This window comes from Bacteroides sp. AM32-11AC, assembly GCF_003603515.1.
In the GTDB taxonomy this organism is placed as follows: domain Bacteria; phylum Bacteroidota; class Bacteroidia; order Bacteroidales; family Bacteroidaceae; genus Bacteroides; species Bacteroides uniformis.
Genome location: NZ_QTNH01000001.1, coordinates 167,806 through 225,476, shown reverse-complemented (window position 1 = coordinate 225,476; position 57,671 = coordinate 167,806). Strand labels below are relative to the sequence as shown.

34 protein-coding genes (2 of these 34 only partly in view) are annotated in these 57,671 nt (G+C 49.7%); 29 read left to right on the top strand and 5 right to left on the bottom strand.

Going from position 1 to position 57,671, the window contains the following annotated elements:
* From DW800_RS00900 to DW800_RS00890, 3 genes are all read left to right on the top strand, one after another.
* Positions 1-1,569: the 3' portion of a LuxR C-terminal-related transcriptional regulator gene (locus DW800_RS00900; protein ID WP_057097448.1), read on the top strand. 111 nt of this gene lie to the left of the window's left edge; only the last 1,569 of its 1,680 coding nucleotides appear in the window; its start codon lies beyond the left edge, outside the window; its stop codon occupies positions 1,567-1,569.
* A 154-nt stretch (positions 1,570-1,723) separates the two neighbouring features.
* Positions 1,724-2,128, top strand: a complete 405-nt coding sequence (locus tag DW800_RS00895) for a hypothetical protein (protein WP_057097450.1) — start codon at positions 1,724-1,726, stop codon at positions 2,126-2,128.
* 12 nt (positions 2,129-2,140) lie between these two features.
* Positions 2,141-4,477 carry a TonB-dependent receptor gene (locus DW800_RS00890; protein WP_119957695.1) on the top strand — a complete coding sequence of 779 codons (2,337 nt, stop codon included), beginning with the start codon at positions 2,141-2,143 and terminating at the stop codon, positions 4,475-4,477.
* 149 nt (positions 4,478-4,626) lie between these two features.
* Here the strand turns inward: DW800_RS00890 and DW800_RS00885 are convergent, their stop codons facing one another.
* On the bottom strand, positions 4,627-5,487 hold the full coding sequence (locus DW800_RS00885) for a head GIN domain-containing protein (protein ID WP_005833734.1): 861 nt from the start codon (positions 5,485-5,487) through the stop codon (positions 4,627-4,629).
* A 287-nt stretch (positions 5,488-5,774) separates the two neighbouring features.
* On the opposite strand from DW800_RS00885, the gene DW800_RS00880 reads away from it, so the two are divergent.
* Positions 5,775-6,479: a SprT family zinc-dependent metalloprotease gene (locus DW800_RS00880; protein ID WP_057097453.1), complete on the top strand. Its 705-nt coding sequence runs from the start codon at positions 5,775-5,777 to the stop codon at positions 6,477-6,479.
* 265 nt (positions 6,480-6,744) lie between these two features.
* Here DW800_RS00880 and DW800_RS00875 read toward each other — a convergent pair whose 3' ends face one another.
* A complete protein-coding gene (locus tag DW800_RS00875) occupies positions 6,745-7,143 on the bottom strand; it encodes a hypothetical protein (RefSeq protein ID WP_005833728.1) in 399 nt (132 codons plus the stop codon).
* 138 nt (positions 7,144-7,281) lie between these two features.
* Here DW800_RS00875 and DW800_RS00870 point away from each other — a divergent pair, with 138 nt between their 5' ends.
* The gene (locus DW800_RS00870) at positions 7,282-8,970 is read left to right on the top strand and encodes a PHB depolymerase family esterase (protein WP_119957694.1); all 1,689 of its coding nucleotides are present in this window, start codon (positions 7,282-7,284) and stop codon (positions 8,968-8,970) included.
* A gap of 99 nt (positions 8,971-9,069) precedes the next feature.
* On the opposite strand, the gene DW800_RS00865 is transcribed toward DW800_RS00870, so the two are convergent.
* Positions 9,070-13,116 carry a hybrid sensor histidine kinase/response regulator transcription factor gene (locus DW800_RS00865; RefSeq protein WP_119957693.1) on the bottom strand — a complete coding sequence of 1,349 codons (4,047 nt, stop codon included), beginning with the start codon at positions 13,114-13,116 and terminating at the stop codon, positions 9,070-9,072.
* A gap of 307 nt (positions 13,117-13,423) precedes the next feature.
* Here DW800_RS00865 and DW800_RS00860 point away from each other — a divergent pair, with 307 nt between their 5' ends.
* Genes DW800_RS00860 through DW800_RS00850 form a run of 3 tightly spaced genes read left to right on the top strand, consistent with a single transcriptional unit; the run spans position 13,424 to position 19,074 of the window.
* Positions 13,424-16,516 (top strand): SusC/RagA family TonB-linked outer membrane protein, encoded by a 3,093-nt coding sequence (locus DW800_RS00860; protein ID WP_005833722.1) that lies wholly within the window; start codon positions 13,424-13,426, stop codon positions 16,514-16,516.
* Positions 16,517-16,534: 18 nt separating this feature from the next.
* The gene (locus DW800_RS00855; protein ID WP_005833721.1) at positions 16,535-18,196 is read left to right on the top strand and encodes a RagB/SusD family nutrient uptake outer membrane protein; all 1,662 of its coding nucleotides are present in this window, start codon (positions 16,535-16,537) and stop codon (positions 18,194-18,196) included.
* Positions 18,197-18,246: 50 nt separating this feature from the next.
* Entirely contained in the window at positions 18,247-19,074 is an 828-nt protein-coding gene (locus DW800_RS00850; RefSeq protein ID WP_005833720.1) for an MBL fold metallo-hydrolase, read from the top strand.
* Positions 19,075-19,277: 203 nt separating this feature from the next.
* Here DW800_RS00850 and DW800_RS00845 read toward each other — a convergent pair whose 3' ends face one another.
* Positions 19,278-23,360, bottom strand: a complete 4,083-nt coding sequence (locus tag DW800_RS00845; protein WP_119957692.1) for a two-component regulator propeller domain-containing protein — start codon at positions 23,358-23,360, stop codon at positions 19,278-19,280.
* 265 nt (positions 23,361-23,625) lie between these two features.
* Here DW800_RS00845 and DW800_RS00840 point away from each other — a divergent pair, with 265 nt between their 5' ends.
* From DW800_RS00840 to DW800_RS00745, 20 genes are all read left to right on the top strand, one after another.
* On the top strand, positions 23,626-25,287 hold the full coding sequence (locus DW800_RS00840; RefSeq protein WP_119957734.1) for a carboxylesterase/lipase family protein: 1,662 nt from the start codon (positions 23,626-23,628) through the stop codon (positions 25,285-25,287).
* Positions 25,288-25,388: 101 nt separating this feature from the next.
* Positions 25,389-25,637: a hypothetical protein gene (locus DW800_RS00835; RefSeq protein ID WP_119957691.1), complete on the top strand. Its 249-nt coding sequence runs from the start codon at positions 25,389-25,391 to the stop codon at positions 25,635-25,637.
* A complete protein-coding gene (locus DW800_RS00830; RefSeq protein ID WP_133303824.1) occupies positions 25,598-26,242 on the top strand; it encodes a DUF4469 domain-containing protein in 645 nt (214 codons plus the stop codon). Before DW800_RS00835 ends, DW800_RS00830 begins: the two co-directional genes overlap by 40 nt.
* Before the next feature lie 195 nt (positions 26,243-26,437).
* Positions 26,438-29,518 (top strand): SusC/RagA family TonB-linked outer membrane protein, encoded by a 3,081-nt coding sequence (locus DW800_RS00825; RefSeq protein WP_119957689.1) that lies wholly within the window; start codon positions 26,438-26,440, stop codon positions 29,516-29,518.
* Between the two features lie 24 nt (positions 29,519-29,542).
* Positions 29,543-31,189: a RagB/SusD family nutrient uptake outer membrane protein gene (locus DW800_RS00820; RefSeq protein WP_119957688.1), complete on the top strand. Its 1,647-nt coding sequence runs from the start codon at positions 29,543-29,545 to the stop codon at positions 31,187-31,189.
* 12 nt (positions 31,190-31,201) lie between these two features.
* A complete protein-coding gene (locus DW800_RS00815; protein WP_119957687.1) occupies positions 31,202-33,568 on the top strand; it encodes a glycoside hydrolase family 3 C-terminal domain-containing protein in 2,367 nt (788 codons plus the stop codon).
* Between the two features lie 95 nt (positions 33,569-33,663).
* Positions 33,664-34,548 carry an alpha/beta hydrolase gene (locus tag DW800_RS00810; RefSeq protein WP_044468431.1) on the top strand — a complete coding sequence of 295 codons (885 nt, stop codon included), beginning with the start codon at positions 33,664-33,666 and terminating at the stop codon, positions 34,546-34,548.
* A gap of 50 nt (positions 34,549-34,598) precedes the next feature.
* Positions 34,599-35,801: an esterase gene (locus DW800_RS00805; RefSeq protein WP_044468434.1), complete on the top strand. Its 1,203-nt coding sequence runs from the start codon at positions 34,599-34,601 to the stop codon at positions 35,799-35,801.
* An 89-nt stretch (positions 35,802-35,890) separates the two neighbouring features.
* Positions 35,891-37,087, top strand: coding sequence for an esterase (locus DW800_RS00800; protein ID WP_016272040.1), 1,197 nt, complete (start codon positions 35,891-35,893; stop codon positions 37,085-37,087).
* 4 nt (positions 37,088-37,091) lie between these two features.
* Positions 37,092-39,419: a glycoside hydrolase family 3 C-terminal domain-containing protein gene (locus DW800_RS00795; RefSeq protein WP_119957686.1), complete on the top strand. Its 2,328-nt coding sequence runs from the start codon at positions 37,092-37,094 to the stop codon at positions 39,417-39,419.
* A 136-nt stretch (positions 39,420-39,555) separates the two neighbouring features.
* Positions 39,556-42,045 (top strand): glycoside hydrolase family 3 N-terminal domain-containing protein, encoded by a 2,490-nt coding sequence (locus DW800_RS00790; RefSeq protein ID WP_119957685.1) that lies wholly within the window; start codon positions 39,556-39,558, stop codon positions 42,043-42,045.
* Between the two features lie 470 nt (positions 42,046-42,515).
* Positions 42,516-42,983: a ribosome assembly cofactor RimP gene (gene rimP / locus DW800_RS00785; protein WP_005824352.1), complete on the top strand. Its 468-nt coding sequence runs from the start codon at positions 42,516-42,518 to the stop codon at positions 42,981-42,983.
* A gap of 4 nt (positions 42,984-42,987) precedes the next feature.
* Positions 42,988-44,253, top strand: coding sequence for a transcription termination factor NusA (nusA, locus tag DW800_RS00780; RefSeq protein ID WP_005833693.1), 1,266 nt, complete (start codon positions 42,988-42,990; stop codon positions 44,251-44,253).
* Between the two features lie 118 nt (positions 44,254-44,371).
* A complete protein-coding gene (gene infB / locus DW800_RS00775) occupies positions 44,372-47,419 on the top strand; it encodes a translation initiation factor IF-2 (protein ID WP_005833691.1) in 3,048 nt (1,015 codons plus the stop codon).
* A 153-nt stretch (positions 47,420-47,572) separates the two neighbouring features.
* A complete protein-coding gene (locus DW800_RS00770; protein ID WP_119957733.1) occupies positions 47,573-48,085 on the top strand; it encodes a CvpA family protein in 513 nt (170 codons plus the stop codon).
* A 48-nt stretch (positions 48,086-48,133) separates the two neighbouring features.
* Positions 48,134-49,588, top strand: a complete 1,455-nt coding sequence (sufB, locus tag DW800_RS00765) for a Fe-S cluster assembly protein SufB (protein ID WP_119957684.1) — start codon at positions 48,134-48,136, stop codon at positions 49,586-49,588.
* 118 nt (positions 49,589-49,706) lie between these two features.
* On the top strand, positions 49,707-50,462 hold the full coding sequence (sufC, locus tag DW800_RS00760; protein ID WP_005824362.1) for a Fe-S cluster assembly ATPase SufC: 756 nt from the start codon (positions 49,707-49,709) through the stop codon (positions 50,460-50,462).
* A gap of 17 nt (positions 50,463-50,479) precedes the next feature.
* Positions 50,480-51,823, top strand: coding sequence for a Fe-S cluster assembly protein SufD (sufD, locus tag DW800_RS00755; protein ID WP_009037370.1), 1,344 nt, complete (start codon positions 50,480-50,482; stop codon positions 51,821-51,823).
* A 67-nt stretch (positions 51,824-51,890) separates the two neighbouring features.
* Positions 51,891-53,111, top strand: coding sequence for a cysteine desulfurase (locus DW800_RS00750; protein ID WP_050756854.1), 1,221 nt, complete (start codon positions 51,891-51,893; stop codon positions 53,109-53,111).
* Between the two features lie 70 nt (positions 53,112-53,181).
* Positions 53,182-53,502, top strand: a complete 321-nt coding sequence (locus DW800_RS00745) for a heavy metal-binding domain-containing protein (protein WP_005824368.1) — start codon at positions 53,182-53,184, stop codon at positions 53,500-53,502.
* A gap of 93 nt (positions 53,503-53,595) precedes the next feature.
* Here the strand turns inward: DW800_RS00745 and DW800_RS00740 are convergent, their stop codons facing one another.
* Positions 53,596-55,677 (bottom strand): LruC domain-containing protein, encoded by a 2,082-nt coding sequence (locus tag DW800_RS00740; RefSeq protein WP_055288448.1) that lies wholly within the window; start codon positions 55,675-55,677, stop codon positions 53,596-53,598.
* Between the two features lie 66 nt (positions 55,678-55,743).
* Between DW800_RS00740 and DW800_RS00735 the strand changes: the two genes are divergently transcribed.
* A protein-coding gene (locus DW800_RS00735) for a sodium-translocating pyrophosphatase (RefSeq protein WP_009037367.1) crosses the window boundary here: on the top strand, positions 55,744-57,671 show its 5' portion. It continues 277 nt past the right edge of the window; only the first 1,928 of its 2,205 coding nucleotides appear in the window; the start codon lies at positions 55,744-55,746; its stop codon lies beyond the right edge, outside the window.

Sequence of the window (57,671 nt, the reverse complement as noted above, 5' to 3'; positions counted from 1 at the left end):
TCTTTGTTACAGAACCGTCCGGACAGTGCGCTAAAGTTGCTTAATTCCATAGAGAAGGATGTTGGATTTTCAGAAGCGGAATGGATGAAGTTCGTTTGGAACTGTGCGCAGGCCCGCTACCGTATGGGTATGTCATTGGTGGAAGATTCGCTGCTTCCCGGCGCGATACACTACTATCGTGAGCAGAAAGACTCTTCCCGTATGTTGGATAGTTACCTGCTTGAAGCCTCTTATTATAAATGGATGAAGCAGGAGGAGCGCATGGATGAAGCGATTGAGAATGGCTTGGACTATGCCATAGCCCGGAAAGACACCTTCTGGCTTCTTCTTTTTTATCGGGGAAAGGCAGAGGTGGCTTATCAGAGAAATGATCACTCCCAGGTGATAGAGCTGATGGAAAAGATATTGCAATACGCTGATAAACTGTCTGTCCGAGAACGTAGTTCCGTATTCTATAACTTAGGACTTAATATGGCGTTGATTAACCATCCTTCTTCTTCTGATTATTTTGAACGGAGCATCGATATGGCATTGGCGGCAGCCGATACGGCTTCGGCTTGTCACTATATGAGGAACTATGCCACAGCGCTTGCCAATAACCGCGAATACGTCAAATCCAATGACCTCCTGCGCCGTGTCAAACGTCTGATGCCGGCAGTGGGTAACCATGTGATGCTGCAAATTACCTTTGCCGAAAACTTTCTCAACCTTCATCAGCTTGATTCTGCCCGTTACTACTGGAACCAGGCATGGGCCAATGAACAGAATCACGGAGGAGATAAAGCCGAAGGCTTCTCCGTACGCAGTGCATTGGTACAGCTGAAAACCGTTCTGGACTATACTTCCGGTACACCTTTGGATATTATCACCTTCGGCAGGTTTGCCGACTCCGTCAGAGTTGAGATGAGGGACCAGAACAGGGTAATAGAGCAACAGCTGGAGACCAAGAACAATCTTCAGCGGTTGAACTACGAGCTGATAATCAAGCGGCAAAAGACGCGGATGTATTCTGTACTGGTTGCCGTTCTGCTTGTCGGGGTGCTGCTGTCCTTGAGTTTCTATATCCGCAACAGAAGGAAACGCCTTGCCGAAGCCGAAGAACGTATTGATACACTGACCCGTCTACTGGAAGATGCCCAGAAGGCATCGGATAACCAAGAGGAGAATAGCGACGCTTTCTTCAAGAAGTTGCTTCTGCAGCAGCTGGGTATCATACGGCTTGTTGCCAATACACCTACCTCACAGAACCAGGCATTGCTGAAACTTATCTCGGGCATCAGCAATAAGGAGATTCCGGTGGAAGGACTGCTTGCCTGGGCGGACCTTTATCCGGTAATCGATAGACTATACGACGGATTCTACTCCCGCATGGTGGAAAGATTCGGACAACTCTTATCCGATAAGGAAGTGCAGATATGCTGCTTGCTCTGTGCAGGTTTCTCCACCAAAGAAATCGGAGTGGTGACCCAACAGACAAGTGCGACCATCTACGTGCGTAAAACTTCCATCCGAAAGAAGATAAATGCAGGCGAAAAGCAGGATATTGTGGAGTGCATAAGAGTCATTTAGACCGGAAGAAGTCGGATTAAGACTTTTATAATATATTGTTGTTGATAATCAGAACTTTAAGCATTGAGTGTTAAGACTTTTAATAGTGCGATTTAGTAGGAGTTAAGCGACTTTTCGCCTTAACTTTGCATCAAATCAAAAAACAAAAAGTCTTATGAAAAGTACATTCAGAACAATGACAATCGTAGCGTGTTTTGCACTTGTATCTCTTACTTCATGTTACTTCCCCGGAAGCGACCAGTATAAAATAAAGTCGGCAACTAAGGAATATGTTAAGTCGCAGTTAGGTGAAGGTGAGAAATTCCGTTACGGATACCTGGAGCGTAAATGTGGTCGTAACGTAGACGGCAAATTTTGCAAGTATGCCGAAGTGCACTATGAGGTAATAAGCGCGTCGGGCGAAACTTCAGAGAAAATGCTCTTTCTGCTGATGTCGGAACATTGCGATTCCGTATTGGATATCTCGGAGGAGAGAGACAAGGAGTGGACCAATAAAGAAACTCTTTCGTCAGAAGAGATAAAGGCAATCATCGAGTCAGCTTTAAAAGACAAACTCTAAACACCGGCATTTATGAAAAAGATTCTTGTTATAGCTATCGTATGCCTGTTGGGTAGCTTTGTCGCAGCGGCACAAACAGTGAAAGTAAACGGTACAATTGTAGATGAACAGAACCGTCCGGTGGAATTTGTCAATGTAGCCCTGATTTCCTTGCCCGACTCTTCATTCGTTACGGGAAGCACCACTGATGGCAAAGGTAAATTTGCTTTGAGAGCCACTGCCGGTTCGGATTTCCTGTTAAGACTCTCTTATATCGGTTACGTCGGCGAACAGATTGTCATCAGGACTCCCCAAGGCACTGTGCAGATGGGAGACATTATCTTGAAAGAACAGTCGGTAGCACTGGACGAGGTGGTAATATCGGGCAGCAATATCACGCAGAAGGTAGACCGCATGGTTGTAGTACCCACCGCTACTGCCATGAAGAATTCCTATAATCCCTACGACCTGATGCTGAACCTTGCCATTCCGCACTTGAAGGTGGATGCTCTTGGCAAAGGCCTGGAAGCCAATGGCGGTAGTGTACAGACACGTATCAACGGTATTGTGGCTACCTCCACCGAAGTGGCAGCCCTCCTGCCCAAGGAGATTGTAAGAATAGAATTCATTGAAAATCCGGGAGAACGCTATGGCGACAGCAGCCTGGGGGCTGTGGTAGACATCATTGTCCGCCGCCGCGAAACGGGCGGACTGGTCAATATACAAGCCACTAATGCTCCCCACATATTGTTTAGCGAGGACAATGTGGTGGCCAAGTTCAATCATAAAAAGTCACAATGGGGATTGTTCTATAACTTGTCTGCCCGTAACTTCAAGAAAACGTATACGGATATAGATGAGACATATGTGTTGGAAAATAAGACGATACATCGTGTGCAGGAGGGGCTTCACGACCAAAACAAGCACTTTACCCACAATATCGACCTCTCTTACAATCTGACGGAGCAGGATAAGTACGTATTCAACGTCGTGTTCCGCAACAGTATCTATGATGCTCCCTCTCTGAACCAGTCGAACAAGCTGTATGATGCTGCGGATGCCGATAACTATATCTTCTCTGGACTGAAGAACAAGCAGTCCGGCTACACTCCTTCGCTCGACCTTTATTACCAGCGTACATTACCGAAGAATCAGATGCTTACGATGAGCGTGACCGGTACGCTGATGCACACCGACAATAACAGGCTCTACCACGAATATACTCCTCAAGCCGAAGACCTGGCGATGCTTGAAACCGATGTGACGGGAAACAAGCGTTCCATCATCGGTGAAGCCATCTACGACAAGCGTTTCAAGTCCCTCGTATTCAGTTCCGGATTGCGGCACTACCGGATGTATGCCAGGAACGAGTATGCAGGCTCCTCACCCGTCGTTTCGGAAATGAACCAGGCAAAGACAGCGGCGTTTGCCGAGGTGCAGGGAAATATCAAGAAAGTGAGTTATGGTGTGAGTGCCGGATTGACCCGCTCTTATTTCAAGGAAGGAGGGGAGGAACATACCTATTACACCTTTACCCCCACTGTCCGTCTGAACTTCTCGCCGCACAAGAACGGCAACATCAACTATCGGTTCAATGTCGAACCCAAGATTCCTTCGCTCAGTGCGTTGACCAATGTGGAGCAGGCGATAGATACCATCCAGATAGTACGCGGCAATCCGGCATTGGAGACTTACAGTGTCTTTAACAATACGTTGAACTACTCCTATATGAAGCAGAAGTTCGTTTTCATGCTGAATGTGACACATGGCTATCACAAGAATATCATCATGGAGAGTGTGTTTGCCGAGGGAGACAAGTTGGTTTCGATGAGCGAGAACCAGCGTTCTGCACAGTTTCTGCGCTTTGGCCCTTCTTTCACATTCCGCGGACTGAACATTGGTAGTCTGAAGAATTTCCTGACGCTGAGTATAGATGGTGGATTTACACGTTACTGGTCTAACGGCAATACCTATACCCATACGTATAATGACTTCTATTACAATCTGGTTGCCATGTTCAATTATAAGCAGTTCTCTCTGTTGGGACAATTCAGCAAAAGAGCGAACGAACTGGTGGGCGAAACGATTTATAAGGGCGAGAATCAGACTGCCATTCTGGCCACTTATACTCACAAGCGCCTGCAGCTGGGGGTAGGGATGATGTTCCCGTTCACCAACAACTACAAGACGGGTAAGGAACGGGTAAGCAAAGTGGCGCCCTATACCTCGTGGAGCCATGCGAAAGAGATAGGACAGATGGCGGTTATCAAACTGAGTTATAACTTCGAGTTCGGCAAGCGTTACAAATCATCCGACAGACGCATCAATAACAGCGACAATGAGTCGGGTATTCTGAATGTAGATAAATGATAGTTGTTCCCGTGCTTCGGAGGTGTGGGGTGATAAAAAAACGAAGGACTTCCTCGCGGGAGTCCTTCGTCATCTTTATAGGTAATTATTTGAGAGAGAATTTAGTTTAGGCTTATAATTATTAATCTTAAAGTCTATATTTTCCAATGTCAGAGCTTATACAGTCCTTTCTTCGGATAATCCAGTTCCGGATTGCCCTTGTAGCCTACACTACCACTTCCGCTGGTGCGTACTTTCAGGAAATCTGTGGCATGGCACTTGATGTCGCCTGAACCGGCAACACTGGCGGATGCTTTCTTGGCAACGAAATCGGAAGCAAACAAATCACCCGAACCTGCCACACTGTATTCAGCTTCTTGGGTGCTGCCACTCAGGATAGCGGTGCCCGAACCGGCAACGGATGCTTTGGTGAAGTTGGCCGTTACGTTGTTCAGCTTCATGTCACCTGAACCTGCAACGGATACTTGGAGGTCATTGCAAGTGATGTCGCTGCTGTTGATGTCTCCCGAGCCTGCGATGGAAATATCGAGGTCTATGCAGGAGATGTTGTTTCCACTGATGTCACCCGAACCGGCTACGGAAATTTTGAGGTTGTCCGTCTTCAGTCCGTTTTTCAGTTCCACGTCTCCCGAACCTGCCACGGCAATGCCGTTCAACTTTTCTGCGGACACACGTACTTCCAGTTTATTGTAGGATACGCTGACATTCTTCTTGAAGCCGATGTAGAGAGTATTGTCCTTGACACGGATATCCAGTAAGTCTACAATGTTGTCCGAGGTGTATACTTCCACTGTCGGTTTGCCGGACTTCTGCGTGTAGGTCACGTCGGGGCTGCCGGCTACACTCAGCTTGGTGAAGTTGTTCACTTTTATGTCTTTGGTTACATAGTTCTTGCTTGCCTTGACCGTCTTGCTGCCGAAGCCTCCGGAACGGTATGTGTGTTGTTGTGAACAAGCGGTTGTACTGAATGCCAATAAGGCGATTGCGATAAATGTTGTTAGAGCTTTCATATTTTTTTGTTTTTTGTGATTCAGTATTTATTAGTTAGACGTGATTTGCCTTGAAAAAGTTGCATGTAGAAATGCTTTTTTCAAAGGACGCTCGGTCATCATACTTTAATCAATTATTGTGCCACAAGTGTAAGTCGCTGATAACTAAAGTGTAATAACTTTTACATAGTGTTCATTATCGGACACTCCGTCCGCTTTTGTCAGGTGTTTGCTTGCTTTTTTGGACGATTCTTTGTTCATTTGCAAAGCCTCTTCCCCGCCCCTTCCTACGGGAGAGGCTTTGATTTATGACAGTAAACCGCATTATAGAAGATAAAGAGCTAGGTCCTTTGTTTGTCCGGGTCAATGCCCGGGCACGGCGTCTCACTTTCCGTACAAAGGAGGATGGAATTCACGTGACCGTGCCTCCCCGGACTTCTCTTGCCGAGGTAGAGAATGCCATCGAGCAGCTTCGTCCGCGTTTGAGGGCTGCCAGACAGAAGCAGGTCAGAAAGCTGATTGATTTGGATTACCGCATTGATACGGAGTTCTTCAAGCTGACGTTGGTCGGCGGACAACGGGAACGGTTCTTGTCCCGTTCCGAGTTGGGAGAAATGCAGATAATCTGTCCGCCGGATGCGGATTTCTCGGATGAGAATCTGCAGGCTTGGCTACGCAAGGTGATTGAAGAGGCTTTGCGGCGGAATGCAAAGATTATTCTTCCACCTCGCTTGTATATGCTTTCCATGCAGCATGACCTTTCTTACAAGAGTGTGAAGATTAATTCCAGCAGCGGACGTTGGGGGAGTTGTTCGACACAGGGCAATATCAATCTTTCCTATTATCTGGTGCTTCTTCCCAAGCATCTGATAGACTATGTGCTACTACACGAACTGGCGCATACTCGCGAGATGAATCATGGGGAGCGTTTTTGGGCGTTGCTCGACAAGCTGACGGACGGCAAGGCGCAGGCATTGAGAATGGAACTTCGGAAATACAGAACGGAGATATAGGGGAACCGCTTCTTTTTCGAGCCTATTGTAACTTCTTTTCTTGATTTGCAATGAGGCTGTAAAAGCATCTTCTTTTTGTTTTACTAAAACGTTTTCTCCTGCCTTGCAGCACACTCTGCCGATATTTTCGGAAATCATCTTGAAGGAATGGAAACTGTAAATTTCTGTAACTGAATTGTCTTATAGTACCGTAGCTACTCAGGTATAATGAATGACAGATACAATAAATAAGAGAACATGCTTATTCCTCCAATGCACCTTTCTTTTATTCCTGCGCCAGCTGCTTCACCTCTTCCCCTTCCTTCTCGAACCGGTATTCTCCTCCTTTTTCGCTAAGCTCAAACAGGGAAAGCTTCTCGGTTGCATTGTTCACAATCATCAGTGCGCTTTGTTCGGCAAAGCGTTTCACCTCGAGGATGAAAGGTTCTTCCGTCATGGTGCGGTTCACCAGCAGGCTGTCGTTGATGAAGATGGAGGTGGAGTCTCCGGCAAAGCCTTTCGTCAGTGTGATGGTATAGGTTTCGATGAAGTTGCGGTTTTCCGCTTTCTGTTGTTGCAGCCTCATGCTCATGTAGACAAAGATGACGACTACGAAAATCACGGCAAAGGCAAGGATGCCGTTGCCTACCATAAACTGTTTGTTGGTATTAAGACGATGTGCCATATACGGTTGGTTTTAAGAAACACTGCAAATGTAATGAATAAAATTGAACCGGAGGATAAACATTTGAACAAATAGGAAAGAATGCTTTGAGGGCAATTCGCTAATATTGCGGTCGTAAAACAAATTGTTAAAGATACTATGAAACTGAATTTCATTTTTGGGCTCTTGTTTTCTGTAGTTGCATTGCAGATGAAAGGGGCTGGTGGAACCCCTGAAGGGCTTCCTCCGTTTGTTCGTTTTCCTGGGTTGGAGCAGGAAGTTTACATTACGCGTGATACGTGCAAGAGTGTAGAGGGACGTTTTCCCGGCTTTTCCCCTTTTTTCGTGATTTATCCGGACAAGCCGTGCGATGCTTCCGAAGCGGCGGCGTTGACGGATGAATTGGGTATTGCGTCCTATGCGCACACCTATTCGGGGACGGTCTGTGTGATGAACCCCTTGGGAAAGGAGTATGATGCGGTGAAGGATTTGGAAGCTTATAAGAATTTCCTGAACAAGATGCGTGTTTTTACTAATCTGAAGATAATCGGTATAGGTAAGGGAGCGACGTTCGTTAATAGAACCATTGCCGGACATGCGGGTGCTGTTGCCGGTATCGTATCGCTGAATGGCCGACCGGCCAAGACGGCTGAGGGTGCCGCCCCCGTTCCTGCTTTTATTGCCGGAACACACAGTCGGCAGGTAGCGGCAGCCTATATCTTGCAGAATCAGGCGGAACCGGTGCGGAAAGAAGACGGGTTGGCTTGTTATGCCAACCGGAAGGAGCCGTTACAGCAGGTTGTGGTGAGTGCAAACAAATACACTTCCCTGAAAGAGGCTTTTGCAGAAGCCTGGAAGACTTTGCTTTGCAAGAACTACCGTTTCAACAATTACGAACATACTTGGTACACGGGAGCTCAATTCGACCAATATGGTACGTATGAGCTGGAGCCGTATATCATGCCCGAAGATTGGGGAATCACTCGTCGTGTGATGAAGAAAGACCTTATCGGTACAGGCGATTTCCTATGGTATGAATTCCATCCGGAAGCTACCTTGAAGGCAGAAAAGGCTTCTGTGCCGTTGTTGCTTTTGCTGCATGGCAACAACAATGATCCGCGTACGCAGGCTGAGACATCCGGCTTCATTGAGTTGGCGGTTGAGGAGAACTTCATTGTTGCCGAATTGGAGTGGCAGGGCAACGGTTATGCTCCTATGGGGTTGGACGGCATCGAGCAGGTGGTGTATCATCTGTTGAAGACCTATCCGCAGATAGACCCTTCGCGGGTATATGCCGAAGGGCTTTCGGCAGGAGCCGCTACGGCTACGGGGCTCGGTATACGCAAGTCGCACGTGTTTGCCGCTGTGGGTGCCCAATCGGCTGGGCTGACCCCCGACCGGTATATGTTCGGCTACAATGGCGAAGCGCTGATGAACGAGGCGGTACAGAAACGGGGCAGTGTGGAGACCGCTTATTTCTCTGTGACGGGTACGGACGACGAAGTTGTGCCTTTTGTAAGCGAGAACAATTGGCGCACCAATGCCTTTTTCTGTGCCTGGACTGCCTATCAGACCATGAACGGCATGGAGGTGAGTAGTCGACCTGACTTTTCGAAAGATGCCACCTTCGGCATAGCGCTGAAGGATAGGGAAGTGATTTCCACCAACAAGCGCGTCACGATGGAAGCGGGAGTGCTTTACAAGGGAAACATTCCGCTGATTAAAGTCGTGGCTGTGAATGACTACGGTCATTGGAACTTCAAGCCTGACGCACGGTTGATGTGGGATTTCATGAAACAATTCTCCCGCGACCCGCAGACGAAGAAACTGGTTTATAACAAGCGATAATCGGCAACTTTTATCGGAAGTAATCTCTATGCAGGCCACGGCTCTTTCTTTTAAGGGAATTAGAGGGAGCCGTGGGTGCTGATAAGGGATGTACAAGGTTTATTGATACTCACTCGGGTTTATGCCGAATTGTTTTTTAAAGCAGGTAGAGAAGTGGGGAAGGGTATTGAAACCGGTCATGTCCGCTATTTCGGAGATGGTATAGGTCCCTTCCTTGATTAGTTCGGCTGCGCGGTTCAGTTTATAAGTTCTGAAGAAAACGCTTGGATTCTTGCCGGTTAACCCTTTCACCTTGTAGTAAAATTTGGTACGGGAGATTTTGAGTAATTCGGCCATCCGCGTGATGTCCAGTTCCGGATTATCCAGTTCATTTTCCATTAGTTTATACAGTTCTGTCATGAAGGCCTCGTCTTTTGGGGTAAGGGCAAGTTCTTTCATCTGGCTTGTCCGGGTATTGTTCGTCAGGAAACTACGCATTTTATCACGGTTCGTCAATAGTGATTCAATCAGGGCCAGTAAGTAAGCCGGTTCAAAAGGTTTGGGCACGTATGCGTCTGCTCCGGTATGCAATCCTTCTATCTGGTTTTCCACGGTGGATTTGGCGGTTACCAGAATGACGGGTATGTGACAGAATTGCAGGTTTGCTTTAATCTCTTTGCAAAGCTGGTAACCGTCTTTGTCCGGCATCAGTACATCGCTCAGTATTAAATCCGGAGCTTCGTCTACAATGGTCTGGAAGATGTTGGTGGAATTGAGTCGGCTGATGATGTGATAATGCGGGGTCAGCAGAATCTGCAGATAGTGCATGATGGCCGGGTCATCGTCTACTATGAGTATTGTTTTCGGACTTGTTTTACCTTCACGGGCAGCATCCGGTTCTATTTTCGCAGGTTCTATGGAAGTATTGTTCAGGAGTGTTTTTTTGCCATAGAACCGTTCCTCTTTTGTGTACGAGAAATCGTCTGCGGGCAGAATCAGGATAAACATGGCTCCATTCCTTTCTTTCCGGTTTGCCGCTTTCAAGTGTCCGTGGTGCAACCGGGCAAGGCATCGGGCATAATAAAGCCCGATGCCGGTTCCCCAATTGTAAGTCCCTTTGTTGCCTTTTATCTGATAGAACCGTTCAAAGATTTTTTCCAGCTGTTCTTCCGGAATGTTTTCTCCGGTGTTGGTTACGGAAATCCGGATATACCGGACGCTTTTGTCTTGTTCTGTCAGGCAGAAGAACTCCTCGGCTTCTTGGCGTGTGACGATGGCGAACGAGATTTCTATTTCACCTCCTGTAGGAGTAAACTTCATGGCATTGGAAAGCAGATTGCTCAGTATTTTCTCTACTTTGTCTTCATCGGCCCAATAGAGGATGTCATGGTGTAATCCCTGAATGCTAAGGGTTATATTCTTGCTTTGGGCATTGATGTTGAAGAAACTGATGATTCGTTTGATGGTGGAGGCAAGGTTGGTCTGTTGGACCTCCAGTCCCAGATTGTCGTTGTCTAATTTGTTGAAATCGAGCAATTGGTTGACTAGCTGGAGCATCCGCAGAATACCGTCTTGCAGAACATTCAGTAGTTCCCGGTTAGGCTCTGTATTGGCTGGGGCGGCACACAGTTGTCTGATGGAACCCAACATCGTGGTCAGTGGTGTCCGGAACTCGTGGGATATGTTGGTAAAATAGCTCATGTATGTCTTATTCATTTTCTGCTCTTGTGCTTTTTCTTGTTCGGCACGGCAGGCGGTTTCTTTCTCGATTCTTACGCGCCGCCAACTGTGTATAAGTGTACCGGCTATTCCGATGATTGCCAGAGCATATGCACATCTTGCCCACCAGGTATTCCAAGGAGCAGGTTTGACGATGATGCGCAACTGTTTTTCTTCTCCGATTATGCTTTGGTCTTCATTGGTGATTTTTACTTTGAACATATAGGTTCCTGTGGGAAGGTTGGCATAATAAGCTTCCCGGTTGGTGTGTGCATTTATCCAGTAGCGGTCAATGCCTTCCAATTGGTAGTGATAGTGTATTCGTTCGTATTCACTATAATCCAATGCGGCAAATGATATGCTGAAGCTGGTCTGGCTATGTTTCAGATATACGTCCGGTTGGTAGGAGAGGTCCTTGTCGATGATTGCATTCTTTCCGGGATATACAAGCTTGTTATGAATCTTCAGATTCTCGAACGTCAGGGGAACATCGTATTTGAAAGGAGTTTCCACCGGATTGAAGAATGTCATTCCGTGAGTGCCGCCGAATACTAAGGTTCCGTTTGAAAGTCGGCAGGATGCACGGTCGTAGAATTGATTGCCGCCGATACCGTCGCTTGCATAGTAGTTGCTGATTTGATTGGTCCGGCGCTCATATTTACTTAATCCGTATAATGTGGATATCCATAGGTTCCCTTGTATATCTTCTTCGATGCTGCAAATCTCTGTGCAGCCAATGCCGGATATGGGAGATAATTTATGATTCTGCGAAGTATATCGTAAAAGACCGTTATGGGAGGTTCCAATCCAGATATCTCCTTGGCTGTCTTCGTATAATACGGAAGGGATAAATTTAGAACGGCGTATGCAGGCCAGGCTGTCTGCCCTCGAGATGTCCGGTATCCGGATTTTCCATGTATCCGGATTTATTGAACGAATCTTGTTGGCAAAGGAGGCAATCCATACTTCTCCATTGGAGAGGGGACGTAGGGTAGGAGTAAAGGTGAAAAATGACTGGGGATAAAGTGATACGGGTGTGAATACCTTTTCACCTTTTTTCAGGGCATATATTGCCTGGCTGAAGCTGCCTGCCCATATTGTTCCGTTACGGTCTTGCGTTATGCACAGTACGGAAGGGACGGAAAAAATACTCGTTGCTTTTAATTGATTAGACTCGAGCACGCATTTTATGACTTGATTGGTATTGGTGGCAAGCCAGATGTGCCGGTCTTTGTCGTGATAGATGTGTCTGACAATTATATTTTCTGTGTTTTGTGCAGGTAGGATTCTACTGATATTCACAGCTTCTATATGCTTGGTATTCAGGTTGTAGATATACATTCCGTCTTTCAGGGTGGATATATACAAGTTGCAGGAGTCGGCATCGAGGGCTATGATGGATTTTTGATGGAAGAACGAACGCAGATAATTGTTGCTGTTGAAACGCTCCTTATAATGATAGCGTACGGTATAGCCTTGGTCCGGCGAGCCTATCCACAGATTCTTGTGCGAGTCGGTGTACATGCATTTGATGCCATGTTGCGGGACTTCAAATGGAAATCCGTTTTCCTTTTCATGTATGACGGTGTTTTCTATGTGGTTGTAAAGGAACGTATGCTTTTGCGTGCAAATCAGTAGCCTGTTCTTGTCGTACGGGTGTATATAGGTGATGGCGGCTTTCGATAAGATGGGATGATTACTTATTGCTTCGGGAGTCGTTTTGAATCTTTTGCTTTCGGTATCGAATATGAAGAGTCGGTTCTTGCTTGCCAGCCATAGGGAGGTATGGTTGTGCATGTAAGAGTAGGTAATCTTCTGCGGCATGGGTATGGAGTCTGTCAGTTGCATGTTTCGGGAGTCGTAGCATCGGATGGATACGGGGTTGACGGCCCACAGACAGTTGTTGTTATCTATGTAGCAGGTCTGTTTATAGGTCTTGTCCGGGTCAAAGTTGATGAAAATACGGTTGAAAGTGTCTGTTTCAGGGTTATAGACGCAGAGATGTACCACCATGTTTAGGAAGATTTTTCCATCCTTGCTTTCTATGAACTGATGTCCGTTCCTATTGTTATAGGGCACGTTTATGGGTATCTGGCAGAAGTTGTCTTGGTCGGTATATCGGCATGTTCCGTTGGTTGTCGCTATCCATAAGCGTTTGCGTGAGTCCATGAAAATATCCTGGATTCTATCTCCGGGCAGTTGCAGTGAGTCGTTGGAACTGTAATATTGCCGGTATTCGTGTGCGTTGAATCTGTTCAGTCCTCGTGTGGTTCCTATCCAGATATAGCCTTGCGCGTCTTCTTGGAAATCCGTAATGTTTTGGTTGGAAATGGTTGCCGAAATTCTATAAACATCCTGTTTTTCCGCTTCTGCTTTGGCGGTTGTCGGTTGGCACGAAGACACCGCTATTGCAGATAAAGCTATGAGGGAAAGAATGATTTTTTTCATATATGAAGTGTATTAAGGTATGTTCCGCGGAGAGTGTTTTTTTACAATGGAGCAGACAAAAGTAGAAAGAAAATAAGTAGGTGATATTTGCTGTAACAGTGATTTTTCCGCTTGGAATATGCTGTATGGCATGTTTTGAACATATTGATAATCTTTTGAACGTACAAGAAACAATATCTGAACATATAGGAAATGTTTTTGTATTTTCTCAATATCCTCTTATCTCCTCTTTTGATAAAATTGTATCGGAAATCCTACAATAAGTGAATGTAGCTTTTTTATTAACAAATCTAATTATTTAAGCATTATGGAAAACAACTTTAAAAGAAAGCTGATGGCATTCTGGCTGTTCCTTTGGGTGGGAATACCTTTTATGCTGGCGCAAAGTCCGATGATGATATCGGGACGGATTACAGATGATTTGGGAGAACCGATGATTGGTGTGAGTGTACTTGAAAAGGGCACCTCTAATGGAGTGATTACGAATATGGAGGGAAATTATTCCTTAAAGGTAAAGCAAGGTGCCGTCATTGTCTATTCGTACATCGGATATGTGACACAAGAACTGAAAGCCGTATCAGAGAGAATGAATATAACGATGAAAGAAGACACCCGGACGCTGGATGAAGTGGTAGTGGTGGGCTATGGTGTACAGAAGAAGAGCGACCTGACAGGCGCCATTTCTTCCGTGAAGGCAGAAGACATCCAGAACCGCTCTATTACCCGGGTGGAAGAAGCCCTGCAGGGCAAGACAGCCGGTGTACAACTGATATCCACAACTTCGCAACCGGGTGCTTCGCCTACCATTCGTGTCCGTGGTTTTTCATCGAATGGTACTTCCGATCCCCTCTATGTGGTAGACGGATTGATAGTATCCGACTTGAGTGCTGTGGATCCTAATAATATAAAAAGCATGGAAGTCCTGAAAGATGCCGCATCCGCTGCCATTTATGGTGCGCAGGCCGGTAATGGCGTAGTGCTTATTACCACAAAGAGCGGAAGCAAAGGAACCAGCAGCATTTCCTACGACTTTCAATATTCCATCAGTAGCCTGGCGCAACGTCCCAAGCTGATTAATTCACAAGAAGCTTTATTGCAAAAGAAGGAGCAAGACCCTACTTTTACAGATGATAATATCCAGGAGCTTATTACCAGCGGCACATGGGACGGTGTATCGACTACCGATTGGTATGATGTGGCTTTTAATGCTTCGCCATCCTCCCATCATACGGTCAACTTTCAGGGAGCGAATGACAAGGGCTCTTTCTTCCTGTCATTAAACAATCTGTATGACAATGGTATTCTTCGTGAAAACAAGGATACCTACAAGCGGCTTTCCGTCATGCTGAATGCCGACTATAACATTAAACCTTGGTTGAAGGTAGGTGTTACTGCCAATTATGCAAAATATACGCAGAAATCCATCAATGACGGTAGTGCGGGCAATTCATATTCCAGTATGATTGCTACCGTGATGACCATGGCTCCTTATTATGCGGACACGTATGCAGCCGATGCGCTTCCTAAACAAATGGAGGCATTGATTGCCAACGGCTTTACTTTGCTGCGCAATGACAAGGGCGATTATTACAGCTGTCTGGGTTCTATGGAACAGATACATCCTATGGTAGCCATCCGCATGAGCGACAAGAAAAACTTCGGCAACAGTCTGATGGGAACGCTCTATGCCAACCTGACTCCTTTCAAAGGATTTGTGTTTACTACCCGGCTGGGTTACAGGGAACTGAACGCAAACACTTATCAGTATAACAATCTCTATTACGGTTCGGCTTCCGCCAATAATAAGGATAAGAACGGGGCCAGCCGCTCCAACTCCTCTACTACCTATTATCAGTGGGAGAACTTTGTGAATTATAGTACGGATTTGTGGGACAAGCATCATGTGTCTGCCATGCTGGGTATGTCCTACAGCGAGAATAACTTCACTTATGTTTCTGCCGGTGTAGACAAGACTGCCAAGCACGATCCTTTGTATGCCGACGTTTCGTATCCTGCCGGAGATGCCGTGAAGAGTACCGCCGGTTATAATCTGATTAATCGTAAGCTGTCCTATTTCGGCCGTTTGGCTTACGATTACCAGAACCGCTATATGCTGCAAGCGGCCATGCGTGCCGATGCAGCCGATACTTCCGTGCTTCCGGGTACCAATCGCTGGGGCTATTTCCCGTCGGTATCAGCCGGTTGGGTCATTTCCAACGAGCGCTTTTTCACGGAAAAGAACAATACCCCTCTCACATTCCTGAAGTTGCGTGCAAGCTGGGGGCAGAATGGCAGCACAAGCAATCTGAGCGGTTACAAGTATTCCAATTCCCTGGTGACTTCGGCTGCCGGGTACTCTTTCAGCAATACGGCGATGAAATATGTCACTTCTGCCAAACCTTCGCAGCTCTATAATCCTGACTTGAAGTGGGAAACCTCCGAACAGCTGGATTTGGGTATGGATTTGCGCGCTTTCAACGACCGCTTCTCGTTTGGTATGGACTGGTATCAGAAGAAGACAAAAGACTTGATTGTTTCCAACATTGTCATTCCTTATGAGGCGGGAAACTCATCGGCTCCGATGAATGCCGGTAATGTGACGAATAAGGGTTTTGAGTTTGAGGCCGGATGGAAAGACAAAGCCGGTGATTTCAATTATTCTGTGACCGCCAATCTGGCCACTTTGAAGAACGAGGTCACTTATCTGGATCCGCATGTCAGCGGCGGACGCATAGAAGGCGCCACTACAATGGCTTCGAACGGTTCGTTCTCCGCATTCGAGGTAGGCTATCCGGTGTGGTATTTCAGAGGCTATCAGGTCGATCATCTGGATGACAAGGGCAATCCCGTATTCAGGGATAATACGGGTGACGGTACCATTGATGCCAGTGACAAGGCGATGATTGGTAAACCGATGCCGGACTTCACATATGGAATCACGTTGACCGCCAACTACAAGAATTTTGATTTTCTGATTTTCGGCAACGGCTCCGTGGGCAATGACGTATTCATGTCCTACAGTTATAACTCCATATCCTATACGCTGAAGGAGATGTACGACCAGCGCTGGACGGCGGACGGGACTACCAGCCGTAAGTTTGCACGGCCGCAGAATACGAATGCAGACAAGTATGGCTTGTCCGATGCTTATATTTTTGACGGCTCTTATTTCCGCATCAAGCAGATACAGCTGGGATATACGTTGCCCCGGACGGTTACGAAGAAGTTCCTGGTCGACAAGCTGAGAGTATATGCCTCGTTGGATAATTTCTTCTTGTTCACCAAGTATCCGGGACTCGACCCGGAGGTTTCCTCCACGGCTACCAGCGGTATGGGCGTGGATTACGGAAATTATCCCACAACGAAGAAGGTGGTGTTCGGTTTATCAGTTACATTTTAAATAATAAATAGAAGAAATATGAAAAGAAAATATATCTTGTCCGGACTGTTGGCGTGTGCACTTACATTTTCCGCATGCGATGTCGATTTGCTGGATATTCCCCAGAAAGGTGTAGAGAATGAAGAGAATTATTATCAGACGGATGAACAGTGTGAGTCTGCCATCGCTGCTGTCTATGCGTCCTGGCGGAATGCTTATTCCGGGCGTGGTGAGAAAGCCTCGCAGTATGCCAACGGTTTCTTCCTGAAAAATTTCTTGGCAGACGATTTCAATTCGGGTGGTGCCCGCTCCGACCAGGTGTATGCGCAGGAGATATACGAAAGTGCGATAGTGGCCACGAACGGTTGGGTGGAAAACTATTATAAGAGGTTGTATGCCACGATTTATCTGGCCAATCTGGTGATTGAGCGGTTCGATGCCGCTGAAAGTGAAGTGAAGGCAAGAAACATTGCCGAGGCCAAATTCTTCAGAGCCATCTGCTATTTCGAGTTGACCACTTTGTGGGGGACTCCTCCTTTGGTAGATAGGGTATTGAAGAATTCGGAAGAGTATAAGGTGCCCAACTCCACTGCCGAACAGTTGTGGAAATTCATGGAGACAGACCTTACGGAAGCTATAACTTCCGGGAAACTCACTTCGAAAACGAGTTTGGAAGACAGGGACGGGGGAACCCGCGCCACGTTGGAGGCTGCCCGCTGCTTGTTGGGAAAGATTTATCTGTATCAGGAGAAATATGCCGATGCCAAAAGTGAGTTGGAGAAGGTCATTTCTTCCGGCAAATATGATTTGATAGCCGATGTCAGCACATTCTATCATCCGGCCTCTGCAGGCTGCAAGGAGTATGTGCTGGAGTGTGTGCGCCATTACGACCCTTCCAACATGTATTCTCAGGAGGGCTGGTTCGGCATCTTGGCCAATTGGGGATTCGGCTATGGCTTTATAGCCGGTCCGGAAGCGTCCATGCACTATAAGTTCAACACTACCAGCGGTTACAGCTACTTCAATCCGTCGAAGTCTTTGTACGATGCCTTTGTGGCTGAGGAGGGTGCCGACGGGTATCGCTTGAATGCCTGGATCAGGACCTGGGAGCAGGTGATTGCCATGAACATTGCGGTGAACACGACTACCAACAAATATGCCAGCGAAGGCTATTTCCGTCTGAAATGGCTGGCAAGCACCGATGACGAATTTGTAGGGTATTGGTGTGGAAACCAGAGCAATACTCCGGTCATCAGATATGCGGATGTGTTGCTGATGGCTGCCGAGGCTTGCCTCCAGGCGGGAGACCAAGCCGGTGCCGACGAATATCTGGGCAGAGTGCGCGACAGGGCCCGTCTTCCCAGAAAGAGTCATGTGACGCTTTCCGATATAAAGCTGGAGCGCCGCTTGGAACTTGCTATGGAAGGCATGCGCTTCCAGGACCTGAAGCGTTGGGGGGATGCTCCGGCGGTATTGGCGGATAAAGGGAAAAAGTTACCGACTTTCCAGATTGTACCTGACCCGAATAATGACCTCACTACGGCGGCAGGCATCTACAACGCCCGTTATACGACCAAAACCACCTATGTCGATAATGAAAAGTCGTTGGCGGGTTGGACTCCCAATCGCGACGAGTGGCTGCCGTTTCCTGAAAATGAATTGGAGGTGAACAGCAACCTGAAACAGAATCCCGGTTATTGATTTATCTTGAGAAATTCACAATTCGGTTTAACTATATAAAGAAGAAAAACATGAAAAGAAACTTAGTGATATTTGCCCTGCTGTTTGTTTGTATGGCTATAGGGGCGCAAACGGTATTCAAGAATGAAGAGGTAGAGGTTTCCTTGTTGAAAGAGAAGACTTGGGTATTTTCCACTTGGGACTATACTACCATGTATCTGATAGAGGGCGAAGACAAGGCCGTGCTGATTGATACCGGCACGCGTTGTGCGGATTTGGATAAGATTGTGGGACAGATAACCGGGAAACCGCTGGAAGTAATCGTCACCCACATGCACCCCGACCATGCCGGCTGCATCAAGTATTTCGATAAAGTATGGATGCATCGGGCCGATACGGTGCTGGTGCCCCAGCATGCGGCGGATTATCAAGGAGAATTCCTCTATATGGAAGAAGGACAAGTGTTCGACTTGGGTGGACGCAAGCTGGAAGTGGCATGGATGCCCGGGCATACGCCCGGCTCGGTGGTACTCCTGGACAAGGCAAACGGAGACTGTTATTCGGGTGATGCGTTCGGCTCGGGTGAAGTATGGCTGCAGTGTGTGCCGATGTCTCCCATCGCCACTTTCCATGAGTCGTGTTGCCGTATGGAAAAGCTCATGAAGGAAGGGCACATCAAGGATATCTGGTGCGGACATTATCCTTATCTGAAATCTTCTTTGCCGCTGGCCTATATTCAGACGATGATACGTATTTCCCACAGGCTGATGAATGGAGACCAGGAAGGTTCGGAACCTTATTCCAACTATTTCATCAAGATGCCTCCCACTGCGAGGAAGTTGGCCGAAGGCCGGGCGATGATTGTATATGATTCGACTAATATTCCGGAAGCCCGGTAACACACATGGCTATTCCTCTCTCACTTTAAGGCGTAGTCCTTGTATGCACGAGATGTGCATCTCATGTATCTCGAGATGTGCATCTCGTGTTGTGTGAGATGTGCATCTCGTGCATACAAGGGCCGGCTGTTAAAAGCATGAGGGTTATACCTTCACTCCTGAAAGGCATAACCCTCATACAACAAGCCAAGTAGCCCGTCCTTCTATTTGCCGTATTCGCTCGGACTTACTCCGAACTGCTTCTTGAAGCTCTTCGAGAAGTGGGACAGCGTGCTGAATCCCGTCATGTCCGCAATTTCCGAGACGGTATGTTTCCCTTCCGTTATCAGTTCGGCGGCACGGTTCAGCTTGTAGGTCTTGAAGAAGGTGCTGGGGCTTTCGCCGGTCAGTCCTTTTACTTTATAGTAGAACTTGGTGCGTGATATTCTCAGCAGTTCGGTCATGCGGGCAATGTCCAGTTCGGGGTTGGAGAGCTCGCTCTCCATCAGGTGGTAGAGTTCGGTCATGAAGACGTTGTCTTGTGGGGAGAGGATGTTCTCTTCTATTTTGTCCGTCTGCGTGGCCTTTCCCAGCATGGTGCGCGCTTTCTCGCGGTTCTTGAGCAACGACTTGACGAGCGCCAGCAGGTAGGTAGGGTCGAAAGGCTTGGTCACGTAGGCGTCGGCTCCCGTGTCCAGCCCTTCCACCTGGTTTTCCACGGTGGCTTTGGCCGTAACCAGAATCACGGGCAGGTGGCAGAGCTGCAAGTCTTCCTTTATCTCCCGGCAGAACTGGTAACCGTCCTTGCCGGGCATCACCACGTCACTCAGAACCAGGTCGGGTGACTCCTCATGCAGCGCCTTCAGCGCATCGTCGGCATTGAAGCGGCAGATTACCTTGTAGTGGGCGGAGAGGAGGGTGCGCAGGTAGTGTGCCACTTCGGTGTCGTCGTCCACCACCAGCAGGGTGGGTTGCTTCTCGTCGGTGCCGGTCTTGTTCTCGGCAGGCTGCGAGGCGGCGGCCAGCGGGAAGGCTTCCGACTGGTTGCTCTGTTCCGTTGCCCGTTCGTCTTCGGCATACGCGGCGTCGTTCACGGGCAGGACGAAGGTGAACACGGCGCCGCTTCCCTCTTCGGACTGGCTGGCTTTCAGTTGCCCGTGGTGCAGTACGGCCAGGCTGCGGGCGTAGTACAGGCCGATGCCCGTTCCCCAGTTGTAGGTACCTTCGGCTTGGTTGCCTATCTGGTAATAGCGTTCGAATATCTTCTCTATCTTGTCTTCGGGGATGCTCTGTCCCGTGTTGGCCACGGACACTTTGACGTACTGCGTGATGCGCCCGTCGGCGGACAGGCCGAAGAGCCGCGCGGCTTTCTCACGGTCTATTACGTCGAAGCCGACACTGATTTTACCGCCTTGGGGCGTGAACTTCAGGGCATTGGACATTAGGTTGTTGAATATCTTTTCCACCTTGTCCTCGTCCAGCCACATCAGGAAGGTGTCTTCCAGTCCGTAGGTGTTCAGGTCGATGCCCTTGTCGTCGGCGTTCACCCGGAAGATGCCCACCTGGCGTTGCAGGCAGGCGATGAGGTCGGCGCGCTTCACTTGCAGGCGCAGGGTGTCGTTCTCCAGCTTGTTGAAGTCCATCATCTGGTTGACGAGCCTCAGCATGCGGTTCACGCTGCGTTGCACGATGTGCAGCAGGTTCTTGTCCGCACCCTCTATCCGCGGATTGGCGCAGAGCTGGTTCACGGGACCGGAAATCATGGTGAGCGGTGTGCGGAACTCGTGCGAGACGTTGGCGAAGAAGCTCATGTTCATCCGGTTCACCCGTTGCTCCTGCTCTTTCTCCAGGCGGGCGCGGCGGGCGGCCTCCTTTTCGGCGCGGACGCGGAGCAGGGCACGCAGGAAGAGAAGGGCGAGGGCGGTTGCCAACAAGAAGTAGATGCAGTAGGCCCACCACGTGCGCCAGGGGGCCGGATATACGCGGATGCGGATGGAGTTCTCGGCCTCCACGATGCTCCGGTCGTTGTTGGTGATTTTCACGTGGAACACATACTCTCCGGCAGGCAGGTTGGCGTAGTAGGCCTCGTGGTTGTTGCGGGCGTCTACCCAGTAGTTGTCGAAACCCTCCAGGTGGTATTGGTAGTGCACTCGTCCGTACTCGCTGTAGTTCAGGGCAGAGAAGGAGATGCTGAAACTGTTCTGGTCGTGCTCCAGGTGTATGTCGGGGCAGTAGGAGAGGTGCTTGCCGATGGTTTCTCCGTGCAATTGCGGACGTATCAGCTTGTTGTGTATCTTCAGGTCGCTGAACAGCAGCGGGATGTTGCGCTTGATGGGCACGTCGATGGGGTTGAAGAGCGTGAGCCCGTGCGTGCCGCCGAATGCCAGCGTCCCGTCGGGCAGACGGCACGAGGCGCGGTCGTAGAACTGGTTTCCGCCTATGCCGTCGGCGGCATAATAGTTGGTGAAGCGTCCGGCTGTCCGGTCATATTTGCTCAGTCCGTATTGGGTGCTTATCCAGAGGTTGCCTTGCAGGTCTTCCTCGATGCCCGATATGTCGAGGCAGGAGGTGCCGGGCATGGGTGTCATCCGTCCCGTTTCGGGATGGTAGCACATCAGCCCGTTGCCTACGGTACCTATCCAGAGAATGCCGTACGTGTCTTTGTACAAGGCCGTGGGGACGAATACGGAGCGGCGTATGCAGGCTTTCAGGTCCTCTTCCGAGATGTCCGCCGTGCCCGTCTCCAGGTTTTCGATGTCGATATGCTTGATGGGTTGGTAGAAGCCCGTCACCATCAGCCGGCGGTTATCCATCATCGCCAGGCCGGGCACGAAGGTGAACCCCTCGAAGAGCTTCATCGCCTCGAATTCCTTCTTGCCGGGGCGCAGGGCATAGACGTTGACCGTGGCGGTGCCTATCCAGATGGTTCCGTCGGGCGACTGGGCGATGGACATGGGCAGGAAAATCCGGTGCCGTTCCTCTATCTTCAGTTGCCCGTCGGGCGTGTAGCGTGCCTTCAGCACTTCATTGTTGGTGATGGTCATCCATAGGTTGTTGTCGCTGTCCACCATCAGCTGGTTCGCGTAGATGGCTTTCTGTTTCTCTTGCTCGCAGAACGTTTCGGGGTCGATGTGCCTGATTTCGCTGCTCTTCGTGTCATATACGTAGATGCCGTCCATCAGGGTGGAAATCCACAGCTTGTGGTCCTTGCCGGCGCTTAGCGACACCACGGACTTGTTGTTCAGCTCGGAGCGCAGGTAGTTGTCGTTGTTGAACCGCTCCTTGTAGTGGTAGCACACGGTGTACCCCTGGTCCACGGAGCCTATCCACAGGTTCTGCTGCGAGTCGGTGAACATCCGGCTGATTCGGAACCGGGGCATCTCGAAGGGGAATCCGTTCTCGTCCTGGCGGGTCACGCTGCCGGTGCCCGGGTTGTAGTAGAACATGCCGTGTCTGGCGGTGTTCAGCAGCAGGCCGTTGTTGCCGTAGGGGTGTATGTAGTCGATGTCGGCGTTGCACAGCGTGGTGTTATGGGCGATGGGCTGCGGCAGCGGCTTGAAGCTGTGCGTGCGGGTGTCGAAGATGCTGAGGGTGTGGTTGCCGGTTATCCACAGCTCGTTGTTGTGCAGGTACGAGTAGTAGGGATAGCCGCTGAGGGCGACAGACTCTTTCAGCTGAAGGGTGGAGGGGTCGTAGCAGCGGAGCCCGGTGGAGGTCATTACCCAGAGGTTGTTGTCGGGGGCGATGTGGCACTGTGCGTAGAAGGCATTTCCGGGGCTGATTTCGGGCAGCACGCAGGTAATCTTTTCCTCCCGGGGGTGGTAGGCGTAGAGCTGGAAGCCGGTGTTGAGGAAGATGCGCCCGTTGCGGTCTTCCAGAATCTGCCTCACGTTCTTGTTGTCGGCCTCGATGGGGATGATGCGGAAGTTGTCCTTGTCGGTGTATAGGCACACGCCGTTCACGGTGCCCACCCAGAAGCGGTTCTTCGAGTCGCGCAGCAGGTGGGTAATCTGGTTGTCGGGCAGTCCCAGCGAGTCGTCGGTGCAGAAGTACTGGTGGTAGTCGTGCACATTGTTCTTGTTCAGCCCGCGGAACGTGCCTATCCATATATGGCCTTGCGTGTCTTCGGCTATGGCGGTGACTTTCTGGTTGGAGAGGTCGTTGGCTATGACGGGGCTTTCGATTTCGGCATCCCGGTTTTCGGATAAGGGCTCTTTGGCGTCGCATGCCGACAGGCAGACGGCATACAGAGTTCCGGCCAGCAGGCAGAGCAGGGTACGGAGGATTTTCCGGTTAGACAAGGTCATATTAAAAGGTTTTGAATGATGTGCGAAAATAAGGATAAAAAATTGAATATAAGTTGCTTTGCAGCATGTTTTGAACAAAAAGGCAAACATTTGAACCTATGGGCAAGCGCTTTTAAACCTCCGGGCAAATCGTTTTTACATGTCGGCCAGTCCCTCCGGCGCAATCGGCGTAATATTGCAACCGGAAAAAGTGAACAACTTGTCAACTCGTTCGCTGAAAGCAAGTCAAAGACAAATCATCAACTTAAAAAAACGATATACAACCATGAAAAAGCAACCTTTATCCATGCTTGCGTTGGCCTCCCTGCTGATTCTCTCCTCTTGCGGACAGACAGCGGGCGTGAAGACCGCCGGCGCGCAACAGGCCACGGGCGAAATCATCGCCTCTTCCGAAACAGCCGTCGCCCAGACCGAGTCGGGCAAAGTGGGAGGATTCCTGCAAGACGGTATCTATATATATAAAGGTATTCCCTACGCCAAGGCAGAGCGCTTCATGCCCCCTCGGCCTGCCGATAAATGGGAAGGCGTGCGCAGCAGCCGCATGTTCGGTCCCACCTGCCCCCAGGCGGTGCGTATGGGCTGGGGTGCCGACGAGCACGCTTTCGCCTTCCACTGGGACGACGGCTATCCCGGCGAAGACTGCCTGCGGGTCAACATCTGGACTCCGGGCCTGAACGACGGCAAGAAGCGTCCCGTCATGGTGTGGCTCCACGGCGGCGGCTATGCGGCAGGCAGCGGACAGGAACTTCCCTCTTACGACGGTTTCAACCTTGCCAAGAAAGGTGATGCGGTGGTAGTCACGCTCAACCACCGTCTCAACGTCCTCGGCTTCCTCGACCTTTCCGCCTACGGCGACAAATACGCCAAATCCGGCAATGCCGGCCTGCTCGACCTCGTGGCGGCACTTCAATGGGTAAACAAGAATATAGCCGCGTTTGGCGGCGACGCACAGAACGTAACGATTTTCGGACAGTCGGGCGGCGGCGGAAAGGTATCTACATTGCTTGCCACTCCGTCTGCAAAAGGGCTCTACCACAAGGCCATCGTTCAGAGCGGCTCCATGCTGCGCACGATGGATGCCAAGTATTCCCGTCGCATCGGTGCTGCCGTGATGGACGAGCTGGGACTGAAAGCTTCGCAGATAGACGAGCTGCAGAAGATGCCTTACGAACGTCTGCTTGCCGCCGGTGAGAAAGCCGTTGCCAAGGTGAAGGCCGAGGCCGAGAAAGAGGACGGCGTATCCACCTTCATCTTCGGATGGGCGCCCACCGTGGACGGCGACGTACTGCCTGCACAACCCTTCGACCCGCAGGCGCCTGCACAGAGCAAGGACGTGCCCGTGATGATAGGAACTACCTTGCACGAGTTCACCATGAGCACCTACGTGCCCGCTTTCCGCACCATCACCAAAGAGAAAGCCGTGGAATTCCTGAAACAACGCTACGGTGACCGCACGGACGACTTCCTCGCCGCCTTCGAGAAGGCTTACCCCGGCTACCGGCCCAAGGATTTGGTGGATGTGGATTTGGTGTTCCGTCCCGGTGCGGTGGAGCAAGCCAGACTGAAAGCTGCGCAGCAGGGCGCTCCGGTCTATATGTACATGTTCGCCTGGGAATCTCCGGTGCTCGACGGCATGTTCCGCAGCACGCACTGCATGGAGATACCTTTCGCCTTCAACAATGCCGTAGTCCACGCCTCCATGACGGGCGGCGGCGCCGAAGCGCAGGCCCTGGCCGAGAAGATGAGCGGCGCCTGGCTGAACTTCGCCCGCACGGGCAATCCCAACGCAGAGGGCCTGCCCCAGTGGGATGCCTATACCGAAGAGGGAGGAGCCACGATGTTCTTCAACAACCGTTGCGAGGTGAAGCATCACCACGACAAGGAACTGCTGGAGGTGGTACGGGCGTTCCCTACGCGGGGATTCTGAGGCTTTCCGAGGCAGAACCGAATTGTTGGCTTTAAATAATAGAGTCGGTTCGGTGAACGGTTTCCCCATTCATCGGACCGACATTAAAACAACTCAATATTATGGCAAAAACATTTACCAAACTGGTCAGCCTCGTGGCATACGACGCCACGCTGACCGAGCGCACAGACGATTTCTATCTTCGTGCCAAAACCATGCCCGACACCGTGAGCCTGCGCGACATCGCAGCCGAGGTGGCCACGCGGCTGAACCGTAACGAAGACGAAATCTTCGCTGTCCTCAAGATGCCGAACGTGTCAAAGCCGATGCCGTGGCAAGTTCCTACATCGTTTCCACTCCCACAGCCCTAATGCGCCCCTGCGCCAGTGGCACGGTACTGAAAAACGACCTTTCGCAGGCCATCGACCGCAAGAAGGTAAAAGTGTATGCCACGCTCAGCATGGGGCCGCTGCTCCGCACGGAGATGGAAGGCTGCCGTGTGGAACTCTTCACCCAGCCTGCTGTGGTAGGGCCGTTGCTGAACGGTGCCGTGGCGCAGACCCGTGCCGCCGACGGAACGGTTTCCACCCGTGCGCCGCAGGCAGGAAAGAATATCCGTCTGACCGGTCGCAACATCAAGCTGGCAGGTGCGGACGCTTCCGTGGGCGTAACGTTCACCTCGGTGGAAACGCCTTCGAAGAAGGTGTTCGTCCCCCTGGAAGATGTGACGGTGAACGAGCCGAAGCAGCTTATTTTCGTCCTCCCTGCAGGGGTTACCGACGGGTTGTGGCGTGTGAAGATTTGTACCCAGTATGGCAGCGGCGGTCACAATGTGGTGAAACCGCGTGTCTATGAGCTGGACGAGCCTATGGGCGTAGGCTCCGCCTATCAGGTGCCGGACAGCGGTTCCGGCAGCGGAAGCGGAAACGGTGGCTCCGGTGAGGACGGCGACCAGAACGAATATCCTTTGGGATAACCTGACGAGGGGGTGCGTTGCCCCGCTGACGAGGGGTGACGTTGCCTTGCCAAGGGTAGGGGGCGTTGCTCTGCTGACGGGGGGCGGCGTTGCTTTGCTGACGTGGGAATGTAATACGGTTGGTGTCAACCCTATTAATAACCATCGACTTGTAACTATAAATGTAACTATAAATCTAATTTTAAACTAACTAAAATGAAACGAATCATGAATCAAGCAGCCCGAAAGAGACTTGCCGCTATGGCACTCTTTCTCTTAATCTGCCTTCCTTTCTCTCTGGCACAAGCCCAGACCGTGAAAGTGACCGGCAAGGTGACTGACAACCTGAATGAACCGATGATTGGTGTAAGTATCGTAGAGAAAGGTACTACCAACGGTTGCATTACCGATATTGACGGTAATTATACATTGAATGTGAATCAGGGAGCGACAATCATTTTCTCTTACATCGGTTACGTAACCCAAGAGAAACAAGCCGTTGCCGGCGTGATGAACATCGTATTGAAAGAAGACAGCGAGACACTGGACGAAGTGGTGGTAGTAGGTTACGGTGTGCAGAAGAAAAGCTCTGTGACGGGAGCCATTTCGCAGGTGAAGGCCGAAGACATGCAAAACCGTACTATCAGTGATGCTTCACAAGCCTTGCAGGGTAAGACAGCCGGTGTGCAGTTGATTACGACTTCTGCCGCTCCGGGTTCCTCACCTACGGTACGTGTGCGCGGTTATTCGTCCAATGCGGCTTCCAGTCCGCTTTATGTGGTGGATGGCGTACGCATGAGCAGCATTGCCGGTATAGACCCCAATGACATTGCCAGTATGGAAGTGCTGAAAGATGCTGCTTCCGCTGCTATCTATGGTGCTGAGGCTGGTAATGGCGTTATTCTTATCTCTACGAAAAAGGGTAAGGCAGGACAAGGAAAAATTACGTATGACTTCCAGCTTTCCACGCAATCCATTGCCCGTATGCCCAAGTTGCTTAATGCAGAAGAATACGTTGATTACATGTCGGAAAGCAGTGCTTTCGACCCCAATTTCATAAAAGCCAATTGGGATGGAAAGACCAGTACGGACTGGCTGGATATTGCCTTTGAGAACTCATTGATGATGAAGCATAACTTGGCTTTTGCCGGAGGTGGCGAGCAGGGCAATTATTATTTGTCGCTGACTTATCTGGACAATGACGGTATTGTAAAAGGAAAAGACGATGTTTACCAACGTATGACGGCTACCATTAATGCCGAATACAACATAAAGCCTTGGTTGAAGGTAGGTACGACAAACCAGATTGAGAAGTATAATACCCGTGGCGTATCTACGCAGAATGCGTATGGCAGCTTCCTGCAATCCGTTCTGATGATGGATCCCTTGACACCGGACACTTATGCACCGGACAAATTGCCTGCCCACATGCAGAACGCCCTGAATCAGGGCAGCACATTGTTGCAGGACGAAAACGGCAATTATTATGCCTCTTCTCTTTTCTATGAAGGTGAAAACTACCATCCTACTGTGATGCGTAAGAGCACCATTGGCCGTAACAGCGGATTCAATGTCAATGGTTCTATCTATGCGGACTTCACACCTATCAAAGGCTTTACCTTTACTTCTCGTTTCGGTTATCGTTTGGGAGGCACTCGCTCTGCCAACACAAGCCTGCCTTTCTATGGCAATTCGACCCAAAGACGTGACTATGTAAGTATCAATAGTCAGTCTGCTACAAGCATTTACTATCAGTGGGAAAACTTTGCCAATTATGTGAAGACATTCAACGGTCATACCATCAATGCCATGTTGGGTATGTCGTTCCAGGAATCTTCTTACGACTATGTAAAGGGGTCTCTCGACCCGGATGGCGAACATGCCGTACTCCAGAACAATCCGTTATTCTTTTATCTGAATTACGCTGCTTCCTCAGCAGTCAAAGGTCTGAATGGTGAAAAGACCCGTTCTGCCAAAATGTCTTACTTCGGTCGTGCAAGCTATGACTACATGGGTCGCTACATGGCGCAATTCTCCTTGCGTGCCGATGCAGCCGATATGTCGCAATTGCCTGTTACGAACCGTTGGGGCTACTTCCCTGCAGTCTCTTTGGGATGGACGGTTTCAGAAGAAAAGTTCTTTGAGCCTGTAAAGGAAAGTGTCAATAGCTTGAAGTTGCGTGCCAGCTGGGGACAGAATGGTAGCCTTTCCGCATTGAGCGGTTATGCCTATAGTACGGATATGGCTTCCAGTGGCATTTATCCGTTGACTGGCGGCAATGGCTTTACTACCGGAGTAAATCCTGCTTCATTGGGTAACGATGAATTGAAGTGGGAAACTTCCGAACAGATTGACTTTGGTTTGGATGCTCGCTTTTTGCGTGACCGTTTGACCTTCAGTGTGGACTATTATGAAAAGAAGACGAAAGATTTGTTGGTTTTAGATACAAAACCTTCTCTCAGTATCGGTGGAAAAACTTCTCCGATGAATGCCGGTAACGTAAGCAATAAAGGTTGGGAATTTGAACTGGGCTGGCGCGATAATATCAAGGATTTCAGCTACAGCATTCGTGCTAACCTGGCTACGTTGAAGAATGAAGTAACTTATCTTGACCCTTCGCAACCTCGTCTGAATGGAGCTTCTTTCCATACTTACCAGCTCAGTTTCTTTGAGAAGGGATATCCGGTGTACTATTTCCGTGGCTATCAGTTCAATGGTTTGGACGAGCAAGGCAATCCTACTTTCAAAGACCTTGATAACAGTGGCGGCCTCAACGAAGGTGACTTGACTTACATTGGCGATGCTATTCCTGACTTCACGTATGGTATAACCTTGACGGCAGCTTACAAGGGACTTGACCTGACAATATTCGGTACTGGTTCACAAGGTAACGATATTTTTCATTGTTACTATCGTCCCGATTATAAGACAAGTAACCGCCTGAAAGAGGTTTGGTATGATAATCATTGGTCTGCCAACAATCCAACCGGTACGAAGCCTTTGGCAAATGCCAATAATATAGACCAATACATTCAGTCGGATGCCATGGTTTATGATGCTTCTTTCTTCCGTATCAAGCAGATTCAGTTGGGTTATACTTTGCCGAAATCATTGTTGAAGAAAGTGTTTATCAATAACATGCGCCTTTATTGTTCACTCGATGATTTTATCACTTTCACTAAATATCCCGGTTTCGACCCGGAATCTTCAGCTAACGCTACTACAGGCATGGGTATTGATATGGGCGGTTATCCTGCTTCCAAAAAAGTGGTGCTCGGCTTCAATATAGAATTCTAACTTTTAAATTTAATGTATAAAACAATGAAAGCAACACATTATATATATGTACTTTTTGCAGCCTTGTTCACTTTGGTATGTGCCGGTTGCGAAGACCGCTTGAATATTGAAAAGCATGGTAGTTTGGGAGGTCCTGAAAATTACTACCAAACTGATGAGGAGGCTGAGGCTGCCGTGGCTTCTATGCTTATCTCCTGGCGTGATGTATATTCCAATTGGTTTTATGTGAAAAACTGCCTCTCTGATGATGCCTATACAGGTGGTGGCTCCCGTGGTGACAATGCCATGATGGAGCAGTTGAATGAATTCACGTTCTTTACAGACAATGGTCTGGTTTCCGGTTTGTATTCCGGACTTTATACTGTGGTTTATAAAGCCAACTTAATCATAGAGAATGTAAAAGGTGATTCTCCAATCATGAGACGTGCTGTGGCCGAGGCAAAATTCTATCGTGCATGGGCTTATTTTGAGTTGGTGACTTTGTGGGGGAATGCGCCTTTGGTGGATCACTTGTTGACTCCGTCTGAGTATCATGTAAGTAACAGCACGCCTGAAGCTTTGTGGGCTTTTGTGGAACAGAATCTTGAAGAGGCTATCTCTTCAGGGGCTTTGCCTTCCAAAGCTAATGTGGACGATGCGGATGCTACTTCACGTGTTACGCTTGAAACTGCTAAAGCTTATCTTGGTAAAGCTTATCTTTTCCAAGGTAAATATTCTGATGCTGCTACTGTTTTGGACGAAGTCATTGATTCTAAGAAATATGAGTTATATCAAGGCGGCTTTGACATGTTGGGACATGCTGTGACCAACAATTGTAGTGAATCTATGCTTGAAGTGCAACGTCGCAAAAACAGCGAACAAGCTTGGAATCAGTTCGTTCAATTCTACATCATGTTGGGCTGGCGTACAAGTCACATGTCATACGGCCCCAAGGCATTGTTTGAAGAAGGCATTGCAATGGGTACTTATGGATTTTTCAATCCTACTAAGTCATTGTATGACGCTTTTGTTGAAAGAGAAGGCGTGGACGGTTATCGTCTGAAAAGTACGATGCGTACTTACGAACAAATGAATGAAGTGGAAATGGCTATCAATCCGGGTCTTTATTTAGTTGGTAACGAAGGTTATTTCTTTTGGAAAACCCGTCTTTTGGGCTCAGACAACATTATCGACCAAAGTTGGTTCCAAAGTCTTCAATATACTAACCTGCGTGTGATGCGTTATGCCGAAGTATTACTCATGGCCGCTGAGGCTCATGTAATGGGTGGTGGCTCTGCCGACAAGGCTGTGAAGTATATTAATGAAATCCGTACTCGTGCCAAGCTTGCCCCACTTTCTTCCGTGACATTGGATGACGTGAAGAAGGAAAAACGTCTGGAACTCTGTTTGGAGAGTGTCCGCTTCCAGGATTTGGTTCGTTGGGGGGATGCAAAAGCTGTGTTGGGTGAGCAAGGTAAGTTTATTCCGGCTTATGGATATTTCCCGAAAATTGATCCTTCCACAGGTGAAGTGATGAAGGATGCTCAAGGTAATCCGATATTTGAATTTAAATTGGAACCGGAAAATACCAAAAATTCTGTATATGGCTTCCAAGACAAACACATGCTGTTGCCTATTCCTTACACAGAATTGAATGTGAATCCCAATATCAAGCAAAATACAGGTTGGTAATTCTAATAAAACATGAAAAGATTCTTAACTCCCCTTTTCACCTTTTGCGTGGCGCTGGCTGTGAATGCACAGCCGGTGCCCGCCACCGGTTCGCCTGTACTGCGTGCCGACAACATCGACGAAGTGGTCAGCGCCCTGACCCTTGAGGAGAAGGTGCACCTCGTCATCGGTTGCGGCATGTCGATGGGCAGTGACTCCAAGTTCCCCGGTACCGCCGGACGTACCTATGACATTCCACGCCTGGGCATCCCATCGGCTTTCCTTGCTGACGGACCGCACCGCCTGGCGATGGCTTCCAAACGAGAGTTCGACAGCCGCACCTATCACGCCACCGAATTCCCTTCGAGCACCACAGTGGCAGCTACGTTCGACCCTGATGCCGCTTACCGTGTAGGCCGGGCTCTGGGCACCGAAGTGAAAGACTACGGTATGGACGTGCTCCTCGCTCCCGGTGTCAACCTGATGCGTAACGCCCTCTGCGGACGAAACCACGAGTACTATGCCGAAGACCCCGTGCTGGTGGGCAAGATAGCCGCCGCCTACATCAACGGCATCCAGAGCGAAGGTACCGGCACCTGCCTGAAGCACTTCGCCGTGAACAACCAGGAAACCAACCGCAACAACAACGACTCCCGACTGACGCAGCGCCCCTTGCGCGAGCTTTATCTGAAATGCTTCGAGATAGCCGTCAAGGAGGCTCAGCCCTGGAGCGTGATGACCGCCTACAACAAGGTGAACGGCAAATACACTTGCGAAGACCGCGAACTGACCGAAGATATCCTCCGCGACGAATGGGGATTCAAGGGACTGGTGATGTCCGACTGGAATGCCGGAAAAGATGCCGTGACTTCCATCGCGGCAGGCAACGACATGTTGCAGCCGGGGCAGGAACGCCAGTACAACGCCATTCTGGAAGCCGTGAAGAACGGCACGCTGGATGAGGCGCTCCTCAACCTCAGCGTGAAGCGTGTGCTGGAGTTTGTGGTGAAGAGCCACACCTTTGCCGGTTACAATTATCCCAACGAGACCGACCTCAAAGCCCACGCGCAAGTGGACCGCCGGGTAGGTGCCGAGGGCATCGTGCTGCTGGATAACAAGAATGCGCTGCCTATGGCTGCCGGCATCAGGAAGGTAGGCCTTTACGGCACTACTTCCTACGACATGGTTCCTGCCGGTATGGGATTCGGCAGTACGGGTTTCGGCTACTACACGGTGTCTATGGTAGAAGGTTTGCGCAATGCGGGCTATACGGTAGATAAGGATTTGCTGAACCGCTACAAGAAGCACATGGCCGACGAGCAGAAACGTCTCTTCCCCCACGGTCGTCCTCCTTTCTCGTTCACTCCGCTGCCCCGTGCCGAAGAGTTCCTGCCCACTGCCGAGGAACTGGCCGCACAAGTGAAAGCCAATGATATCGCCGTGCTTACGCTGGGACGTGTCAGTGGTGAAGGCTGCGACCGCCGTGTGGAAGATTTCCTCTTGAAGGAGAACGAACTGGCTCTGATAAAGCAAGTGTCTGCCGCCTATCGTGCCGCAGGCAAGAAGCTGGTGGTGGTTCTCAACATCTGCAGCCCCGTGGAGACCGCTTCATGGAAAGAGCTGGCAGATGCCTTGGTATGCGCTTTCCAGCCCGGGCAGGAAGTGGGCAACTGCATTGCCGACGTGTTGACGGGTAAGGTGAACCCCAGCGGCAAGCTGCCTATGACGTTTGCCGTGAAGTATGGCGACGCGCCGTCGGATGCCAATTTCCCTTTCGACTATGAGTTCAAGATGCCGTCGTTCGCCATGGGTACCGGCATGAACTTCAAGTCCGACAAGAAAGAGGAGAAGCCGAAAGAGCCGGAACGCAACGTCGATTTCACCCTCTACGAGGAGGGCATCTACGTGGGTTACCGTTACTTCGATACCTTTGGTAAAGAGGTGTCTTACCCCTTCGGCCACGGACTGAGCTATACCACCTTTGAATATGCGGTGGAAGAGGCTGCCATCGACGGTGACCGCTGCCGCATGAAAGTGAGCGTGAAGAACACCGGCAAGGTGGCAGGCCGTGAAGCCGTGCAGCTCTATGTCAAGGCTCCCGAGGGCGGCATGGACAAGCCCGCCAAGGAACTGAAAGCCTTCGGCAAGACCCGCCTGCTGAAACCCGGCGAGAGCCAGACCCTGACATTGGAGTGGAACGTGATGGACATGGCCTCCTTCAACGAGAAAAGCAGCTCTTGGGAGTTGGCCAAGGGTGAATATCAATGGATGGCTGCCGCCTCTTCGGCCGACGTGCGTTGCACCACGGTGCAGAAGGTGGCAAAGGCACGCAAGCAGAAAGTGCACGATGCCATGCGGGCACAAGTGCCGGTGGCTGTGCATCCCATGGTGAAGAGATGAGGTGTGCATATACATCACCTGAAAAAACTGATATATATCAATCCGTTTTAGAATGGAAAGCACTTATTTTGTAGTACATTTTTAAAATCTATGCCATGAAAAGATTGATACTTTCTCTTTTTGCCGTCTGCTCGTTGTGGATGGCAAATGCACAGAATCCTGCATGGGGACCACAAAGCAAGGTCGTGACCGACAGCATCTACAGCACGGTGCTGAAGACGCACCGCGCCTATACCATCTATCTGCCTCAGAGCTATGACAAGGAGGCAGACAGGAAGTATCCCATTCTCTACCTGCTGCACGGCATGTCGGGGGTGAATACCAGCTGGTTTACGGACCAGCGTGTGAAGGACGTGATGGACCAGTTGACGGCATCGGGCGAGGCGTGCGAGATGATTATCGTCAGCCCCAACGCCGGAGGCAATCCGGCCACGTGCTGGAACGGCTACTTCAACATGCCGGGATGGGCTTACGAGGATTTCTTCTACAAGGAGTTCATGCCCTATATCGAGAAGACCTACCGTGTGGTGGGCGACCGTCAGCATCGTGCCGTTGCGGGCCTTTCGATGGGTGGAGGCGGAACCACGAGCTACGCGCAGCGCTATCCCGACCTCTATTGTGCGGCATACGCCATGAGTGCCTTGATGAACATCCCCGTCAGTGGTGAGGCGGCGGGAAAAGACCCCGACCCCACAAACAAGATGGCTGTGCTGACCCGTTCGGTGCAGGAGCATAGTTGCATCAAGTATGTGCTGGAGGCTGATGAGGCCCGTAAAGCTGCTCTGCGCACCGTGCAGTGGTTTGTGGATTGCGGTGACGATGATTTCCTGCTCGACCGTAACATCGAGTTCTTCCAGGCGATGCGCAATGCCGGCATTCCTTGCCAGTTCCGCGTGCGCGACGGAGGGCACACCAGTGAATACTGGCATTCGGCATTGTATATGTGTTTGCCTTTTGTGAGCCGGTGCTTTGAGAAATGAGATTTGATTCCCTTCAACTTTCTCCAACTCCTTAAACAATTAAAATGATTATGAAGAAATTTACACTTTTATTTACTTTGTTGCTGATGTGTGCAATGAGCTTTGCGCAACAAGCCTTGTGGGGCGGTGCTCCGGTAGTTTCGCCGGAGATTCACGATGACAATACGGTCACTTTCCGCCTGAAGGCGCCGAAAGCCGTGAAGGTGCAGTTGACGGGTGACTTCCTGCCGCCGCACACCATCCAGACACCGAGGGGCGAGTATGATGCTCCGGGCATCGTCGATATGAAGGAGGGCAAGGACGGCGTGTGGGAATATACCACTGCCGAACCGCTGAAACCCGAACTTTATGGCTATGCTTTCTTTGTGGACGGGCTGAAAATAATGGATCCCGGCAACGTCTATATGATTCGTGATGTGGCAACTGTGACGAATGTGTTCATCATCGGCGGTGACCGTGCCGACCTCTACAAGGTGAACAAAGTGCCTCACGGAACAGTGAGACGTATGTGGTACAATAGTCCCACGCTGGGCATGGACCGCCGCCTGACGGTTTATACACCCGCCGGCTACGAGAACGGCAAGAAGCGTTATCCCGTCTTCTACCTGCTGCATGGCGCCGGAGGTGACGAAGAGGCATGGATTGCCTTGGGCCGTACTTCACAAATCCTGGATAACCTGATAGCGCAGGGCAAGGCAGAACCGATGATTGTAGTGATGACCAACGGCAATGCCTGGCAGGATGCCGCTCCCGGTGAATCGCCCAAAGGTTTCACTGTCCCTTCCATGAGTCCGAAGGAACGTGCTTCCGCTCCGGAAGGAGGCTTCGAACTTTCTTTCCCGGAAATCGTGAAATTCGTGGAGAAGAACTTCCGCACATTGCCGGACAAGAAGCACCGTGCCATTGCGGGCCTCTCGATGGGTGGCTTCCACTCTTGCAGCATCTCGAAGTACTATCCGGATATGTTCGATTATGTAGGCTTGTTCTCGGGTACTGCTTCCAGGAACGATAAGTCCACTTGTCCGGTCTATACCGACTTCGAGGGTAAACTGAAGACGCAGTTTGCCAAGAAACCGGCACTCTATTTCATCGCTTGCGGCAACCGTGACTTTGTCTTCAAGAGCGTGACGGACTTCCGCAAACTGCTCGATGACAACGGTTGCAAGTACGAGTATCTGGAAACGGGCGAGGGACATATCTGGAGGAACTGGCGCATCTATCTGACGGAGTTCGCGCCGAAGTTGTTCAAGTGACTTCGTGCCGATTGATTCACCCTGCACTTCGCCAATCCGAAGTGCAGGATTATAGACTATCTGTTTAATAACAAAATAACAAACTCATTATGAAAAGAATTTCTATTTTATCAGCTCTGTTGCTGATGTGTGCGATGACTTTCGCGCAACAAGCTCTCTGGGGCGGTGCCCCCGTGGTATCACCTGAGATACACGACAACAATACAGTAACTTTCCGCTTGAAGGCGCCGAAAGCCGTAAAGGTGCAAGTAACCGGCGACTTCCTGCCTACGCAGAAAATCAAGACTCCTTTTGGTGAGTTTGATGGTCCGGGTGTGGCAGATTTGAAAGAGAACAAGGACGGTGTGTGGGAATTCACTACTCCCGAACCGCTGAAACCAGAACTCTACAGCTACACTTTCCTGGTAGACGGACTGAAGATTAACGACCCTGCCAACGTCTATATGATTCGCGACGTGGCAAGCGTGACGAACGTGTTCATCATCGGCGGTGACGAGCGCATCGACCTCTACAAGGTGAATAAGGTTCCCCACGGAACGGTATCTAAGGTATGGTACAACAGCCCCACGCTGGGTATGGACCGCCGCCTGACTGTCTATACGCCTGCCGGATATGAGACAAGCGGCAAGCGCTACCCCGTCTTCTACCTGCTGCACGGCATGGGTGGCGACGAGAACGCATGGAGCGAACTGGGACGTACGGCACAGATTCTGGATAACCTCATCGCCCAAGGCAAGGCCAAGCCGATGATTGTAGTGATGACCAACGGCAACGCCGCATTGGAAGCAGCTCCGGGTGAATCTTCACTGGGCTTTGCCGCTCCCAACATGAATCTGCCCAAGACGATGGAAGGCTCTTTCGAAACAGCTTTCCCCGACGTGGTGAAATTCATTGATAAGACTTACCGTACACAGGCCAACAAGAAGGGGCGTGCCATTGCTGGTCTCTCTATGGGAGGTTTCCACTCCATGCACATCTCCAAGCAATATCCGGACATGTTCGACTATGTAGGGCTGTTCTCGGCTGCCATCATGCCCAACAAAGATGTGAAGTCTCCGATTTATGACAACCTTGAAGCCAAACTGAAAACCCAGTTTGCCAAGAAACCGTCACTCTATTACATCGCTATCGGTAATAAAGACTTCTTGTTCCAGGCCAATAACGACTACCGCAAGATGTTGGACGAGAAGGGTTACAAATATGAATATTATGAAACCGGAGAAGGTCATATCTGGAAGAACTGGCGTATTTACCTGACAGAATTCGCACCGAAGATATTTAAATAAGATTATGAAGAAGAATATCATATCCATGGCAGCAGCAATGGCTGTTTTGTCAGCTTGCGGACCGGGTGTGCCGCAGCTTGGAAAGTCCTCTCTGGATGAGGTGATTGGCGCCATGACCTTGGAAGAAAAGGCTCATCTGGTAGTAGGTACTGGTATGGCAGGTTTCTCGGGTGACAGTGCCGTAATCGGTGCGACGAAAAAGCTGGTGCCGGGCGCGGCAGGAACCACCTACCCGATCGAGCGTCTCGGCATTCCCGCCGTGGTGCTGGCCGATGGTCCCGCCGGACTGCGTATCGACCCCAAGCGTGAGGGGGATTCGGCTACGTACTATTGTACTCATTTCCCTATCGGAACTTTGCTCGCCTCTACCTGGGACCAGGAACTGGTGGAAAGTGTAGGTCAATCCATCGGTAACGAAGTGCTGGAATACGGTGCGGACGTGCTGTTGGCTCCGGCGCTGAACATTCACCGTAACCCGCTTTGCGGACGTAACTTCGAGTATTATTCCGAAGACCCGTTGGTGTCGGGTAAGATTGCCGCCGCCTACGTACGTGGTGTGCAGAGCAACGGTGTGGGTACCAGTATCAAGCACTTTGCTGTGAACAACCAGGAAACCAACCGTATGGCTACGGATGCGCATGTATCTCCACGCGCTTTGCGCGAAATCTACTTGAAAGGGTTCGAGATTGCCGTGAAGGAATCCGCTCCTTGGACCGTGATGTCCTCATACAACTACCTGAACGGTGTCTACACTTCGGAAAACAAGGAGTTGCAGACAACGATGTTGCGCGACGAATGGGGCTTCAAGGGCATGGTGATGACCGACTGGTTTGGCGGCAAGGATGCCGTGGCACAGATGGTGGCAGGCAACGACATGTTGCAGCCCGGTCTGCCCAAGCAGTACGAAGCCATCGTGAAGGGTGTGCAGGACGGAGCGTTGGACGAAGCCATCCTCAATCAGAATGTGAAGCGTATTCTGGAGATGATTCTCCAGACTCCCCACTTCAAGGGATATAAATACTCCAACAAGCCTGATTTGAAGGCGCATGCTGCCGTTACTCGCCAGTCGGCAACGGAAGGCATGGTATTGCTGAAGAACGATAACGGTGCTCTGCCGCTGGCTGCCGACGTGAAGAACGTGGCACTCTTCGGTTGCACTTCCTACGATTTCATTGCAGGCGGTACAGGTTCGGGCAACGTGAACCGCGCTTATACCGTTTCGCTATTGGACGGCTTGAAGAATGCCGGCTATGTGGTGGATGAAGCGCTGAAGAATAGCTATGAAGCTTACCTGAAAGCCGAGAAAGAACGTCTGTCCAAAGATAAGAAAGAGTGGTTCATGCCCGATACCCGTCCGGCTGAGATGGCTGTTTCCGCACAAGTCATCCGCGAGCAGGCTGCCAAGGCCGATGTGGCACTGGTGACGCTGGGACGTACCTCCGGTGAGTTCCTTGACCGTATGGTAGCCGACTTCAACCTCACCAAAGAGGAACAGAACATGTTGAAAGCTGTGTCCGATGTTTTCCACGCTGCCGGAAAGAAGGTAGTGGTGGTGCTCAATATCGGTGGTGTGATTGAAACCGCTTCTTGGAAATCTGCTCCCGATGCCATTCTTTGTGCATGGCAGGCAGGCCAGGAGGGAGGAAACAGTGTGGCTGACGTGCTGAGTGGCAAGGCTTCTCCTTCGGGCAAGCTGACAATGACCTTCCCGGTGAAGTTTGAAGATGCCGCTTCTTCCGCCAACTTCCCGATAGACATGCGCGTAAGCACCGACCTCGTGAATAAGGGCGAGAAGAAGAACGATGTGAAGAACGTGGACTATACCGATTACGAAGAGGACATCTACGTAGGTTACCGCTACTTCGACACCTTCGGCAAGCAGGTTTCCTATCCTTTCGGCTATGGTTTGAGTTATGCTACTTTCGCTTACGACAAGGCTGCTGTCAAGGCAGACAACGGTGTCTATACCGTATCTGTAGAAGTGAAGAACACCGGCAAGGTGGCAGGTAAGGAAGTGGTTCAGCTTTATGTATCTGCTCCCGATGCCGCTACTGCCAACAAGCCCGAAAAGGAACTGAAGGCTTTTGCCAAGACCAAGGAGCTGAAACCGGGCGAAGCGGTTGTGGTGACGCTGAAAGTGAATGCTGATGACCTGGCTTCCTACGATGAGGCTGCATCGGCATGGGTGGTAACTCCCGGAAACTACAAGTTCCTCGTCGGGGCTTCCTCACGCGACATCAAGGCTACGCTGGAGGCTGAAGTAGCTGCCGCAACGCAGAAGACGAACAACATCTTGAAACTTCAGGAACCGATGAGCCTCTTGAAGAGATGAGAGTAGGATTGTCTGAAAAGATAACAAATCATACCCTAAAAAACATCCTGTTGTACCCTTTGGTATGGCAGGATGTTCTTATCTTTGTGCCTCGTATAAACAGATAGTGCAACTATTATAAACCAATATCACAACCATGAATAAAAAGTTAATCTTATCTTTAGCCCTATCAGGGTTAGTGCTTACTGCTACGGCGCAGACCACTGTTGCGCCTGCCATTCCAAGAGACGAGAAAATAGAACAGCAGATTGAGACTTTGCTGAAGAAGATGACGCTTGACGAGAAAGTCGGTCAGATGTGCGAACTCACTATCGACCTCCTGCAGAAACGCGCCAATCCCTTTGCCGGCCTCGACCCGAAGAACATCACGGTGAAGGACCTGCAAAAAATCATCAAGAGATACAAGCTTGAAAAGGAATTCAAGCTGGGCAAGGAGATGCCTTCGCAGGATGTGATGATGAAGCTCTATATGCGTATCCAAGGCATTGAGAATGCCAAGGGCTTCCAGTTGGATGAGGCGATGCTCGACTCTGTCATCGGAAAATACAAAGTAGGCTCCATCTTGAACGTGCCCAACGGTGTGGCACAGAGCGTGGAGAAGTGGCAGGAAATCATCAAACGCATTCAGGAGAAATCCATGGAGGTGATGGGTATTCCTTGTGTGTACGGTGTAGACCAGATACACGGAACTACCTATACGCTGGGTGGTACTTTCTTCCCGCAAGGCGTCAATATGGGAGCTACCTTCAACCGTGAACTGACACGTGAAGGTGCACGCATCTCCGCTTATGAAACAAAGGCGGGAAGCATTCCCTGGACGTATGCCCCGGTGACCGACCTCGGGCGTGACCCGCGCTGGCCGCGTATGTGGGAAAACTATGGTGAAGACGCCTACGTCAATGCCGAAATGGGACGTGAAGCCGTTATCGGTTTCCAGGGAGAGAACCCCAACCTGATTGGCGGGAACAACGTTGCCGCTTGTATGAAGCATTATATGGGTTATGGTGTCCCCGTTTCCGGTAAGGACCGTACGCCGTCTTCCATCACCGAGCAGGATATGCGTGAGAAGCATTTTGCTCCTTATCTGGAAATGGTGAAGGCAGGTGCCCTCTCCGTGATGGTGAACTCCGCCATGAACAACGGCCTGCCTTTCCATGCCAACTATGAGCTGCTGACCAAGTGGCTGAAAGAAGACCTCAACTGGGACGGTATGATCGTGACCGACTGGGCGGACATCAACAACCTTTATAGCCGCGACCACATTGCCAAGGACAAGAAGGAAGCCATCAAGCTCGCCATCAATGCCGGTATCGACATGTCTATGGACCCGTACGACTGGAAGTTCTGTACACTCTTGAAGGAGCTGGTGGAAGAAGGTGAAGTTCCCATGAGCCGTATAGACGATGCTGTACGTCGTGTGCTGCGTTTGAAGTACCGTCTCAACCTATTTGAAAAGCCCTATTATGACTTGAAAGACTTCCCGTTGTTCGGTAGTGCGGAACATGCCGCTGCTGCATTGCAGGCTGCCGAAGAGTCTTTGGTACTCCTGAAGAATACAGACGGTATATTGCCGTTGGCAAAAGGCAAGAAACTGCTGGTTACCGGTCCGAATGCCAATTCCATGCGTTGCCTCAACGGTGGCTGGTCCTATTCATGGCAGGGCGACAAGGCCGACGAGCATGCAAGCCAATACAATACGATTCTTGAAGCCTTCACCAATAAATTCGGTGCGGACAATATCATTTACGAAGCCGGTGTCACTTATAAGCAAGGTGGCAACTGGTGGGAAGAAAACACTCCGGAGATAGAGAAAGCTGTAGCTGCCGCTGCCGGTGCCGACTACATCGTTGCCTGCATCGGTGAGAACTCTTACTGCGAGACTCCGGGTAACCTGACGAACCTCTTCCTCTCCCAGAACCAGCTCGATTTGGTGAAGGCTCTTGCCAAGACCGGGAAGCCCATCATTCTGGTGTTGAACGAAGGTCGTCCTCGCCTGATTGCTGACATCGAGCCTTTGGCTAAGGCTGTTGTCAATACTATGCTTCCGGGCAACTACGGCGGTGATGCGTTGGCAAACCTCATTGCCGGTGACGCCAACTTCAGCGGAAAGATGCCTTTCACTTATCCGAAGGAAATCAACTCTCTGATTACGTACGACTACAAACCGTGCGAACACATCGGCAAGCAGATGGAAGGTGCTTATAACTACGATGCGCAAGTGTCCGTACAGTGGGCGTTCGGTTATGGATTGAGCTATACCACTTTTGCATACAGCAACCTCAAGGTGGATAAGTCGGACTTTACCGCTGATGATGTGCTTACTTTCACCGTTGATGTGAAGAATACCGGCAACCGCATTGGTAAGGAAAGCGTGCTGCTCTTCAGCAGCGACCTCGTTGCCTCCCTTACTCCCGATACCCGCCGTCTTCGCGCTTTCGAAAAGGTGGAACTGAAACCGGGCGAGACAAAGACCGTGACACTGAAACTGAAAGGCTCCGACCTTGCTTTTGTAGGCTATGACGGCAAGTGGATTCTGGAGAAAGGTGACTTCCGCATCCAGACGGGTGACCAGACAGTGAACGTGGTTTGTACGGATACCAAGAAGTGGGAGACTCCGAATAAGTGATACGACAAGGTCTTTTAGACCTTTAGAACCATAGTAAAAGGGCCGATAGCATGAAACAAGCTATCGGCCTTTTATTTTTCCGCGTTGTCTTTCAACAGTATCTTCTTTCCGCTTGTACCTCCTTACTTCTTTTCTTGAAACAATAGAGATTGTATGCATGAGATGTACATCTCATGTTGTTTGAGATGTGCATCTCGTTGTGCTTGACATGTGCATCTCATGTAGTATGGAACGTGATAATTCATTTCATAAAGTATAAGCTTCTGTCTCATAAGATTATATGTTTTACCCCTTATCTTGAAGTGTTGAAAGGGCTTGTCTGTAATATAATTCCCGTTTGAACCGTTAAATCAATCTTTTTTTCTCTAATATTTTGTAGTCGAACAGATTATTTATATCTTTGCAACCGAAAATGGATGAAAGGTGGAGGGGCGATTAAGCTCCTCTTTTTTGTTCCTAATGGTTAATCTATGATAGAAAAGAAAACTGTTTGTCAGATTGTTGACGAGTGGCTGGCAGGAAAGGACTACTTCCTCGTGGAGGTGACAATCAGCCCGGATGACAAGATTTTGGTGGAAATAGACCACAAAGAAGGTGTTTGGATTGAGGACTGCGTAGAGCTGAGCCGCTACATCGAGTCCAAGTTGAACCGTGAGGATGAGGATTATGAGTTGGAAGTCGGTTCGGCCGGCATCGGACAGCCCTTCAAGGTACTGCAGCAGTACATTAACCACATCGGCAAGGAAGTGGAAGTGCTGGCAAAGGACGGCCGCAAGCTCAGCGGCGTGTTGAAGGAAGCCGACGAACAGCATTTCGTCGTGACCATTCAGAAGAAAGTGAAAGAGGAAGGTGCCAAGCGTCCCAAGCTGGTGGACGAGGACTTGACCTTTACGTATGAAGAGATAAAATACACTAAATACTTAATCAGTTTTAAATAAGACTATGGCCAAAAAAGTAGAAACTGTCAGCTTGATAGATACATTTTCGGAATTTAAGGAACTGAAGAATATCGACAGAACCACGATGGTAAGCGTACTCGAGGAGTCGTTCCGTAGTGTGATTGCGAAAATGTTCGGTACCGATGAGAATTACGACGTAATTGTAAACCCGGACAAGGGTGACTTCGAAATATGGCGTAACCGTGAGGTAGTGGCAGACGAGGATTTGGAAAACCCGAACCTGCAGATTGCATTGTCCGAAGCACAAAAGATTGATGCTTCTTATGAAGTGGGCGAGGAAGTGACGGATGAAGTTATCTTCGCGAACTTCGGTCGCCGTGCCATCTTGAACTTGCGCCAGACACTGGCCTCCAAGATATTGGAACTGGAGAAAGATAGTATTTACAACAAATACATTGATAAAGTGGGTACCATCATCAATGCGGAAGTCTACCAGATTTGGAAGAAGGAGATGTTGCTGCTCGATGATGAAGGCAACGAACTGTTGCTGCCCAAGACCGAACAGATACCGAGTGACTTCTACCGCAAGGGCGAGACCGCCCGCGCCGTAGTGGCACGTGTGGACAACAAGAACAATAATCCGAAGATTATCCTGAGCCGTACGTCGCCCGTCTTCCTGCAACGTCTGTTCGAAATGGAAGTACCCGAAATCAATGACGGACTGATTACCATCAAGAAGATTGCCCGCATCCCCGGCGAGCGTGCCAAGATTGCCGTTGAGAGCTACGATGACCGTATCGACCCGGTAGGTGCCTGCGTGGGTGTGAAGGGTAGCCGTATTCATGGTATTGTCCGCGAGCTTCGCAACGAGAATATCGACGTTATCAACTATACGTCCAATATCCAGTTGTTTATACAGCGTGCCTTGAGCCCTGCCAAAATTTCTTCCATCCGCTTGAACGAGGAAGAACGCAAGGCTGAAGTGTTCTTGAAACCCGAAGAGGTGTCGCTGGCTATCGGTAAAGGAGGTTTGAATATCAAGCTTGCCAGTATGTTGACTGAGTACACCATCGACGTGTTCCGCGAGTTGGATGAGGCCATAGAGGATGAAGACATCTACTTGGACGAATTCCGTGATGAAATAGACGGTTGGGTTATCGATGCCATCAAGGCTATCGGTATCGATACGGCTAAGGCTGTGTTGAACGCTCCCCGTGAGATGTTGATTGAGAAGACGGACCTCGAAGAAGAGACGGTGGACGAGGTATTGCGCATTTTGAAACAGGAGTTTGAAGAGGAGAATGAATGATTTACGATTTTACGATTTACGATTTACGATTAGAGTTTGATTGTAAATGTAAGTCGTTCCGCTCCGAGTATTATCAATCGTAAATCGTAAATGGTTAAATCGTAAATAGAAAAAATTGATGACGATAAGGTTAAACAAAGTAACAAGAGATTTAAATGTAGGGATTACGACGGCTGTCGAGTTCCTGCAAAAGAAGGGATTTACCGTTGAGGCAAATCCGAACACAAAAATTACGGATGAACAGTTCGAACTGCTCAAAAAGGAGTTTAGTACAGATAAGGACCTTAAGATAAAGTCGGAGCGTTTCAGCCAGGAACGTCAGAGCAAGGACCGCAACAAGGCGTCCGTGTCTATTGACGGCTATAGGGAAACGCAGGAGAAAGCGAAGCCCGAAGAGATTAAGACGGTTGTTCCGGAAGACGCACGTCCGAAGTTCAAGCCGGTAGGCAAGATTGATTTGGACAAACTGAACCGTAGACCTGCTCCTGCTCAGGAAAAAGAGAAAGAAGCGGAAAAAGCGGTAGAGGAGAAGAAGGTGGAGGAACCGGCAGTTGTAGAAACGCCGAAACCGGAACCTGCTCCTGCTCCCCAACCGGAACCACAGCCGCAACCGGAGGTACAGCCGGCATCTGAGCCCGAGCCGCAGCCCGTTTCGGAACCGCAGCCACAACCCGTTGTCAAGGAAGAGCCTGCTCCGGTTGTAGAGGCTCAACAAGAATCTAAAAAGGAAGAAATGATAGAAGCGCCTGCTCCCGCACCGGCAGCTGAAGAAGCACCGGTTGAAAAAGAGGGGAAAGAAGAAGGAGAAGAAATCTTCAAGATACATCAGCCTGAGTTTGTTTCGAAGATTAATGTTATCGGACAGATAGACTTGGCGGCCCTGAACCAATCCACACGCCCAAAGAAGAAATCGAAAGAGGAGAAACGCAAGGAGCGTGAAGAGAAGGAAAAGATTCGCCAGGATCAGAAGAAGCAGATGAAGGAAGCTATCATCAAGGAAATCCGCCGTGATGACAGCAAGTTGAAGGATACCGCTGCCGGCGATGCCAACGGCAAGAAGAAACGTGTCCGTATCAATAAGGAGAAAGTGGACATCAACAATGCTTCCAACTTCCAGCGTGGTGGCAACGACCGTGGACACGCAGGTGCCCAGCAAGGTCAGGGTGCCCGCCCGCAAGGTGGAAACCAGCCTGGTGGAAACAATGCCAATAATAACCGCAACCGCAATAAGGACCGCTTCAAGAAGCCGGTCATCAAGCAGGAGGTTAGCGAGGAAGATGTAGCAAAGCAGGTAAAGGAAACTTTGGCACGCCTCACTTCCAAAGGAAAGAACAAAGGTGCCAAGTATCGTAAGGAAAAACGTGACATGGCTTCCAGCCGTATGCAGGAATTGGAAGACATGGAAATGGCAGAAAGCAAGGTACTGAAGATTACGGAATTCGTGACGGCCAACGAGTTGGCAAGCATGATGGATGTTTCTGTTACTCAGGTCATCGCCACTTGTATGAGCATTGGTATGATGGTATCCATCAACCAGCGTCTGGATGCCGAGACCATCAACTTGGTGGCTGAGGAATTCGGCTTCAAGACAGAATATGTAAGCGCAGAAGTGGCGCAGGCCATCGTAGAGGAAGAGGATGATGAGGAAGATTTGGAACCTCGCGCTCCGATTGTAACGGTGATGGGTCACGTAGACCACGGTAAGACTTCATTGCTCGACTATATCCGTAAGGCGAATGTGATTGCCGGTGAAGCGGGTGGTATCACACAGCACATCGGTGCCTACCACGTGTCGCTGGACGACGGACGTAAGATTACATTCCTCGATACTCCGGGCCACGAGGCGTTTACCGCCATGCGTGCCCGTGGTGCCAAAGCTACGGATATTGCCATCATCATTGTGGCTGCTGACGACAACGTGATGCCGCAGACAAAGGAAGCCATCAACCATGCCATGGCTGCGGGTGTTCCTATTGTATTTGCAATCAATAAGATTGATAAACCGACTGCCAACCCCGACAAGATTAAGGAAGAGCTGGCTGCCATGAACTTCTTGGTGGAAGAGTGGGGCGGTAAGTATCAGTCGCAAGATATCTCTGCCAAAAAGGGTATCGGTGTACCCGAGTTGATGGAGAAAGTGCTGCTCGAAGCAGAAATGCTGGAGCTGAAAGCAAACCCGAACCGCCGTGCTACCGGTTCCATTATCGAGTCCTCATTGGATAAGGGTCGTGGCTATGTGGCTACGGTACTCGTTTCCAACGGTACCTTGAAAATGGGCGACATCGTGCTGGCGGGTACCAGCTACGGTAAGGTGAAGGCTATGTTCAATGAGCGTAACCAACGCATGCAGGAGGCTGGTCCTTCTACACCTGCCCTGATATTGGGCTTGAACGGTGCACCTGCTGCTGGCGACACGTTCCACGTAATCGAAACGGAGCAGGAAGCACGCGAGATTGCCAACAAACGCGAACAGTTGCAGCGTGAACAAGGTTTGCGTACGCAGAAGATGCTGACGCTCGACGAAGTGGGCCGCCGTCTGGCGCTGGGTGACTTCCATGAGCTGAACGTGATTGTGAAGGGTGACGTGGACGGTTCTGTGGAAGCGTTGAGCGACTCTTTAATCAAGCTGTCTACGGAGCAGGTGCAGGTAAACGTAATCCACAAGGGTGTCGGTCAGATTTCCGAATCGGATGTCTCGCTGGCTGCCGCTTCGGATGCGATTATCGTCGGTTTCCAGGTACGTCCTTCGGGTGCTGCCGCCAAGATGGCAGAGCAGGAGGGTGTGGATATCCGCAAGTACTCCGTCATCTACGATGCCATCGAAGAGGTGAAGGCTGCCATGGAAGGTATGCTGGCACCGACATTGAAGGAGCAGATAACGGCAACCATCGAGGTGCGCGAAGTGTTCAACATCACGAAGGTGGGACTGGTGGCAGGTGCCATGGTCAAGACCGGAAAGGTGAAACGCAGCGACAAGGCCCGTTTGATACGCGACGGTATCGTAATCTTTACGGGTGCCATCAATGCCCTGAAGCGCTTCAAGGACGACGTGAAGGAGGTAGGTACCAACTTCGAGTGCGGTATCAGCCTGACAAACTGCAACGACATCAAGGTGGGCGATATTATCGAATCTTACGAAGAAATAGAAGTGAAGCAAACATTATAATTGAATAATGTGCAAATATGCTAATGTGCCAATTGGCTGCGCGTACAGAAAATGCCGCAGGGCAATTGGCACATTTTGCATATTAGTTATTTGCTCATTGACCCATTAGCATATTGGCACATTAGCATATTGTCACATTGGTACATTGATTTTATGGCAATTATAGATATCATCATATTGGCTGCTTTCGGCTTGGGCGCAATCATCGGCTTCATGAAAGGTTTTGTGAAGCAATTGGCCTCTCTGCTGGGGCTGATTGTCGGTCTGCTGGCGGCAAAGGCTTTGTATGCCTCGTTGGCAGTGAGGCTGTGCCCCACGTTGACAGACTCTATGACAGTGGCGCAAGTACTGGCATTTGTCCTCATCTGGCTGGCTGTTCCTTTGCTCTTCTCCCTGGTGGCTTCTCTGCTGACCCGGGCAATGGAGGCCGTCTCGCTGGGCTGGCTCAATCATTGGTTGGGGGCTGGTCTAGGGGCTTTGAAGTACCTCCTGCTGACGAGCCTGCTGATTGGTGTCATCGAATTTATAGACGGAGACAATACGCTGATTAGCAAAACAAAAAAGAAAGAATCAGTGTTATATTATCCTATGGAAGAGTTTGCCGGGATATTCTTTCCCGCGGCAAAGGCGGTTACGGAGCAGATTGTAAACGGAGACTTTGACTGATACCGTGAACCGTGATTTTGTAATTCATAATTTGTAATTATAGAAGTGATGCAACAAGAAGAACCCAATAAATATGTAAAGGAACTCACTCAGGAGAAGTATAAGTACGGTTTCACGACCGACGTGCATACAGACATCATTGAGCGCGGGCTGAATGAAGATGTAGTGCGGCTTATCTCTGAGAAGAAGGGAGAACCGGAATGGTTGCTGGAGTTCCGCCTGAAGGCATATCGCCACTGGCTGACATTGGAGATGCCTACATGGGCACATCTCCGCATTCCCGAAATAGATTATCAGGCCATATCCTACTATGCCGACCCTACGAAGAAGAAGGAAGGACCGAAAAGTATGGATGAGGTGGACCCTGAGTTGATAAAGACTTTCAATAAGCTGGGCATTCCGCTGGAAGAGCAGATGGCGTTAAGCGGTATGGCTGTGGATGCCGTTATGGACTCGGTGTCTGTAAAGACTACCTTCAAGGAGACGCTGATGGAGAAAGGAATCATCTTCTGCTCATTCAGCGAGGCTGTACGCGAGCATCCCGACTTGGTACAGAAATATCTCGGTTCGGTGGTGCCTTATCGTGACAACTTCTTTGCGGCACTGAACTCGGCGGTGTTCTCCGACGGTTCTTTTGTCTATATCCCGAAGGGGGTACGCTGTCCGATGGAGTTGTCCACCTATTTCCGCATCAATGCCCGCAATACGGGGCAGTTCGAAAGAACCTTGATTGTGGCGGATGATGATTCGTACGTTTCTTATCTGGAAGGGTGTACGGCTCCGATGCGTGACGAGAGCCAGTTGCACGCGGCCATTGTGGAAATTGTGGTGCACGACCGTGCAGAAGTGAAATACAGCACCGTGCAGAACTGGTATCCCGGTGATGCCGAGGGCCGGGGTGGTGTCTATAACTTTGTGACGAAGCGTGGCCATTGTAAAGGGGTGGACAGTAAACTGTCTTGGACACAAGTGGAAACAGGTTCGGCCATTACCTGGAAGTATCCGTCTTGCATCCTTTCCGGCGACAATTCGACAGCGGAGTTCTATAGTGTGGCAGTAACCAATAACCATCAGCAGGCAGACACGGGAACAAAGATGATTCATCTGGGCAAGAATACCCGGAGCACCATTGTGAGCAAAGGCATTTCTGCCGGAAAGAGCGAAAACTCTTACCGCGGCTTGGTGCGCGTGGCACAGAAAGCGGACAATGCTCGTAATTACAGCCAGTGCGACTCCTTGCTACTTGGTGACAAATGCGGCGCGCATACTTTCCCCTACATGGATATTCACAATGAAACGGCCATCGTGGAGCATGAGGCCACTACCAGCAAAATCAGTGAGGACCAGATATTCTACTGCAATCAGCGCGGTATTTCTACGGAAGATGCCGTGGGGCTGATTGTGAACGGTTATGCCAAAGAAGTTTTGAATAAACTTCCGATGGAGTTTGCCGTAGAAGCGCAGAAATTGCTTGCCATTTCGCTGGAAGGAAGTGTGGGGTGATTGGACGATTAGACGATTTACGATTTACGATTGAAGTTTGATTGTAGATGTGAATCGTTTAATATCTAAGGAGTAATATCAATCGTAAATCGTAAATAATAAAATCGTAAATATAAAGATGTTAGAGATAAAAGACCTGCATGCCAGCATCAATGGCAAAGAGATATTGAAAGGCATTAACTTGACTATCCGTGACGGTGAAGTACATGCGCTGATGGGACAGAACGGTGCCGGTAAAAGTACGTTGAGTAACGTGTTGGTGGGACATCCGGCTTATGAAGTGACGCGCGGCTCCATCACCTTTAATGGCAAGGACTTGCTTGCCATGAGTCCTGAGGACCGTGCACATGAAGGAATCTTTCTTTCTTTCCAGGCTCCGGTAGAGATTCCGGGCGTGTCGATGGTGAACTTCATGCGTGCTGCCGTGAATGAGCAACGCAAGTACCGCCATCTGCCTGCCTTGTCCGCCAGCGAGTTCCTGAAGCTGATGCGCGAGAAGCGCGCCATTGTGGAACTGGATAACAAGCTTGCCAACCGCAGCGTGAATGAAGGTTTCAGTGGCGGTGAGAAGAAGCGTAACGAGATATTCCAGATGGCGATGTTGGAACCGACTTTCGCCATTCTGGACGAGACGGATTCCGGATTGGATGTGGATGCTTTGCGTATTGTGGCCGACGGTTTCAACAAACTCAAGACTGCGGAAACCAGTGCTATGGTCATTACCCACTACCAGCGGTTGTTGGACTATATCAAACCCGATACGGTACATGTACTGCTGGGTGGACGTATCGTAAAGACCGGTGGACCGGAATTGGCGAAGGAGATTGAAACACGTGGCTTCGATTGGATAAGGAAAGAAGCAGGTGAATTATAAACTCATAATCTGAAAACATGAGTGTAGAGCAACAATACATAGACCTTTTCTCCCAAACGGAGGCGATGATATGCCGGCATAGTGCCGAGGTGCTGAATGCGCCGCGTGCCGTTGCTTTTGCTGACTTTGAGCGCTTGGGCTTTCCCACCCGTAAGGAGGAGAAATACAAATATACGGATATCAGCAAGTTCTTTGAGCCGGATTATGGCTTGAACTTGAACCGGTTGGAAATTCCGGTGAACCCTTATGAAGTGTTCAAGTGCGATGTTCCCAATATGAGCACTGCTCTTTATTTTGTGGTGAACGATGCTTTTTATGGCAGGGCTTTGCCCAAGTCCCATCTGCCTGAAGGGGTTATCTTCGGCAGCCTGAAGGAGGTGGCCGGGAAACATCCCGATTTGGTGAAGAAATATTATGGCAAGTTGGCTGATACGGCAGAGGATGGGGTGACGGCGTTCAACACCGCTTTTGCACAAGACGGCGTTCTGTTTTATGTTCCTAAGAACGTGGTGGTAGAGAAACCTATTCAGCTGGTGAATATCCTGCGTGGTGACGTCAATTTTATGGTGAACCGCCGTGTGCTGATTATTCTGGAGGAGGGTGCACAAGCCCGCTTGTTGGTGTGTGATCATGCGATGGACGGCGTGAACTTCCTGGCAACGCAGGTGATAGAAATCTTTGCCGGTGAGAATGCCATTTTCGATTTTTATGAACTCGAAGAGACACACACCAGTACGGTACGTATCAGCAATATGTATGTAAAGCAGGAAGCCAATAGTAATGTATTGCTGAATGGTATGACCTTGCACAACGGAACTACACGGAATACAACCCGTGTGACGCTTGTCGGTGAACATGCGGAGCTGAATCTGTGCGGTATGGCCATTGCAGACAAGAATCAGCATGTGGACAATCATACGACAATCGACCATGCCGTGCCCAACTGTACCAGCAATGAGCTTTATAAGTATGTCCTTGACGAGCAGGCTGTAGGTGCCTTTGCCGGTCTGGTTTTAGTGCGCCCTGACGCACAGCACACCAGTTCGCAACAGACCAACCGCAATCTTTGTGCCACCCGAGATGCACATATGTACACCCAGCCTCAGCTGGAGATTTATGCAGATGACGTGAAGTGCAGTCACGGCGCTACGGTGGGGCAGCTCGATGAAAGCGCTCTCTTCTATATGCGGCAGCGTGGTATCCCGGTGCGCGAGGCGCGCCTGTTGCTGATGTTCGCTTTTGTCAACGAAGTTATCGACACCATCCGTTTGGATGCTTTGAAAGACCGTCTGCATCTGCTGGTAGAGAAGCGTTTCCGGGGGGAACTGAACAAATGCCAGGGGTGCGCCATCTGCAAGTGATAGCTTATAATTTCGATTCATTATGAACAACGATATAAATAAGAGTAGTATCTTGGCTCCCCTCCCTATGGGAGAGGGGCTGGGGGAGAGGCTTCGAGCTGATTTCCCTATCCTTTCCCGTGAGGTATATGGCAAGCCGTTGGTCTATCTGGACAACGGCGCGACTACGCAGAAACCTCGCCAGGTAGTAAATGCCATTACGGACGAATATTATTCGGTGAATGCCAATGTGCATCGCGGAGTGCACTTCCTGTCGCAGCAGGCTACAGAGCTGCACGAGGCCTCGCGTGAGACGGTGAGACGTTTCATCAATGCTCGCAGCACGAATGAGATTGTCTTCACCCGTGGTACGACGGAGAGTATCAACCTGCTTGTCTCCAGCTTTGGTGAGGAATTTATGCAGGAGGGGGATGAGGTGATTCTTTCTGTGATGGAACACCATAGCAACATTGTTCCCTGGCAGCTGCTTGCCGCCAAGCGTGGAATTACCATCAAGGTGATTCCGATGAATGACAAGGGCGAACTCTTATTGGACGAATATAGGCAGTTGTTCTCCGAACGTACCAGGATTGTCAGTGTGGCGCATGTTTCCAATGTGCTGGGTACGGTCAATCCCGTCAAGGAGATGATTGCTTTTGCCCATGAGCAGGGTGTTCCGGTGCTTGTGGACGGTGCCCAGTCCATTCCCCACATGCCGGTAGATGTGCAGGATCTGGATGCCGATTTCTTCGTTTTCTCTGCGCACAAGGTGTATGGTCCTACGGGGGTAGGGGTGCTTTATGGTAAAGAGGAGTGGCTGGATAGAATACCTCCCTATCAGGGCGGTGGAGAGATGATTCAGCATGTATCTTTTGAAAAGACTACCTTCAATGAATTGCCCTTCAAGTTTGAAGCCGGTACGCCGGATTATATCGGTACTACCGGACTTGCCAAAGCTTTGGACTACGTTTCGCTGGTTGGGATGGACAAGATTGCCGCCTATGAACACGAATTGACCCAGTATGCCATGCAACGGCTGAAAGAGATTCCCGGTATGCGTATCTTCGGCGAGGCAGAAGACAAGGGTAGTGTCATATCGTTTCTGGTAGGTGATATCCATCATTTTGATATGGGTACATTGCTCGACCGTCTTGGCATTGCCGTACGCACGGGACATCACTGTGCCCAACCATTGATGCAGCGTCTTGGCATCGAAGGAACAGTGCGTGCATCTTTCGGGCTTTACAATACCCGGGAGGAGATAGATGTGCTGGTGGCAGGTATAGTTCGTGTCAGCCGGATGTTCTGACCAAAGCAAAGCTTTGCAACCTTTCTTTCATTCCTTGCGTCTAATATGTCAACAACTAAAAAAATGAATTATGTTAGTAACAACAACCCCGACTATTGAGGGTGGACGTATCACCCGCTATTATGGCATCGTTTCCGGTGAAACGATTATCGGTGCCAATGTATTCCGCGATTTCTTTGCCAGCATCCGCGACGTGGTGGGTGGGCGAAGTGGCTCTTATGAAGAAGTGCTGCGCGAAGCTAAAGATATAGCCTTGCGCGAGATGCAAGAACATGCCCGTGCTATGGGTGCCAATGCCGTGATTGGTGTAGACTTGGACTATGAAACGGTAGGAGGCAGTGGCAGCATGTTGATGGTTACGGCATGCGGTACGGCTGTAACGGTGGAATAAGTTCGCTCTACTATATTACAACATAGGAAGATATAAGAAATGGCAACCCTGTGAATGGTTGCCATTTTCTTTATAAGGAGTATCTTTTATCGGTTATTTGTACCAATCCTTATAATCTGTTCCATTGGAATTGACCCAATCCATAAAATGTTCAAAGCTCTTGTCTATCGGGTGGGTTTCAGGAGTATTGAAGTTTGTGGCTCCACTTAGATGAATGGCAAAAGGATAGTTGCCATTGGCTACATAATAGCTTGTCGGTACAGAGGACAAATCCTCTTCGGTATGGAATAGAGCCATGTCTGCCTTTTCAGTAGGAGGATAGTTGACCAAATGCACTTCGATGCGTGATTCTTTCAATTCGTCATGTACCATGATGAATGGATTATAAGGGGGAATTCCAAGCGTTTCGTGTGATAGTGGAGTCTTGAAGGTGTTCTTTATCTTATATGTAGCGGTTTTTGTATTTCTCTCTGTTACATCGAGCGCACTTAGAAATACATTGACGGTAGCTTTGGAAAGGTCTGTATCCAGTCCTTGTCCGTTGAAAGTTGTGGGGGCTTCCAATATTTCAGTTGACATATTGCTGCGTTCTGTATTCAGTTGGTAAGCGAAACCATTTTTGAAAGTGGCACCGGACCAAAGCAACTCATAGGTGTCTTCTGTAGAAAGGGCCTGATTGGCATCATTGAAGTTCAATACGGACTGGTATTTTACAATAACATCATTCAAGTCATAGTCACCCTTTCTGGGCCAATTATCTTCGAAAGCGATGATTCCTTTGTATTCCAGACTGTATTTCTTATCCTCGTTGCCACCGTCAGGTTTGATATCAGGAATATCCGGATTGATGATGGCTTCGATGGGGTTGGACCATACGTTGAATTGTATATCATTATAGTCTTGGTCTGTCCAATCTTCAAAGGACAATACGACAAAATCATCGATGCGGAATGCGGCTGTATGTGTACGGCCGTCCCCATTCAGCTTTGTAGTAGAGTAGAAAGGCTTATTGTTTCCGCCATAGAAGCTGTCATTCAATAGGAACCATCCGATTTTTACTCCATTGGGAAATACGGTGCCTTGGTCCACTCCGTCGGGGTCTATGTAATGAAGCTTTACACTTTCACCGCCTTGTAGTCCGGAAGCCTTTTTATTATAATAATTATCCATCAGAGTGTTTGGAAAAACAATGCATTTGGGGGCTTTTTTAATTTCACTTAAAGATGCGTCTGCCCTATAGCAATAATAGCCAAAGGCGCTCGCTGCACCGCTGGTTCCTCCAATTATCCGGATGGATACTTCCGCATTGCGCCCTTCCGGATCATTGATTTCAAAATCTATGGCTTGTCGGTATTGCTTAGGGCATGTGCCTCCTTCCTTCAAGGTCGTATTGATGATTGTCAATACATCACCGGGAATTGTGATTTTGTTGTCTGTGTCTAAATAATGAGGATATCCTTTGGAGCTCCATGTTCCTAATACATGGTATCCTTTGGGTGCCTGCCATCCCTCCGCCCGTGTTTGCGGATTATCATCGGTGGAATCCCATTTGATGTCGGCAGTAATGGCATCTCCTGCAATAACTGTTTTGAAGAGGGTGGGGACCCCTATATAAGAAGTATAGATATATGCTTCGTCCCCATGGTCCGAATTGATGATTTCCTTGCCGCTATATGCACCGTTACCGTCTGTCATGCGTCTGATGACCGGTTCCAGGTCTGTGCGTTTTATAATCTGGCCATCTTTGTCAATCGTGAACGGGTCTTCAAGATAGATTTCAAAAAGTACTTTATAGCCTTCGGGGACATCATACTTTACGTTTACTTGGATGGAAGATGTCGTAGAAAAATCAAAAGAGTTGGGAGTCTTCTCATCGTCTTTTCCATTATCGGGATTGTAGACGTCATGTTCGCATCCTATGGATAGGAATGCCAGCATAATGCTGCATAATGTCAAAGCCAGCATCTTGCATGTCAGGTTAGAATAGATTGGTTTCATAATGCCTTTGTTTTTAGCTTGTTTACTTGTTGCAAAGGTACTATAAAAGTTGTAATATATATCTATATGTGCTCTGTTCTTCTCATTAAATACAAAAAATAGGTAAAAAAGGGTACTGCTTGTTGTTTTATTCGCCAGTATAAATACATGCTTGCTTGGATTTCTTTTCTTTTTCATTTGCTTATTTCGTTTCAAATCAATATTTTTAGGCTTTCGTTCAACCTTTTAATACGAATAAATGCTATGGACCAAATCCTATTCTGGCTGGTTCCAGCCGCTTCTATTATGGCACTTTGTTTTGCCTGGTATTTCCATCGTCAGATGATGAAAGAGAGTGAGGGTACGCCTCAGATGATTAAGATTGCCGCTGCTGTGCGCAAAGGTGCTATGTCTTACCTTCGCCAACAATACAAGATTGTGGGCTGGGTATTTCTGGGGCTGGTTATCCTTTTCTCCATTATGGCATACGGTTTCGGAGTGCAGAACTCCTGGGTGCCGATTGCTTTCCTTACCGGAGGATTCTTTTCCGGACTTTCCGGCTTTTTGGGTATGAAGACGGCCACCTACGCATCGGCTCGCACTGCCAATGCGGCACGCACATCGCTGAATGCCGGACTACGCGTGGCTTTCCGTAGCGGTGCGGTGATGGGACTGGTAGTGGTTGGCCTTGGCTTGCTTGATATATCTTTCTGGTATCTGTTGCTGAATGCTGTAATTCCGGAAGATGTAATGACTCCCACCCATAAACTCTGCATCATTACCACTACCATGCTGACTTTCGGTATGGGCGCTTCCACGCAGGCATTGTTTGCACGCGTAGGTGGCGGTATCTATACAAAAGCTGCCGATGTAGGTGCCGACCTTGTGGGAAAGGTGGAAGCCGGTATTCCCGAAGACGACCCGCGTAATCCTGCCACGATTGCGGATAATGTAGGCGACAATGTAGGCGACGTGGCAGGTATGGGGGCTGATTTGTACGAAAGTTATTGCGGTTCTATCCTTGCTACGGCTGCCCTCGGTGCTGCGGCTTTTATCCACTCGGGTGATACGCTGATGCAGTTCAAGGCCGTAATCGCTCCGATGCTGATTGCAGCCGTCGGAATATTGCTTTCCATTATCGGTATCTTCTCCGTGCGTACCAAAGAGAATGCGAAGATGAAGGACTTGCTGAACTCACTGGCTTTCGGTACTAATCTCAGCTCTATTTTGATAGTTGTCGCCACTTTCTTTATCCTGTGGTTGCTGAAGTTGGACAACTGGCTGTGGATTTCCTGCTCCGTGATAGTGGGTTTGATAGTAGGTATCATCATCGGGCGGTCTACGGAGTACTATACTTCCCAATCCTACCGTCCTACCCAAAAGCTGAGTGAAAGCGGAAAGACCGGTCCGGCGACAGTCATAATTTCCGGTATAGGCTTGGGAATGCTTTCTACGGCTATTCCGGTGATTGCCGTGGTGATAGGTATCATTGCTTCTTATCTCTTTGCTTCGGGCTTCGACTTCTCTAATGTGGGTCTGGGGCTCTATGGTATTGGCATTGCCGCAGTAGGTATGCTTTCTACATTGGGCATCACGCTTGCTACAGATGCTTACGGACCGATAGCTGACAACGCGGGTGGCAATGCGGAAATGTCCGGTCTGGGTGAAGAGGTGCGTAAGCGTACCGATGCGCTTGACTCCTTGGGCAATACTACAGCCGCTACGGGCAAAGGCTTTGCCATCGGTTCCGCCGCTTTGACGGGATTGGCTTTGCTGGCCTCTTATGTCGAGGAAATCCGTATCGGGCTGACCCGCCTCGGGACTACCGAACTGTCGCTTCCTCATGGCGATGCCGTGGCTCTTCAAGATGCCACTTTCTTCGACTTTATGCATCACTACGATGTGACGCTGATGAATCCGAAAGTTCTTTCCGGTATGTTTCTGGGCTCGATGATGGCATTTCTTTTCTGTGGATTGACGATGAATGCGGTAGGGCGTGCAGCGGCCCATATGGTAGACGAAGTGCGCCGCCAGTTCCGCGAAATCAAGGGAATCCTTACAGGAGAAACGGAGCCTGATTATGAGCGTTGTGTGGCAATCTCGACGAAAGGGGCGCAACGCGAGATGGTGATTCCGTCACTGATAGCTATCATTGCTCCGATTGCGACGGGACTTATTTTCGGTGTTCCCGG

Coding starts and splice junctions, on each gene's coding strand:
- DW800_RS00740 (WP_055288448.1), bottom strand. CDS start 55,677: ATGAAAAAGAAAAGAAATCCAAGCAAGCATGTATTTATACTGGCGAAT.
- sufC (WP_005824362.1), top strand. CDS start 49,707: ATGTTAGAGATAAAAGACCTGCATGCCAGCATCAATGGCAAAGAGATA.
- rimP (WP_005824352.1), top strand. CDS start 42,516: ATGATAGAAAAGAAAACTGTTTGTCAGATTGTTGACGAGTGGCTGGCA.
- DW800_RS00870 (WP_119957694.1), top strand. CDS start 7,282: ATGAAACTGAATTTCATTTTTGGGCTCTTGTTTTCTGTAGTTGCATTG.
- DW800_RS00880 (WP_057097453.1), top strand. CDS start 5,775: ATGACAGTAAACCGCATTATAGAAGATAAAGAGCTAGGTCCTTTGTTT.
- DW800_RS00845 (WP_119957692.1), bottom strand. CDS start 23,360: ATGACCTTGTCTAACCGGAAAATCCTCCGTACCCTGCTCTGCCTGCTG.
- DW800_RS00860 (WP_005833722.1), top strand. CDS start 13,424: ATGGAAAACAACTTTAAAAGAAAGCTGATGGCATTCTGGCTGTTCCTT.
- nusA (WP_005833693.1), top strand. CDS start 42,988: ATGGCCAAAAAAGTAGAAACTGTCAGCTTGATAGATACATTTTCGGAA.
- DW800_RS00850 (WP_005833720.1), top strand. CDS start 18,247: ATGAAAAGAAACTTAGTGATATTTGCCCTGCTGTTTGTTTGTATGGCT.
- sufD (WP_009037370.1), top strand. CDS start 50,480: ATGAGTGTAGAGCAACAATACATAGACCTTTTCTCCCAAACGGAGGCG.
- DW800_RS00895 (WP_057097450.1), top strand. CDS start 1,724: ATGAAAAGTACATTCAGAACAATGACAATCGTAGCGTGTTTTGCACTT.
- DW800_RS00825 (WP_119957689.1), top strand. CDS start 26,438: ATGAAACGAATCATGAATCAAGCAGCCCGAAAGAGACTTGCCGCTATG.
- DW800_RS00840 (WP_119957734.1), top strand. CDS start 23,626: ATGAAAAAGCAACCTTTATCCATGCTTGCGTTGGCCTCCCTGCTGATT.
- DW800_RS00750 (WP_050756854.1), top strand. CDS start 51,891: ATGGGAGAGGGGCTGGGGGAGAGGCTTCGAGCTGATTTCCCTATCCTT.
- DW800_RS00855 (WP_005833721.1), top strand. CDS start 16,535: ATGAAAAGAAAATATATCTTGTCCGGACTGTTGGCGTGTGCACTTACA.
- DW800_RS00805 (WP_044468434.1), top strand. CDS start 34,599: ATGAAGAAATTTACACTTTTATTTACTTTGTTGCTGATGTGTGCAATG.
- DW800_RS00820 (WP_119957688.1), top strand. CDS start 29,543: ATGAAAGCAACACATTATATATATGTACTTTTTGCAGCCTTGTTCACT.
- DW800_RS00835 (WP_119957691.1), top strand. CDS start 25,389: ATGGCAAAAACATTTACCAAACTGGTCAGCCTCGTGGCATACGACGCC.
- DW800_RS00800 (WP_016272040.1), top strand. CDS start 35,891: ATGAAAAGAATTTCTATTTTATCAGCTCTGTTGCTGATGTGTGCGATG.
- DW800_RS00875 (WP_005833728.1), bottom strand. CDS start 7,143: ATGGCACATCGTCTTAATACCAACAAACAGTTTATGGTAGGCAACGGC.
- DW800_RS00815 (WP_119957687.1), top strand. CDS start 31,202: ATGAAAAGATTCTTAACTCCCCTTTTCACCTTTTGCGTGGCGCTGGCT.
- DW800_RS00865 (WP_119957693.1), bottom strand. CDS start 13,116: ATGAAAAAAATCATTCTTTCCCTCATAGCTTTATCTGCAATAGCGGTG.
- infB (WP_005833691.1), top strand. CDS start 44,372: ATGACGATAAGGTTAAACAAAGTAACAAGAGATTTAAATGTAGGGATT.
- DW800_RS00790 (WP_119957685.1), top strand. CDS start 39,556: ATGAATAAAAAGTTAATCTTATCTTTAGCCCTATCAGGGTTAGTGCTT.
- DW800_RS00810 (WP_044468431.1), top strand. CDS start 33,664: ATGAAAAGATTGATACTTTCTCTTTTTGCCGTCTGCTCGTTGTGGATG.
- DW800_RS00770 (WP_119957733.1), top strand. CDS start 47,573: ATGGCAATTATAGATATCATCATATTGGCTGCTTTCGGCTTGGGCGCA.
- DW800_RS00745 (WP_005824368.1), top strand. CDS start 53,182: ATGTTAGTAACAACAACCCCGACTATTGAGGGTGGACGTATCACCCGC.
- DW800_RS00795 (WP_119957686.1), top strand. CDS start 37,092: ATGAAGAAGAATATCATATCCATGGCAGCAGCAATGGCTGTTTTGTCA.
- DW800_RS00885 (WP_005833734.1), bottom strand. CDS start 5,487: ATGAAAGCTCTAACAACATTTATCGCAATCGCCTTATTGGCATTCAGT.
- DW800_RS00890 (WP_119957695.1), top strand. CDS start 2,141: ATGAAAAAGATTCTTGTTATAGCTATCGTATGCCTGTTGGGTAGCTTT.
- sufB (WP_119957684.1), top strand. CDS start 48,134: ATGCAACAAGAAGAACCCAATAAATATGTAAAGGAACTCACTCAGGAG.